We start from the raw sequence: 52,648 nt of genomic DNA, 5'->3' as shown, positions 1-52,648 counted from the left end.
TCGCCAGGCGTGGCGTCTGCCGCTACGGTTACTTCCCCCGCGCTGTCCACCGACACCTTCGCGTCGCTGCTCGTCCACGTGACCGTCGTCGCCGCTCCACCAACTGCATCTACCGTAGAAGTGAGCTGTTTGATTCCTCCCTGCAAGACGCTAGCGGTGCTCGGAGTGACGGTTACGCCGTTCACAGCCGGAGGCATAGCCGTAACGGTGATCGTCGCTGTCCCTTTTTTGCTGTTATTGAACGTCGAGGTCGCCGTAATCGTATAATCACCCGGGGTCGCACTAGCCGCAACGGTTACTTTACCCGTGATGTCCACCGACACCTTCGCGTCGCTGCTCGTCCACGTAACCGTCCTCGCCGCTCCTCCCACTGCATCTACAGTCGCTGTGAGCTGCTCGCTTCCTCCTTGCACCACGCTTGCGGTACTTGGGCTAACGGTCACGCTATTGATGGCCGGTGCTGCCGTGATGGTGATCGTCGCTGTCCCTTTTTTGCTGTTATTGAACGTCGAAGTCGCCGTAATCGTATAATCGCCCAGTGCGGCATCTGCCGCGACGGTGACTTTACCCGAGGTATTATTCACCGACACCTTATTAGTGACGTCACTGCTGCTCCAAGTGACCGTCGCCGCCGCTCCTCCCACCGCATCTACCGTTGCTGTGAGATTCTTGCTTCCTCCTTGCGCGACGCTTGCGGTAATCGGGCTGACGGTTACGCTATTAATGGCCGGCGTTGCCATGACGGTGACCGGAGCTGTTCCTTTTTTACTATTATCCACCGTCGATGTGGCCGTGATCGTATAAACGCCCGGCGCGGCATCTGCCGCAACGGTTACGTTACCCGTGCTGCTCACCGTCACCTTATTGGCGACGTCACTGCTGCTCCAAGTGACCGTCGTCGCTGATCCTCCTACCGCGTCTACCACGGCAGAGAACTGCCTACTTCCACCCTGTAAGATAGTAGCTTTAATCGGATTGACGAGCACGCTATTAACCGCAGGAAGTATGACGGTAATCGTCGCTGTTCCTATTTTGCTGTTATTTACCGTGGAGGTTGCCGTGATCGTATAATCACCAAGCGTGGCGTCTGCCGCTACGGTTACTTTTCCCGTGCTATCCACCGCCACCTTAGCGTCGCTGCTTGTCCACGTGACCGTCGTCGCCGCTCCTCCCACCGCATCTACCGCAGCTGTGAGATTCTTGCTTCCTCCTTGCGCGATGATTGCCGTGCCTGGAGTGACGGCTACGCTATTTACAGCCGGAGCCAGTAAGTTAGCCACCCGAAGTTGTTCTATTACACTGTTTTTCTCCTGCCACGCTACGAATAAACCATTGTTCAGTGCGGTTATCGCAGGAAAAAAAGCGGTTTTCGTATTATCCACGATAAAACCATTTAAGCCGTATTCGGCGCTCGTCCAAGCCGTTCCATTATACTTCTTCGCGCGAATTTTAAATAAGGGGATTGATCCCGCTCCTACCATTCCGGAATCTTCTGACCACACCGCATATAAATCATGATTAGCAGCTGTTAATTTCACATAATTAGCTCGGAATGCGGTACTCACGTTGATGCCATACTTCCCACCACCGTCAACACTTGACCAAACGTTACCGTCATATTTCTTTACCCGAATTTGGTCGTCCGTCGTCGAATCGACCGGTTCATGCCAAGCTACGTACAAGACGCCGTCAACCGTGGCTAACGTCGGGTAGTACGCATTTTTCCCAGTTGATATATTTAACCCAGTCGGGCCGCCGCCATCGATCGTCGTCCAGCTCGTTCCGTCGTACTTTTTCGCCCTGAGCTGATTAATAACTCCGTACTGTTCCGACCATACCGCGATTAATTCATTTCCCAATACGGCCAAAGCAGGAAAAGCCGCGGCTTTGGCTGGATCTATATTTAATCCATTCGTACCTCCGTCGACGCTTGTCCACTCCGTGCCGTTATACCTCTTCACGTAAATTTTACCCAGTTCTGACCACGACGCATACAGAGCATTATTGTATTCAACCAAAGTAGGAAAGTTAGCGCCCTTTGTCGCATCCACGTTAATTCCGGTCGTGCTTTCTCCTTCGGCGCTTGTCCAGCTTGTTCCATTATATTTCTTGACCCGAATTTGACCGTAGGATGATGTAACTTCTTCGACCCATGCAAGATATAAAGAACCGTTAAATACGGCCAGAGTCGGTCTCATTCCCTCTTTGGCCGGGTTCATGTTTAATCCGTTCGGGCCGTTGCCGTCGACGCTCGTCCAGCCCGTGCCGTTATATTTCTTGACTCTGATTTGATTGAAGTATGTGATGCCAGGAACGACTTTTTCTTGCCAGGCGACATAAACTTCGCCGTTCCATACGGCCATGGCAGGGTATTCCGCCCGATTGGCTGCATTCACGTTAAGGCCGTTAGCCCCGCCGCCGTCGATCATCGACCAGCCAGTCGCTGCGGAAGCTGTGCCACTGTTGAAAAGAAGCGGTAACAAAAGTATAACGGCGAGTAATAAATGTACCGTTTTGCGTAATCTATCGTTGGTCTTACTCCTTCTCATTGCCGGAATCAATCTGCATCTTCCTTCCAAATTATCGTTCTATCACATATCCCTCATTTTCTACCTCAGCATATCTGACAGCACCTTAAAGAAACCTTAAAAACCGACAATTTTTCCCATGAAAAAACAGGCCCCATCTTAAAAGATGAGAACCTGTTCGGTAAATTGGTATCACGCAGTTAAACCGACGAAGCAGGGATGCAAATGGTGACTTTCGTACAACGCCCTAGCTCACTATCCAGTTCCAGCGAAATGCCATATTCGTATTTCAACCGCTTATTAATATTCCGTAAACCGACTCCCTGCGACTCGTCCGCATCGGGCCTTTCTAGCAGCGTCTTCAATCGTTCAGGCGCGATTCCTACGCCGTCATCGGCTACGACAAATCGCCACTTCCCATCCGACTCTTCCGCCGTCAATGTCACCGTGCCTCCTTCAATGCGATCGCCGATACCGTGACGAATAGCATTTTCGACCAGCGGCTGCATCAAAAGCGGCGGCATGCGCAAACCATAGGCAGCCTCTGCGATATCGAATTCGAAGCGAATACGATCTTTGAATCGAGCCCGCTCAATCTCGACATACGTTCGAATCAGACTGAATTCTTCTGCAAACCCGATGCGTTCCTCCGCATTGCTAAACCGAAAGCTTCCTCGCAAATAATCGGCTAGATCGGCGATCATCTTTCTCGCTCGTTCCACATCCTTATAACTTGATGCCACAATACTGTTCAGAACGTTATATAAGAAATGAGGCTTAATCTGCGATTGCAAAAAAGCCACTTCCATGTGGATCGCTCGGCCGAGCGATTCCTTCATCGCGAGCAAGCTGCCGATTCTTGCTTTAAGCTCCTCCACATCGAACGGTTTTGACAAGTAATCGTTAGCCCCCGCTTGAAGTGCTGCAACCTTATCCTGTGGTTGAATCGCCGCCGTCACCATCAGGACGGGCAGCTCTAGCAACGAGTATCGTTTGCGAATCTCTTGGCACACTTCATACCCTGACATGCCTGGCATCATCAAATCCTGAATGACAAGATCGATCCTGCCCGTTTGATCGAGTTGCTCCAGCGCCTCATACCCGTTCTTGACTGCGATCACGCGATAGTCGAGGGCTTGGAGCGCGTCCAATAAGACTTTTAAGTTAACAAACTGATCATCAACGATCAGAACCGTATGCTTGCCTCTCGAATTCGTAACATAAGGCGTAGCAAAGGAATATTCGATTTCTTTGGGGACGACCATGGGAGTTGAATAGGACGATGTTGCTTCTCTTCGCTGTTCGGAGATTGGAAGCGTAAATGTAAAAGTCGAGCCGACTCCAGGCGTAGAAGTAACAGAAAGCGTCCCTCCTTGCAGTTCGACAAGTTGTTTTGCAATCGGAAGCCCTAATCCGAAGCCACGCTGCTGTGATCCCTCAAGTGATTTGAACGGCTCAAAAATCAATGGAATATCCTGGGCCTCAATGCCTCTTCCTGTATCGTGCACCGCAATTTCGAGCCTGCCTCCATGCTCTCTGCCCGTAATGACAATCCTTCCATTCTCCGTATGCTTAATTGCATTGTCCAGCAAATTTCCGATAACCTGACTCAGGCGAATTTCATCGGCCAAAGCGGAAGGCAACTGCGCAGGCACATGGTTCACCAGTTGAATATGGTTTTCCGTGCACAAATAGGAATAGAAGCGCACTTGCACCTCTGCGACCGAACGAACATCGATTGGAGCAGGAACGATTCTCAGTTCACCTAGTTTCAGCTTGGATAAGTCTAAAATATCGTAAACGAGCTGCGAAAGCTTCCTCGTAATATCAGTTATCAATTGCAGCTTTTCCCGTTGTTCCGCAGTTGGTGGATGTGTGGTATCGTCCAACATGGACCGAGAAATATTCATCACTCCGTGAAGCGGTGTCTTGAATTCATGCGAAGTTCGGGCCAGAAAATCGTCCTTCAACTTGTCCGCTTGCATTAATTGCCCTGACAATTCTTCGATTTTATGGAAAGCGTTCGAGAACCGGAGCGACATCAGCAAAGCTAGCATCAATAGAACTAGAAAAGGTTCCACCGGCGCAAGTGAATAGATGGGCACGCCGAAGTACACGTTCATATTCTGGTTCAGCACCAGCACATTAAGAGCCATGGCTGCCACGGCCAAATACCCGCTGCCAGCTACCTTGTGCAAGGCCGTATATACGAATACATACGTTGCGTACAACAAAGAGAAAGTCACGTAAAATGACGTGAATTGACGAACTGGCCCTGTTGTAAGCTCGGTAGCGAAGCCGACATGCAACACCGCAAGTATCCCCCCCACAGCCAGCCCGCCTCGAGTGAGCCATTTATAACAGTAAGGCTGGAAAGCCGTGTATACGTAAAGGAAAAATCCAACACCTACGCCAACTGTCAATACCATCTGAATTCGGAAATACAACCAGAACGGAATCGAACCGACCGCAACAAATAATACTCTCTCACCGCTGACGCTTGTAAATGCAGCAATGCATACGCATACGATGCCAAGCACCACAAGTGATAAATCGTCCCTACGTTGGGAAAATAAACCGATAAAATATAATCCCATGATCAAGAAGGCGGTTAGCGCGATCCAATCATGAGCTGTCGCACGATCACGAATCCCGGCGATTTGCTCGGCCTTGCCCAGTAGTAGAGATTCGCCGATCCCACTGCTTACATGGAATTCATAGTTAGCTACCTGAACCAGAATGTCATTCCAGCCCGGCTGCAACGTGAAGTAGCTGACATACGGTTTATTAAGCGCTTTGTATTGCTGCTTCTCGGCCGGATTCCCGCTTGTTCCAACGATTTGGCCATTGACGATGAGCCGATTCGAAATCAGGATAGCCGCAGTTTTCAAACCATACACCGCGCCGGCGTCGCCGATCCGAATCTGTAATCGATAAGTCGCCATGCCAAGCGTATCCATCTTTTTGGACCATGATCCAGGAACCTGAATCATCTCAGGTGTTAATCCCCCTGTAGTGGCAGAAGATGGAGAAGGCTGACTGGTGAATAGTTGATCTGGATAAAGCTCCCACTGCCCATCCAGCCGAACGACTCCTTCCTCCTCAAACTTCCAAGCGGATAAGTCCATCGCCCCTTTTACCGCTACAGGCATTGGATTTTTATGAGTAGAGAAGTAAGCCAACAACACCCCATAGGTTGCAATCAACAGAGACAAAGTAATAAGCGCTGCCGCAACTTTTTTTCTCATCGAGCTTGCTCCATCATGTCTTTCGTTTGTTGGAATAGCCGTAATGTCTCTTCCTCCAGCTCAGCTCCCAATTGAAAGCGCACCGCTTGCTCCAAATGCAAGCATATCCGATATGCCTCATTTCGATTGCCCATCTTCAGATGCAGCTTGATCAACTCACGTCCGTCGTTCTCGGAGTCAGGGGCAAGTGACAATAGCTTTTCCATGCTGTCCACCGCAAGCGTACGATTACCTTTACTTTGAAAATGCCCGTACCATTTACGTAGTACACGAACATACGTGGCTTTGATCTCCAACTGTCTGGCGGTAGCCCAGCTGAAATCGCAAGCTTCCATATATTCACCTGTGTACATCTGGTTCATTTTGTCATATGACCTTTCATCCATCTCCGCTTCGGCCCACGTGTTGCTCAGTAACTGCTCAAATTCGGTTACATCGACCGTGCTCCCATCCAAAACAGCGACGAATCCTTGATCCGCTTTGCGTATATGGATTGGAATCTGTTGTTCCCCCAAGCTTCTTCTTAAATAGGACAGGCATGTATATAAATACGTTTTCGCCTTGTTCAAATCGTACCCCGGCCATAACGCCTCAATAATCGAAGCCGTATTCACAGACTTTCCTGCATAATGGATCAGAAACGCGCAAAGCTCCTTTTCCTTCTTCGTTTTCCATGTTAGCACCTTGTTCTCGTCACTCGGCAACCCAATATGGAAGCCTCCTAGGCAGTTGACGGTCGGGGCGATGCTTACGCTTTGGTGCGCCTGAATGACGGACTCGGATAAGGATTGTTTAATACGCACAACCGTATTCTGCAATCTATCTATCGTAAAAGGCTTCAACAAATAGTCCATCGATTGAATTTCAAACGCTTCGACCGCATATTCCGCATAGGCCGTTGTGAAAACGATCGGCATGCGAGGGAACATGCTTCTGATTTTTCTAGCAGCCTCCGTGCCCTTCATTCCCGGCATCTGAATATCCAGAAACACTGCATCCACAGTAGAGTTAGCTAACGCTTCAATCGCTTGAATCGGATTCAAATACCTTCCTACTATGTTGATATTCCCTATTTGTCCAAGCAAAATTTCCAACAAATCCAGCGCATCTTCTTCGTCATCAATGAGCATTACACGAATCATCGACCTTGGTCTCCTTACTTATTGCAAGCATTTCTTTATAAGAAATTTCGACAAAAAGTGAGGTGAATCCTTTATTTTCTGCTCCTATAACTACACGTTGGATTCGTGAAAAAGAGCTGAATCTGCTCGAAGCTCCGACTGTAAAAGAAAAAGCAGCCATCACAGAGGAATCTCTGCGATAACTGCTTTCTCAGTTCGAGGACTACGTAGCTAAGCGAGACACTCATGAGATTTCAAGAAGTTCATCGTTATTTTCATGTTTTATCTGTTTATACTTTCAGTTTTGCTGCTATTTGTCTTTTCGATACTTTTAGGTAAGAGCATAATTATTAGGATCGCACTTACAAAATCAAGCGCAGCTACAACAATAAAATTAATCGGTAGATGATACATAGCTGTTAAAGTAATTGTAACGATACATACGAATATTCTACCGATGACCGTCGATTTAGCAAATTGTATATTATTTTCCAAACCTGAACGAACGTAATAGAAACCAATACATAAAAGGAGCATACCAAAGAATTGAAGCCATACTGTTGCATCATCATTAAACTGTAACATTGGTTGCACTAACTTGGGTGTAAAAAGAAGGGACCCCCCTAGAATAGTAATGTAGATTCCATAATAAAACATTAACTTTGAGACCATATACATTAAGATCGCCTCCTAACATTTTTTATAAGTGCGCTAGTCAATACTCAATCCATAGCGAATACGTTGATGATAACAGTCTTTTATTCAGTATTATGAATACGAATAAACGGAGTCAAATAAGTAACCGTTTTTACAATCAATATCTATATCATGCAATATGCTAGCCTTCTGAATGGAATTATATATCTTTTGTACCTCGCCTTTGCCTAAAGCAACTTGCTCGTATTTGTTTATAGTGCTTACCAACTACTTCGTATAAATAACCTCAGATGTAACTTTCACCTTTAAATCCGCCCTAGCACTAGAGCATAAGATTCTCCTTATTTGGATGAATAGTTAAATTGTACCATGCGTTCAATGGTTTATGGAGAATAATGTATTATTTTGTGGGTCTTTATTCATGGAAATACGAAGAAAAAAAAGCCTCCATTTGCCTGAAATTCACTTCTTTGAACTATGCGAATAATCCAATTAACATCAACATCCAAAACAAAGAACCAATTACTATTAACACCCATTGTCTTTTTGTAATTTATCTCTAACTTCTTGATCTAGTTGAACCTGTTTCCAATATAAATTTAATGAATATCGAGCATAAACAAGTGGACGGCTCCCTCCGCTCACGCTCCAGTCCGCGCGGGCGAACCCTCGAGGGGTTCAACTCCCTACTCACCCATACAAGCACAAGAAAAAAGCACCCTCAAAGGGTGCTTTTTCTGTACTAGTATGGAGGTGAGGGGAGTCGAACCCCTGTCCGAAAATATTGCCACACAGGCATCTACGGGTGTAGTCACAGTTTTGATGTCACCCGAGCATCGCCCCGTAACCGGCTATGCGTTGGGTCAGCCTGATTGTCTTCCTACGTCTGACCCCAGGCGGAGACCAAACGTCGTATCCCACTATAGTTGAGCCCCTATCCCAGTCACATGGGCGATGCTGAGTAGAAGCACGCTAACAGGTTATTAAGCTGCTAAAGCGTAGTTGTTTTGTGTTTTGCCATTTAATAGGCTTTAGCGTTTTATAGTGGACGCGGCCCCACTACCCGCAACCCGCGCTCAAACTATCCCCGTCGAATCCAAGAACACCCCCGGATTGCCTTCGTAACCGTCAGAGACGGTGAAGGTTAAAAGGACAAGCTGTAGAGCCAAGTTACACTTGAAATCTCTTCGTTACAATTACTAGTATACCATAAGATGACGAAATATGAACACTAGGTTCATGGAAGACAAGGTGTTACCTTCCAATACACCCAATCTATCTGGCAATCTTCTGCTTCTCACGCAATGCGCGTTGAATATCGCGTTGTGCATCTTTCTTGGCAGCAGACTCACGCTTGTCGTATTGTTTCTTCCCTTTACCAATGCCAATAAGAAGCTTCGCGTAGCCATTTCGGATATACACCTTCAGTGGAACGACGGTATAGCCTTCTTGCTTAGCCTGGCCTAGTATCTTGGCAATTTGCACTTTCTTCAACAACAGCTTCCGCGTCCGTGTAGGATCTTCCGGATTGCTGCGATTACCTTGTTCGAAAGGGCTAATATGCATATTGTGTACAAAAGCTTCGCCATTCCGAATTGTCGAAAAGCTGTCGCCAATGTTGGCTTTACCTGCCCGTAAGGATTTGATCTCCGTGCCGGTCAGGACAAGACCGCATTCATACGTATCTTCAATGAAATAATCGTGTGAAGCCTTTTTATTCTGAGCGAGTAGTTTGCCATCAGCCTTTTTAGTTGCCACGTGAGATCCTCCTCCCGCACGCTAAAATGCAGGTAAATCTTGCTACAATGTGCAACCTATTGTAGCAAGATCAAGCCCGAAAAGCAAGAAGCGGCGACTATCTCCGCCGCTTCTTGCTACCATCGCCGTCGTCGCTCCGGCGACGACCACCCTTGGCGAGCGCGTTCACGCCGCTTGCCCAATCCATGCCGCTGCGCTCCGCAGCAGCGCCACCGCCACCGCCCGCTTGGGCTTCGCCCCCAAGCGATACCCCGCGCTTGCCTTCGCCGCTGTGGCCAACACCACTGTCAGTCCGCCCTGCGCCGACTGACTGCAACCGTTGGCGCAAGCTACCGCCTTCGCCAATCTTACCGCCTTTTTCGCGCTTATCGCTCCAAGGCTTACTAACACCCTTGCCGCGGCGCGTTTTCCCTTGGCCTTCTCCCACGCCAATGCCAGCAATATGCTCTGCTTTGCCATCTCCACTTCCAGCAAAGCCCTCAGCTCTTCCTTGACCTTGTCCCTGACCTTCGCCTTGCCCTTGACCATTTCCTTGCCACTGGCCTTGACCTTGGCCGCCCTTACCTCTAGATCTTCTACGACCTTTTCCTGTTCCGACCGTGCCTTCTGTACCACCAGCGCCTTCGGCAGTCCCGCGAGCAGCCATTTCAATCCGTCGAGCAGCACCATTATCGGCACGCCCACGCTTCTTCCCTTGACCTGTCCCTGACGAGTCTCCGCGTTTCCCTGGATTTCCGGTTGTTTGGTTCCCAGAAGCATCACCTTGATTCGCAGTTCCGCCTTGCCCAACCACAGGTTGAGCCTTCGCAAAACCACCTTTACCTTTGTACCCGCCTTTGCCCTTTTCAGGTCTCCCGTTCGTTCCGCCTTTACCTTTATCGGATCTGCCGTTATCCGACTTACCACGGAAACCTTTAAATCCGCCTGCGCCTTTGAACTTGCCTCCACCACCGCCGCCGCGGTTAAATGCACCCTCTTTGCGAGGCTTCATATCCAACAATTCAAAATCAATCGTATGATCTTCCATACTCACCCGTGCAACTCGCACCTTAATGCTGTCGCCAAGCCGATAAATTTTGGATGTGCGTTCACCAATCAATGCGTGCTGTTTCTCGTGATGATTGTAATAATCATCGGTCAAATCGCTCAAGCGAATTAAACCTTCAACTGTGTTATCCAATTCAATGAACATACCGAAGCCCGTTACGCTCGAGATAATGCCCTCGAATTCTTCGCCGACTTTATCCAGCATGTACTGTGCTTTCTTCAGGGCTTCTGTATCACGTTCTGCATCAACAGCAACGCGTTCACGCTCGGAGGACTGCTGGGCAATATCGTTCATACGCGAAGCTAAATAATCATGTCGTATATCTGGAAGAGTTCCACCGTTCTCCAACACTTCACGAATAACACGATGGATAACCAAATCCGGATAACGACGAATCGGTGATGTAAAATGGGAATAGAACTCCGCCGCTAAGCCAAAATGCCCCAAGCTCTGCGCATCATACTTCGCCTGCTTCATCGAGCGCAGCATCACTTTACTAATCACGGTCTCTTCCGGTGATCCCTTAATATCTTCTAACAATGCCTGCAAGGAACGAGCATGAATTGCTCCCCCCTTACCGCCACGCATCGCATAGCCGAAGGTCGTCACGAACTCCATGAAGTTCATCAATTTCTCGGAATCCGGATCCTCATGCACCCGATACAAGAACGGCACTTTCAACCATGAGAAATGCTCAGCAACCGTCTCATTCGCGGCTAGCATGAACTCCTCGATCATCATTTCAGCGACAGAGCGCTCTCTTTTGACAATATCAGTCGGCTTACCATCAGCATCTACGAGGATCTTAGACTCTTCAAAGTCGAAGTCAATCGCACCGCGCTTCATCCGTCTGGAACGCAATCTAGCTGCTAATTCTTCCATTCGTTTGAAGTCTTCCATTAAATACGCATATTTCTCCACGATTTCTGGCTCTGCCTCACCTGTCAGCAGCTTGCGTACATTCGTATAGGTCATTCGTTCTTTTGTTTTGATTACACTGGTAAAAATCTCATGATTAACGACCTTCAAATCGGCGTCAAATTCCATTTCACACGACATGGTCAACCGGTCTACTTGCGGGTTCAACGAACAAATCCCGTTCGATAAGCGGTGCGGCAGCATCGGAATTACACGATCGGTCAAATACACGGAACATCCGCGATTGTAGGCCTCAATATCAAGGGCGGTACCTTCCCGTACATAATAACTCACATCCGCAATATGCACGCCTAAGCGAAGATTCCCATTTTCCAAAAGCTCCACATTCACAGCATCATCCAAATCCTTGGCATCTTCACCGTCAATGGTTACAATCGTTTTCGCACGAAGGTCACGACGACCCTGCCCGATGATTTCTTCTTCTGTAATCGAATCTGGTGCCGCTTCTGCTTCCGCCAGAACTTCTGGTTGGAACGCCTCCGGCAATTGATGTTTGCGTATGATCGCCAAAATATCGACACCTGGATCATCCTTATGACCCAGAATCTCAATCACTTCACCTTCAGCCGCGGAACGGCCTTCTGGATAGTTCACAATTTTCACGACGACCTTTTGTCCAGAAACAGCTCCCATAAAAGCATGCTGCGGGATGAAAATATCTCTTGTCACTCGTTTATCATCTGCAATGACGAAAGCATACGTATCTTGACTTTGGAAAACACCAACAATCTGCGAGTTCGCCCGCGTAATTACACGTACGACTTCGCCTTCTAAACGGCCGCCGCCTTGGCTGCGCGATGTGACTTTCACAAATACGATATCACCGTTCATCGCGGTATTCAGGTCGTGCGCATTAATGTATACGTCCGGGTGCTCACGGTCCTCAGGAATTAAGAAAGCAAAACCCTTAGCATGGGCTTGCAGCTTGCCTCGTACCAAATTCATCCGTTCAGGAACACCATAACGATCATTCGGGCTCCGGACAATATGACCGCTTTCTTCTAATTGATTAAGCATTTTTATAAAATCTTTAAACTCATTCGCGCTGCCAATTCCGAAATGCTTCTCAAGCTCTTTATAGGACATAGGCTTATAAGCCTCTTCTTGCATCAAACTTACGATTTCATTCTCTTTTATCATGTATTCTCTTCACCTTCTTGTTGTTGTTGAGCCAAGCTCTTCGATCGCCGTACCCGTTTCCCTCACTCCATAGTATGCCACTTCCAGGGAAAGGATAAACTCTGTTCATATCCATCTTTCAGCCTTGCTCACGCACTCGAATCGGCGTTTTGGTATATGCACATGACTCCTCTTCCTTTATGGAGATTAGTTTCTCCAGCACATGCCCATACCAATCCGTCTATCCGATATTCGCGCTTAAAATGAAAAAACAGCAGGAGTATAGTTCTCCTGCTGTTATCGTTTTATGTGTGTTAGCTTTTCACTACGTATGCTACGACAATAGAAAGAATAAAGAATGCAGCAGCAAGACCCATTGTTGCACGGGACAAAAATAGTTCCAAACCACGAGCTTTTTGTTTACCAAATAAGTGCTCTGCGCCACCGGAAATGGCACCGGACAAGCCTGCGCTTTTCCCTTTTTGTAAAAGGACAATCGCGATTAATCCAACCGAAGCTATGATTAACAAAATTTTCATAAAGATTAACATATTAGCACCCCAATTGCCGATTCTTTGCCTTATACAACTAGCATAAGTATTTTAACATAGTTCGTCCAGGAACACAACAAATGCTCGATGTCATGCGAGGAACCATTTGTGATTTACTTAGCCCTTCATATCTTTCATCATAGATAGGCATAATACCCTTAAAATAACAAATCTCTTTTGTCGATAAGGAGAAAATTCTATTGAGTCACAACTCTTATTGGTATATAGGATTGAGCCTGATCAGTTTAACCCTGCTAGCTTACATATGCTACAGAAAAAATACGATCCGAAGCTTTTTGCATTTTCTGATCATGGTGCAAATCGCTTACATCATTGAAACTGTCATTTATATTTATTTAGGTAGTTATCAGTATTACCCTAAAATAATCAAAAACTTCGCTTATTATGATAGCAATATTGGAGCGTTGACCTCCAATATGTTTGCTGTCCCCGCCGCAGCAACCTTCTTAACGACGTTTCAACTGGGCTGGTTTTGGAAAATCGTCTTTATCGGGCTCTTTGCGGGTGTGGAATGGCTGTTCGTCAAGCTGCATATCTATACGCTATACTGGTGGCGAATTGAGTATACCTCCCTTGGGCTTCCTATTTACTTTATAGTATCCAAACGGATCTATTCTGACCTATTACAACCCCTCAAAGGATGGCTTCACTCGCTATTACTTTTTATGTGTACCGCTCCATTCCTCGGAACCTTCCATATCATCCCGATTATGGTGTTCCAAAACCGATTCTATCATCCTGGCTGGTTTAACGACCCTGCTCACGATACAACCGCCTTTGCAGCCATTTATTATGTATTCGGAACCCTCATCGTCATCACATTGGTGAAGCTCCGATGGAAGCAAGGATGGATCAAGCTTTGTATGCTGACAGCATCTTTTTATATCCTAACGCTTGTCCTAATGAATAGTGAAATACTCGATATTCGCGTTTGGTGGGATCCCTATTATTATGTCTTGTTCCCTCTACTGATTTACGTCATCTCTAAGGCTATCAGTAAGCGTTTATCATTCGGTCCGTCGCAGGCAAGCAATAATACCTGATTAAACAAAACAGCGGCAGCCTAGGACTATGTTTCTCAGTCCCGGCTGCCGCCTATATTGCGTGCCGACTTAATCACGATAGGACATCGCGGTAGATCTAGTAGAACGCTGCGCTGCTTTTTTACGCCCGAGGAAGGCCTGCACCGCTTGCTTCGCACACCAAAGTGCGAACAACGTAAACCCGATCGCCCATACAATGGCGGGTATCCCCGTGTGGTTGGCCAAATTACTCGCATCACCAGCACTACGGTTTTGGAAGGCATACACGATCAGTGAACCCGGGCCGAACACCGACTCTTCCAAACATAAGAACGCCAGCAGCAGGTAGTAAAAATCGCGCAGCCATTTCGGCGCGAGCGCCAAAGCCAACACGGTTATCAGAATAAAACCGAGCAGAAACGAAACGCCGAAGCTGTTCCGTACAAACAGCACCAGTGACAACGCAGACAGCGCCGTCATTACCTGCAATCCCAGCTTCTGCTTGCCTCTAGCGTAAGCCGAGAACAAAAACCAAGCAAACAGCGAGGCGGTCATATATCCCGCCAGCGAGACTGGGATGACAGCCCATGACTTGGTCATGGACGAGTAGGTGACGCCGCTGTGGTCCCTGTACAGCTCGATGTACATGACCTTGCCGGACAACGCAAGTGTTGCAACTGCATGACCGAACTCATGTACCATCGTGTCCAGGTTTCGAAAAAATGAGGAAGGAATCCAGTGCGTGAGCACCGCGGAGCCTATTAGGAACAGGATCGTTTTTACCCAATTGCTCAAAAGCATAACCTCCATTGCATCAGACGACTTTACCCCCATTATACGCCAAAACGGGCAGGTGTAAGCCACCTGCCCGCCATATAATTACATACGGATCTAATTACTTGAAGTTTCTCAAGTTGTAGAATGCTTTTTTACCAGCGTATTGAGCTACAGTGAACAACTCGTCTTCGATACGAAGAAGTTGGTTGTATTTCGCTACACGGTCCGTACGGGACGGAGCACCTGTTTTGATTTGACCAGCGTTCGTAGCAACAGCAATGTCAGCGATTGTGCTGTCTTCGCTCTCACCGGAACGGTGGGAGATTACTGCTGTGTAACCAGCGCGTTTTGCCATTTCGATTGCATCGAAAGTTTCAGTAAGCGTACCGATTTGGTTAACTTTAACCAAGATGGAGTTACCGATGTTTTCTTCGATTCCGCGGGATAGACGCTCAGTGTTTGTAACGAACAGATCGTCACCAACGAGTTGAATTTTGTTACCCAATTTCTCAGTAAGCAATTTCCAACCTTCCCAATCGTCTTCGGAGCAACCATCTTCAACAGTGATGATTGGGTACTTATCAACCCATGCAGCCAAGAAGTCAACCCACTCAGCGGATGTGAAGGATTTGCCTTCGCCTTCAAGGTGATATTTACCATCTTTGAAGAACTCAGTGGAAGCAACGTCCATACCCAAGAATACGTCAACACCTGGTTTGTAACCAGCGTTTTCGATAGCTGTAAGGATTGTAGTGATCGCTTCTTCGTTGGATTTGAAGTTTGGAGCGAATCCGCCTTCGTCGCCAACTGCTGTGTTAAGGCCTTTTTCTTTCAATACGGATTTCAAGCTATGGAAAATCTCAGCGCCGATGCGAAGAGCTTCTTTGAAAGTTGGAGCGCCAACTGGCAGAACCATGAACTCTTGAACGTCAACGTTGTTGTCGGCATGTGCCCCACCGTTGATGATGTTCATCATTGGAACTGGAAGAGTTTTGGCGTTGAATCCACCAAGGTAAACGTACAATGGCACGTCCAAAGCGTCAGCAGCCGCGCGAGCAACAGCCATGGAAACAGCTAGAATTGCGTTAGCTCCCAATTTAGCTTTGTTAGGAGTACCATCAAGCTCGATCATTTTGTTGTCAATGCCAACTTGATCAAGAGCGTCTAGACCGATGATTTCAGGAGCGATGATTTCATTTACGTTCTCAACAGCTTTTAGAACGCCTTTACCCAGGTAACGACCTTTGTCACCATCACGAAGCTCAACAGCCTCGTATGCGCCTGTGGAAGCGCCTGAAGGGACGATAGCACGGCCGAAAGCGCCGGACTCTAGGTATACTTCTACTTCAACCGTTGGGTTACCGCGGGAATCCAATACTTCGCGTGCGTAAACATCAGAAATAATTGTCATTGTGATAAAACACTCCTTCAATAATATAAATTATTTTTTTAGAATTGTTACACCAGTCATTTCTTCTGGAAGTTTCACTTCTAAGAAGTCTAACATGGTTGGTGCAATATCTGCCAAAATTCCGCCATCTCTTAGTGTAACAGATTTGTCCGTCACAATAAAAGGCACAGGATTCGTTGTATGTGCTGTGTTGCGTGAGCCGTCTGCATTCGTAACGACATCGGCATTTCCGTGATCCGCTGTGATGCAGACTACGCCGCCTTTAGCTAGAATTGCTTCGACTACTTTACCAAGACAATCGTCTGTCGCTTCGATCGCTTTTACCGTTGGCTCAAGCAATCCAGAGTGACCGACCATGTCAGGGTTAGCAAAGTTCAAGATGATGACATCATGACGCTCCGCTTCTACTTCTTTAACCACTGCATCCGCTAATTCATAAGCGCTCATTTCCGGTTGCAAATCATACGTCGCAACTTTCGGTGAAGGAATCAACAAGCGAGTTTCGCCTGGTAGTTCAGCATCACGACCACCGCTGAAGAAGAAAGTTACGTGTGGATATTTCTCAGTTTCCGCTGCACGAAGCTGTTTCAGACCGTTCTGAGCCAGTACTTCGCCAAGCGTGTTATCGAGATTTTTCGGTTTGTACGCTACGAAACCGTCTACGGACTCGCTGAACAACGTCAGACAGACGTAGTAGAGGTTTTTAGCCACTTTAGGACCACGGTCAAAGCCACGGAAGTCTTCATTCGTGAAGACTTGTGAAAGCTGAATCGCGCGGTCTGGACGGAAGTTAAAGAAGATTACGGCATCGCCTGATTCTACAAGTCCTACTGGCTTACCATCGTTACCAACGATAACCGTTGGCATAACGAACTCGTCATAGACGGATTTCTCGTAGGATTCAACGATCGCTTTCATCGGATCCGTGTAGGTTGGGCCTTCGCCGTACACCATGGCGCGGTAGGATTTCTCCGTACGCTCCCAGCGTTTGTCGCGGTCCATTGCATAGTAGCGGCCTTGAACGGTCGCAATTTTGCCTACACCGACTTCTTTAATTTTGTTTAGAAGCTCTTCCATGTACCCCTTCGCCGAATCCGGAGCAACGTCGCGGCCGTCTAGGAAGGCGTGGATGTAAACTTCATGGAACTCTTCTTTTTTCGCTAAGTCTAGAAGAGCAAATAAATGCTGGATGTGACTGTGTACACCGCCGTCAGAAAGCAAACCGTACAGGTGAAGCTTCTTGCCGTTTTCTTTGGCATGACGAATTGCGCCTACAATCGTTTCATTGTCGTAAAATTCACCATCACGAATCGATTTCGAAATCCGCGTCAGATCCTGATAAACCACACGGCCTGCGCCGATGTTCAGGTGTCCTACTTCAGAATTCCCCATCTGGCCTTCTGGCAAACCTACAGCCTCACCGCAAGCAGTGAGGGTTGTATGAGGAAACGTAGACCAGTAACGGTCGTAGTTAGGCTTTTTGGCATGAGCAACCGCATTCCCCTGCTCTTCCGAGCGGAGTCCGAAGCCATCGAGAATGATGAGTGCTACCGGTTTCGGTCTGGACATGTTACTTCGCCCCCTGGACGAGTTGGATGTAGGAAGCGGACTCAAGGCTCGCTCCACCTACAAGTGCGCCGTCGATGTCAGGCTGTGCCATGTACTCAGCAATGTTGTTTGGCTTCACGCTGCCACCGTATTGGATACGAACAACATCTGCAACTGCTGCGCCATAAAGACCGCTAACCAATGTACGGATGTAACCGATCACGTCTTGTGCATCTTCAGCTGTGGAAGATTTACCTGTACCGATTGCCCAGATTGGCTCATAAGCAATAACGACTTGTGCTGCTTGCTCTGCACTTAGACCAGCAAAAGCTGCTTCTGTTTGTACTTTACAAACGTCTTTCGTTTGACCCACTTCACGCTCTTCCAACTTCTCACCTACGCAAAGAATTGGTTTCAAGCCGTGTTTGAAAGCCGCAACGACTTTCTTATTCACGATTTCGTCAGACTCAGCGAAGTAAGCTCTACGCTCGGAGTGACCGATGATGACATATTCAACGCCAAGATCTTTCAGCATCACACCGCTGATTTCACCTGTGAATGCGCCGTTATCTTCAAAGTGAAGGTTTTGTGCGCCAACGTGAACGTCCGTACCTTTTGTAGCTTCAACAAGAGCAGGAAGGTTTGTGAAAGGGGAGCAAATAACGCTCTCCACGCCTTCAACTGTGCTGCCTTTTACTTCGTTCACGAAGCTGATTGCTTCAGAAACGGTTTTGAACATTTTCCAGTTACCCGCAATAATCGGTGTTCTACTCATGAATTAGGGCTCCTTTTATGAAAAATAATTTCTTATTTGTCGTTAAGTGCTACTACGCCTGGCAATGCTTTACCTTCCATGAACTCCAAGGAAGCGCCGCCGCCTGTGGACATGTGGTTCATTTGCTCAGCCAAATGGAATTTCTCCGTTGCAGCAGCGGAATCGCCACCACCGATTACTGTGTAACCTTCAGTGTCTGCACACGCTTGTGCTACTGCACGTGTACCGTGGGAGAAAGGCTCGATTTCGAATACGCCCATCGGTCCGTTCCAAACAACTAGTTTGGACTTCGCGATAACGTCTGCATACATTTCACGTGTTTTCGGTCCGATGTCAATGCCTTCCCAATCAGCAGGGATGCTGTCGATGTCAACGATTTGCACGTTAGCATCTGCGCCGAATTTATCAGCAACAACGATATCCACCGGAAGCAAGAAGTTTACACCTTTTTCTTTTGCTTTTGCAATAAAGCTAAGCGCTAAATCAAGTTTCGAATTGTCCAGAAGTGATTTACCGATTTCATAGCCTTGTGCTTTCAAGAATGTATAGGAAAGACCGCCGCCAATCAAGACGTTGTCTGCAATGTTCAGAAGGTTCTCAATGACTGCAATTTTGTCTTTAACTTTGGATCCGCCAACGATAGCTGTGAAAGGACGCTCTGGGTTGTTCAGCGCTTTGCCTAGAACATCAAGCTCTTTCTCCATCAAAAGACCGGAAACAGCTGGGATGTAAGCTGCAATACCTGAAGTCGAAGCATGTGCACGGTGAGCAGCACCGAAAGCATCATTCACGAACAGGTCAGCTAGATCAGCGAAAGCTTTTGCAAGCTCTGGATCATTCTTCTCTTCACCTTCGTTGAAACGAACGTTTTCAAGCAAAAGAACGTCGCCATTTTCAAGCGCATCGACTTGTGCTTTCACGATTTCACCAACGGATTGATCCGCTTTGATCACGTTTTGACCCAGAAGCTCAGCCAATTTTGCTGCAACTGGTGTTAAACGAAGCTCTTCGACCACTTGTCCGTTTGGACGACCAAAATGCGCAGCAAGAATTACTTTAGCGCCTTGCTCAACTAAGAATTTAATCGTAGGAAGCGTTTCTCTGATACGTGTATCGTCAGTGATTTGTCCGTTTTCTACAGGCACGTTGAAATCAACGCGAACAAATACTCTTTTACCAGCTACTTCAACATCGCGAACACTTTTCTTATTCATCGTAAAAGCCTCCTAAAGGTTTTCGTCAGAAAACTGACTTCGTAAGCATAGCCCTGAGCGTGTATGGTTCTCTTCCGATTCTATCTTTTTTCTATGTGTAAATCGCACATAAAGAGGAGAATCGCTTCTCCCCTTCATGTGGTTTTCCAGTTGATGAATTATGAAATTACAGACCTTTTTTCGCGATGAAAGCTACCAAGTCAACAACGCGGTTGGAGTAACCCCACTCGTTATCGTACCAGGAAACAACTTTCAACATGTTGTCGCCAACTACCATAGTGGACAATGCATCGATTGTTGAGGAAGCTGGGTCACCATTGAAGTCGCTGGATACAAGTGCATCTTCTGTGTAGTTAAGAATGCCTTTAAGAGGGCCTTCGGAAGCTTGTTTCAAAGCTGCGTTTACTTCGTCAACTGTTACGTTAACTTTAAGCTCAACAACCAAATCAGTTACGGATACGTTAGGTGTAGGAACACGCATAGCCATACCGTTCAATTTGCCTTTAAGCTCAGGAAGAACTAGACCGATTGCTTTAGCTGCGCCAGTGCTGGAAGGAATGATGTTCTCAGCTGCTGCACGAGCACGACGAAGGTCTTTATGTGGAACGTCAAGTACGGATTGGTCATTTGTGTAAGAGTGAACAGTTGTCATCATACCTTTTACGATTCCGAAGCTATCGTTGATAACTTTCGCGAAAGGAGCTAGACAGTTTGTTGTACAAGAAGCGTTGGAGATGATTGTGTGTGCAGCTGGATCGTATTTGTCTTCGTTAACACCAAGTACGATTGTGATATCTTCGTCGGAAGCTGGAGCGGAAATGATAACTTTCTTAGCTCCACCTTTCAAGTGAAGTTCTGCTTTTTCTTTCGCTGTGAAAATACCAGTGGATTCAATTACGATTTCAGCGCCTACAGATGCCCATGGCAGATCCCCAGGGTTACGCTCAGCAAAAACTTTGATGGAACGACCGTTAACGATCAATTCGCCTTCGCCAGCTTCAACTGTAGCGTCTAGTTTACCGTGAGTAGTGTCATATTTAAGCAAGTGAGCCAATGTTTTAACGTCTGTCAAATCGTTAACTGCTACGATTTGTACATCTGGGTTGTTCAATGCTGCGCGGAATACGTTACGACCAATACGTCCGAAACCGTTAATACCTACTTTTGTTGTCATAGTCATTTCCTCCTAAGATTACATAAATATTATATTTCAAAACGCAGCCATGAATGGCATACGTTATGATGGCAACTTCAGCTATACATGCTTCATGATTTCTAAGGCAGCTGCTTCATCTGTTACAAGTACATCTTCTTGCCCATGTCTTAGTACAGAAGCGATCGCTTCCCCTTTGCTCTTCCCACCAGCAACACCAATCACAACTTCAACACGATGCAGATCTTCCAGTCGAAGTCCGACTGTCGGCATCTTATGAACCACATTTCCTTGGCGGTCAAAATAATAACCAAGCGCTTCAGCAAGTGCACCATCAGCTCTCAGACTGCTCGTAGTATCACTATCTACTTTACGTCTGCGTGCCATGACCATAGCATCTCCGATACCATGTACAACAATGCGACAACTGCGCACCGCGTTTACAACTTCCTGAATCTGTGGATCTTGAATCAGCGATTGATACGCTTCTTCCCCAAGATGATCCGGAACATGCAGCAACCTGTATTTCCCACCTGTTTTCTTGGCCATAATGGAAGCAATCGTGTTCGCTTGCATATCCACACTTTCACCAAGTCCTCCACGTGCAGGGACGAACCAACTACCTTTCATAGAAGACGAGATAGCTAGGTTATTAGCGATCTGAGCCATTGTCGACCCACCTGTTACCGCGATGATATCATCTTTGGCAACATATTTACGTAAGGCGGCAGCGCCAGCGCGTCCAAGCTCTTTCTTCGTAAATACGGAAGTGTCGGAATCCCCAGGTACGATAATCACATTGGAGATGCGAAAAGCTTTGGCAATGCTATCTTCCAGATCTGTTAAGCCAAACGCCATCTTAATGATCGGCTGCATGTCTTCCAGCAGCTGACGACCAGATTCGCTGATCTGCATACCACTTGCGTCCGATTCCAGAAGCCCTAGCTCCTTCAGGAAATCGACTTCACCGCGAAGTACGCGCTCCGTCATATCGAGTGAGGACGCTAACGTCCTTCGTCCGACAACACCGGAAACCAAGATGTGCTGCAGAATCGAGTAGCGTTTCTTCATGATGTCCATAAGATCAGGCATGAGCTGTTTTTGAATGTCTAGAATCTCTCTCATAGGACGACTTCCAACGCTCCCGATCCAATGTAGGACGTTTTTTGTCCCAGGTATACATTTTGTGTCCCACCCGGGTGAAAAAAAAGTTCCTTGCATAATTACGTATTTCATTTCTCGTTTACAGTTCTTATTATAACCATTTCCTTCGCAACATTCAACATTTGTTCAAACATTTTTCTCCAAATAGACCTGTAAGGGCTTACCATCTTGCTTTTTATGGAAAGCTGACTTATAATAACCCTTGCTTCACTTTTTCTAAACTATGCGCCCGTGGTCCAATGGATATGACGTAGGCCTCCGAAGCCTGAGATAAAGGTTCGATTCCTTTCGGGCGCGTCCAACAAATCAGCTACATGAGTTAAGGTTTAATCGCCAAATCAGCTCTGAAGCTGATTTTTTTTGTGTTTAGTTTGACCTTTCTTGACCTTCAGACGTTTTTTCGTTATCATACTTGTAGATACTGTAAATAGTATGTACCCAATAGTAGGTAACCCAACCCCAAGGAGGTCATTCTCATGAGTTTTATTCCTATGGTCGTCGAACAAGACGCGCGCGGTGAAAGAGGATATGACATCTACTCTCGCTTGCTGAAGGACCGCATTATATTCTTAGGCACGGGTGTCAACGATGTTGTGGCGAATTCCATCATTGCTCAGTTGCTCTTCTTGGCCGCACAAGATCCTGATAAAGATATCTCGCTTTACATTAACAGCCCCGGCGGCTCCATCACAGCTGGTATGGCGATCTTCGACACGATGCAGTTCATCAAACCAGACGTATCCACGATCTGTGTAGGCATGGCCGCTTCCATGGGTGCATTCTTGCTCACTGCCGGTGCCAAAGGCAAGCGTTATGCGCTTCCGAACAGCGAAGTCATGATTCACCAACCACTTGGCGGCGCAGAAGGTCAAGCCTCTGATATCGAAATTCGCGCTAAGCGTATTTTGAAAATGAGAGATAACCTGAACACGATCCTAGCAGAGCGCACGGGACAAACGTTCGAGCGTATTGAGAAGGATACGGACCGTGATAACTTCATGAGTGCTAAAGAAGCAGCCGAATACGGACTCATCGATAAAGTCATCGAGCGCGTCTAATTCATAAATAAAAAACCAGCCAGATCTTCATTCGCTCATTTGAGCTAACGAAGACTGGCTGGTTTTTTTATTGGATTTATTTCAAATCTTCCAATGGGTAAAAGATCAAATCAATTGGGAACGCTGAGCCCGCTGGAGGCGTAAACTCGATATCTAACGCATCTTCCGTGCCCGTGGTACGTGCCAGCACTTCCAAGCCATCAAATGCCGTAATGACACCGGAATACGGAACAGGAATGATTTCACCGTTGATTTTAAACGGTCCCTTGAACACGCCGCCTCTTGCCATGATCATGACAGCCATTTTGCGCGGCTTATCGGCATGGATTTTATAGACGACGCCGTAATTACCACCATTCTCTACGACTTGCTTACGCATTACGTCGTAGCCTTTGACGAATGGATCCGTCTTATTATCTCCGATCGTTAATCTGGAGGCTTTCGTAAAGCTCGTAGCATCAATTTTCCATTCAATCTCGGAAACGGGGAAAGTACCGCGAACATGACCATTAAAGGCGAGTAGAGGCAACTCCTTCACGATCGTTGGTGTCAGCATCTTTTCCGTTGCGATAAAGGACATTTGAAGTTCGCCATCCGTTTCGACATCATAGAACAAATTTACACCTTGACCTGGATAGAAATCTGGTAATTTGGCGTATACATAGCTTGCTTTAGGCGGAACCGTCATTGTATCCGTGTAAACGTTGTTTAGAAGGAAATCAACCGAAGCTTCGCTGCCGATCAAATTCGCATAAACAGAAGGGTAGACTTCGCCTTTATTTGTCGTTTTGATTGTAATCGGCTTATCCGTGTTGTTTGTTGCAAAGATGGCAAACGTCATCTTCTGTTGCGTGCCATTGATATGATCTGCGTATAAGCGCGCTTTACCATTAATATTGTCTTGATACAAAATACCGCTTGACGTAAATTCTTCTGGACTGTCGCTAACAAGCAGCGTACGTCCTTGTACTTCTTTCACGTCTTTCGGAAGCAGCGGTAACTCGTTAAAATGTGACCAGATCGTTGTCCAGTTCGTTTTAATAAAACCACCAACCGGCTTCATATAAATCGGGTACTCGACTTCTGACAAATACGGTTCATTTACAACAGTCACAAAGCTTTTGAATAATTTACTCACATGCCCATGACCATCCTTAACCGTTAAGGTTACTGGATATTGGCCAGCTTTGAAGAACGCCTCTTGTTTACCTGTCCAATCGAAAGATACGATACCCTCTGCATCTGGATCATAACTCAAATCCAAATACTTAACAGGCTCACCAAGCCTGTAGGTAGGCTTCGCAGTGGCGAACTTGGCAACTGGACGAGAATTACTATCTTGATCGATGTAGATGCCCTCAGGCGCCTTAAAATGTACTATCTCTACACGTCTTAGCTCACTATTGTAGGTATACTTTGCACCCATGTAATCAGCCAACCACGTCAGCTTCACAAGCAACTTGCCATTCACGATAGCTGCTACGGATTTAAAGGGTACATCCACCCCATTCGTTGTCACCGTCTTATGATCGGGATCAAGCACGATGTTGTAACCTGGAGGTGCCATTTGAATCGTACGGGATAAATCATTCCACTCTACTTGAAACCCTAATGTATCACCCAAGAATTTGGCTGGAACGAAGGTGCTTCCATCAATGATGGTAGAAGGGGATTCTAGATGAATCTGCTCTTGATTCACGAAAGCTTCTGCTTTGTCGATATAAAGTAAAATAAAGGACGAACTTGTTGATACCGCATGCGCGGCTGGTGCAGTAATCGTACTAACTAGAAATACGAGTACAGCCAGTAGGGCAATCATTTCTTTCTTTACTACATTCATTTCACTTCGGCTCCTTCTTCAAACTTGGGATAGGGGCGCTATTTGGAAATACAAATAGCCTTATCCATCACGACCACGTTTATTAGACGTAGCCAAATGAAAAAGGTTGCCCTATGCCACTATTTGTTAACAATTTTGACACTTTTAGAAAGTTTGCGTTTTACTTCTACAATGCAAAAAAGCCCCCTCGAAAGGTAGGCTTTTAAAGGATTATTGGTTTTCCAACTCTTCCTTACTGACTAATGTGACTAAAGCGTTTACAGCCTGCTCTGCATCCGAACCTTCTGCACTTATGAAGACTTCGGTCCCTGTGCTGATCGCAAGACTCATAATTCCCATGATGCTCTTCGCATTCACTTTCTTCTCATCTTTCTCAACAAAGATCTCCGATGAAAACTTATTCGCCTCTTGAACAAACAATGCCGCAGGTCTGGCATGAAGTCCTGTTCTCAACTTCACAACGACTGGACGTCTGGACATGGAACTAATTCCCCCTAGTGTGGAGCTTATATGGATTACTATTAATAACAGCGTTTACCTTATGTTTTAATATTATAGCATTTTTCCTTCAAGTACACTAGAAAAAATGCGAAAAACTTATACAAGCGTTGTACAGCCCGGACTTTCCTACGAATTTCGGTGTTTTTCGGCTAATTCGTCTATTTTCCGCAGGCGATGATTCACACCTGACTTGCTAACACTGCCCGAAAGCATGTCGCCAACTTCCTTCAAATTCAAGTCAGGATGCGCAAGTCTAATCTCCGCAACCTCTCTTAACTTCTCAGGCAAGCTATCTAGACCGATCTCCCGCTGCAACAATCGAATATTTTCGATTTGTCTGACGGCTGCCCCGATCGTTTTGTTCAAGTTCGCCGTTTCACAGTTCACGATGCGATTAACGGAATTCCTCATATCCTTCATAATCCGGACATCCTCGAAGCGCAGCAGCGCCTGATGGGCCCCAATGATATTGAGAAACTCGATAATTTTCTCGCCTTCCTTGATGTACAGCACGAACCCTTTCTTACGTTCAATGAATCGGGCGTTTAAGTCAAACTTATTCGCAAGCTGTGTTAAAGCTTTGCAGTGCTCTTCATAAATCGAAGCAATTTCCAAATGATAGGAAGATCCCTCCGGGTTATTGACAGAACCACCAGCCATGAAGGCTCCTCGAAGATAAGCACGCTTGCAGCAATTGCCGCGAATAATGTCCTTGTTAATCCCCGTCGTAAAAATGAAACCCTCCGAGACGATCTTCAAATCACTGAGAAGTTCCTGTACTTGGCCAGGCACCCTAACAATGTACACATTATTCTTCTTTAGACGCATCTTCTTACGCACGAGCAACTCCGTGTGTGTATTATACGTCTTCTTGATCAGCGAGTAAATTCGCCGTGCAATCGCAGCGTTCTCCGTGGATACATCCAACACGACACGCTGGCTTGTTAACTGAACAGCGCCATTCATACGAATGAGCGCGGACAGCTCCGCTTTTTCACAGCATGACTCCGAATCATTAATTAATGTTAATTCTTTTTTGGTTGTTGCCGCAAAGGACAAGGGACTCACTTCTTCCTTAACAGCCAGCTTTCGACGAGCTGATAGATATGGTCACTCAATTTCTCTGCATCATGACGAAGATAAGTACGGAATAACACAAGTCGATCTGCAATGACCCGATATCCTCTTTTCGTCACTTCATCCAAATCTAAATGAACCGCTTTTGAACCTTTTTCCGCATACTTGGCTTGCACTTGCGGTGGAATTTCACCATTATTCACGATCACATAATCAAACAAATGCTGACCTAAGTGATCATAAATCGCATCCAGATGATCACTCACAGAATAATCATCGGTTTCGCCTGGCTGTGTCATGACATTACAAATGAACAATTTCACAGCGTTCGATGCCACGATCTCCTTAGCAATCCCTGGAACAAGCAAATTCGGCAGCAAACTTGTATATAAACTGCCAGGACCGCACAAGATGGCATCCGCTTCGCGTATCGCTTGAACGGCTTCTGTAAGTGGGGTTACCCCTGCCGGTTCAATAAATACTCTCTTGATCCGTCCATCGGCCTTCGGAATTTTGGACTCCCCAACAACTAAAGTTCCGTCCTCCATAATGGCTTTCAACACAATGGCTTGATTCGAAGCCGGGAGAACTCTCCCGCGAACAGCAAATACGCGATTCATTTCTTGCACGGCAGTAACAAAATCACCTGTAATATCTGTCAATGCCGCTAGTATTAGATTTCCCAGACTATGTCCGGCTAAACCTGTACCATTCTGAAATCGATACTGAAGCATCAATGACAACAACGGCTCAACGTCAGCTAACGATGTTAACACATTTCGAATATCCCCCGGAGGCGGCATCTGCAATTCACTTCGCAAGATACCGGAGCTGCCTCCATCGTCTGCAACGGTCACGATAGCTGTGATATCAACCGGCTTTTCTTTCAACCCTCTCAGCATAACAGAGAGCCCTGTTCCACCGCCAATAACGACTATTCTGGGCTTACGTTGTAATTGACCAAGCTCCATACTTCTTTCACCCTCTTAATGAGAAAACCCCTATCGAAGCCTCACATAGCCGTCTATACACGGTCCCGCTCGGAATCCCGATGACTTAGACGCACAGTCTCAGTCTCACTGTTCCCCATAACTTTACCTAGATATTCTGTAATTGCAACCGATCTATGTTTACCTCCTGTACAACCAATACCAACAACAACTTGGCTCTTGCCTTCCTTCTTATACTGAGGCATTAAGAAGTTCAGCATATCGAGCAGCTTTGTCAGAAATTCTTGCGTCTCTGACCACTTCATCACATAGTCATAAACATCTGGGTCCTGACCCGTCTGCGGACGCAGCTGCTCCACATAGTGAGGATTTGGCAAGAAGCGCACATCAAAGATTAGATCAGCGTCAATAGGGACACCATACTTAAACCCGAAAGAGATTACATTTATAGATATGCGATTAGCTTCTAGATTGGTGAACCGGGAAATGATTCTTTCTTTCAACTGCACCGGTTTCAGGCTGCTAGTATCAATCACCTGCGTCGCCAGACCCTTGAGCTCTTCAAGCAACTTACGCTCAAGACCTATTCCCTCAAGCGGCGCTCCGTCTGGTGCCAATGGATGGCGGCGACGGCTCTCTTTGTAACGCTGAACGAGCGTCCCATCCGTTGCGTCTAGGAATAAAATTTCATAGCTAAGGGTGTAATTTTCTTGGATATATCGTAAGGACTCTTGGAGCGCAGTGAAAAATTCACGTCCGCGCAAATCAATAACCAAGGCGACTTTGCCGATTTTACCCATCGATTGCACGATCAATTCAGCAAACTTCGGAATCAAGACGGGAGGTAAGTTATCAACGCAGAAGAATCCAAGATCCTCCATGCTTTGAACAGCTATTGTCTTGCCTGCACCCGACATCCCTGTAATAATGACCAGTTTCGCTAAAGGGTGGTTTTCTTCCATGCTTGACACCTTCCTTTGGTGTGCTTTCGCAGATCAGCTTTTGTTATCTACATCTGCGAACCGGTCTTGCCTACTATCGTAAATTCAATCCTGCAGCTCCAACAACACCAGCATCATTACCAAGTGTAGCAGCAACAATCTCAACACCTTCAGCTGCAGCTTCTGGTGTAAACTTGATGAACGTTTCACGAATTGGTTGGAATAGAATTTCTCCTGCCTTCGAAACACCACCGCCAATAATAAAGCGCTTAGGATTAATGACAACAGCTAGAGCCGCCATCGAACGTCCGATATAATAAGCCGCGCGATTTACGATGCGCAAAGCTACTTCATCTCCGCTTTTTGCATCATCAAACACATGCTTAGCTTCAATTTTCTCATGAAGAGCTAGTGATGTACGCTCACCGCGTTCTACCGCTTCCTTCGCCATGCGAACAATACCTGTTGCGGAAGAAACAGTTTCAAGACATCCCATTTGACCACAGCCGCACTGAATTGCTTCAATGTCAGGCACGATGGACATATGTCCAAGTTCCCCAGCCATACCGGCAGAACCTTGATAAATTTTACTGTTAATAATGATACCGCCACCAACACCTGTTCCAAGTGTATAGCACACGACGTTAGGGATACCCGCTCCAGCTCCAGACCAAGCTTCGCCAAGCGCAGCTACGTTCGCATCGTTATCAATTTTAACTTGTTTACCCAGAAGCGCTTCAAGCGTCTTCTTCGCAGGTACGTTATGCCATTGCAGGTTTGGTGAGAATTTCACGAAGCCTTCTGGAATATCCATAAATCCAGCCAACCCCGCGCCAATTCCAGCAACTTGCTCCCACGAATAGTCGGATTCTGCGACTACTTGACGTACATATTGCGCAATACGCTCAAGGACCGACTCTGCACCTAGTTCAGGTGAAGTAGGGCCTTCTAACGTTTTAAGAAGCTTACCTTGCTCATCACAAATACCCACTTTAATATTCGTGCCGCCTAGATCTACACCGATATAAATTTGATTGGACATTACAAGGTCACCTCATGAATAATCATAAAATTTTCGGGCATTTGCTCCTGTTCCCACTATAAGACAACACTGCCGGGAGGTCAAGATTCATCCACACCCTGTGTAAATGAGAAAACGTGGAAAGCGTAGCCCTCCACGTTAACTGAATTGCCATAATAATGACTTACAAGGAAATACTCCAGTCGTGTACGCTGTTGCCTTCAAGGAACTTCTCAGCTTCCAACGCTGCAGCACATCCGCTTCCAGCAGCTGTAATAGCTTGACGATACTTCGTATCTTGCACGTCACCACAAGCGAATACGCCTGGGATGTTCGTTTCTGTTGTTCCTGGCTTCACGACGATGTAGCCATGCTCATCTGTGTCGATTTGTCCACCGAGGAACTTCGTATTCGGCGTATGACCGATCGCTACGAAGATACCGTCAGTTTCAAGGATTTCATCTTCACCTGTTTGGTTGTTTTTCACTTTAAGGCCAGTAACACCTTTATCGCCCGCTACAACTTCTAACGGCGTGTTATTCAGTGACCACTTCACCTTCTCGTTTCCACGAGCGCGGTCTTGCATAATTTTGGATGCACGAAGCTCATCGCGGCGATGAACCAAACGCACTTCTGAAGCGAAACGAGTCAAGAAGTTTGCTTCTTCCATAGCAGAGTCACCGCCACCAACGACGATAATCTTTTTGCCACGGAAGAAGAAGCCATCACACGTTGCACATGTACTTACGCCGCGCCCGATGTTTTCTTTCTCGTTCGTGATGCCAAGCAATCTTGCAGACGCACCTGTTGAGATAATCAGTGTTTCTGTTTCGATCTCGCCAAGTCCTTCTACTTGAAGCTTAAATGGACGGTTCGTCAATTCAACGGAATTAACCCAACCTGTTTTGAATTCAGCGCCAAAGCGTTCTGCCTGCTTGCGCATGTTTTCCATTAATTCTGGTCCCATAATCCCTTCAGGAAATCCTGGGAAGTTCTCTACTTCGGTAGTTGTGGTCAACTGTCCACCTGGTTCTGGTCCTTCAATGACAAGTGGGCTTAGGTTCGCACGAGCCAGGTAAATGGCTGCTGTCAGACCGGATGGTCCTGTTCCTACTACGACTGATTTATACATATGATTTCCCTCCTAGGTGCTTTCCTAAGGAAAGCTCTCTTTAATTAGCGTGATTGATCAGCGATTGCTCAACGCTGTTTAGGGCAAGAACAATCAGTTTATCTATATGTATGAAAGCCGAGGCTTTCATGATGCATCATTCTCGGCTATCAAAGACTCGTAAACTTATTGAAAATCGCATCCATTTTTTCACGCAAGCCACAGGTATCGTCGATATGCTTCACATGCCGACTGACCGTGGAAACCGTGACGCCATAGCGTGTAGCTACTTCCTGATAGGAAATCGTACGGCGATGCATTTTGGCAATCAAATATTCTAACGCCGCTGCCCAGCCTGCAGATTTGTGAATCTTCGGCACGTTCGGGTACACCTTCGTTAGAAACTCAACCCACAGAATTTCTAAGTCATACTGTTGAACCATATCGTAACGCTTGTGCATATGCGATAGCGCTGTTTCCATCACTCGCTGCCATGTTGCATCCCATACGGGAAGATGAGGCGAGTACGGAGAAGCCTCTACCATAATGTCCTTATTTTCGAGATAAGCTGGAAGGGACTCGCGGATACCCATACTTCGCAGAACGAATATGGCAACCTTCTTCAAATAGTCATCCTCTTTATGATCCAGAATGAAATCCTGAAGCGCGTCTCTCACTTCGTTGTCCGCAATCAAGCCAAAGGCTTGAATAACTTGAAGCTTCGTTTCTACGTCGCCATGTCGCAAAGCCCAGAAGAAGGATGACCGCACAAGAGGATCTTTCTTCAATTGATCAGGGATTCCTTGCGTCGACTTCTCAAGCGCACGGAACTGCTCCTCGAAAGGCAGATGATAGTGGTAGCTCCAAGTAAGCGGAAGCGCCGACTTCTCTCTGACCCGCAATTGTTCTAAGTAGAACTTCGAAATTTCAGCACCAGGATCTAGCTTCTGAACCTGCTTCCACAAGCGGTACGCTTCTGCGAAACGACCGATATGGCAGGCAGCAACAGCCGCATAATGGTACAAACAAGGATCTGTTCCCCCGTCCCCCGCCTTCAATAGACGTTTAAACAGATGGTAGGCTTTCTCATGCTGAGCAAGAATACCCATCGTCGTAGCCAACTTGAACACATGTTCTTGTTGGAATGGAAACGTCTTGCCTAGCAGTGTAGTCAACTCAGCCAGTTCCTTCTTATTGCCAAAATGCTGATGGAAAATCGCCATATTGCAAAGTGCATGCAGATTACCAGGATCAATAACCAGCACTTCACGTATTGTTTCCATCGCCTTCTCGAATTGACCCATATAATAATAAGCCAATGCCAGATTATTGCGAGCGGCTGTGAAATCAGGCTGATTCTTCACTAATTTCTCCAACTGCTTTACTGCCTCGCCGAACTTACCTTCCTCGAGCAACGCACGGGCTTTATCATGCTCGAACAGCCCTTCTCGACTCTTGATGCTAGTGAGAGGGGCGGGACGATCAAGCTCGTAGCTCAGCATTTCCATCATTTCTTCGGATTCGTCCATGAATTGCCCTGTCGGGTCATTCTCCAAATACCGAACCAACGCTTGTTCTGCCTGCTCGAAGTTTTCCATGTTGGCATAGTTGTTCGCCATATAAAAGTGACATTCTGTCATCTCGGGATCAATGGTTTCAAGGATATGCTGCAAAATTTGGTTCGACTCGTCATAATTGCCAACTTCGGAGAGAACTCCTGCGAGATTGCAGTGATTCACAGGGTTATCCTGTTCATACTCTGCAGCCCGCCGGAAATATTTCAATGCCTTATCATAATGAAACCGATCCAAAGATTGAACCGCTCTCTCGAAAAAGAATGCGGCATCCATGTTTATTGAGATAACTTTTGGTTTTGGCGCTTCGGATTTGCGCTTTTTCTTTTCCATAGCAAGACACCTCCGGCAATTTGATTACCATCAAATTATACCATAGATCTCCTAGAAGCCAAAAACATTATCCGAAGGTAAGATATGGGCCTATAAAACGGTCTTCGATCCTGTTCCAATATAGACTTAAAAAGTCGCCTTTCAAAACCGAGAAGGTTGGACGATAATCCGAGGAACGAGGAACAGAGCGTAGGTGAGCCTACGTGAGTACCGCAGTTCCCGGATTTCGTTCAAGATTCGACGCCGAATATGCTCCTCTGAATATCCGCGTTTTCAAAGGTGATTTTTAAAGTTTCCTTATTATACGCCGCCGTATTTGAATAGGGACGATAGGGATCCACCATCTGTAATAATACGAACCGCATCGGACAGTAAAGGCGCTACAGAAAGCACATTAAACTTATCAGAGTGCCCCTCTGGAATCGCGATGGAATCCGTAATAATAACTTCTTTAATGCTTGGGTGATCGAGACGTTGCAGCGCTGGGCCAGAGAACACAGGATGTGTTGCACAGATGTAGACATCAAGCGCACCGCGTTCTTTCAAGCTTTCCACAACATTAACGATAGTTGTTCCTGTATCAATAAGATCCTCGATAATGATCGGAGTGCGTCCAGCAACATCCCCAATGACGTGTGTAATTACAGATTCATTGTGCTCTGGGCGCTTCTTAATCATCATAGCGAAAGGCGCATCGAGAATGTTAGCCATTTTCTCAGCTGTTGTCGCACGACCCGCATCTGGAGAAACGATAATGGGGTTCGGTAAATTTTTTCTTTTAATGCAATCACTAATTAGATCAAGTGCTGTCAGGTGATCCACAGGAATATTGAAGAAACCTTGGATCGCTGGCGCATGGAGATCAATCGTAACAACACGAGTTGCGCCTGCTGAAGCAAACAAGTCCGCGACTAATTTAGCTGAAATCGGTTCACGCGGAGCTGCTTTACGTTCTTGACGAGAGTAACCATAGTAAGGGATGACAAGGTTGATCGTTTTTGCAGATGCTCTTTTCGCCGCATCCATCATGACCAAAAGCTCCATCATATGCTCATTAATCGGATGGGAGAAGGTTTGTACCAGAAACACGTCGCAGTTACGAATCGTTTCTTCGTAAAGGCAATAAATTTCTCCGCTTTTGAAACGTGATAATTTAATTTGTCCTAGCGGCTGGCCGAGCTCTTTACAAATACTTTCCGCAAGCTTCGGATTCGAAGATCCGGAAAAAATTTTAACATTGTCGCTATGCATGGTTAATGGTTACCTCCGAAGGTTCATTAAATAGATTATATAGTCCTATTCATTATACATGATACGTGTCGAATTTAAAAAGTCACAAGATGTCGTTTTCGAGCAGAAAATGTGGCTATTTCGTTAAATCCAATCGCTTTTAATGACTCTCTAGCCTCATCCAAATACTGAGACAACCGTTCCGGCTGATGCGCATCCGATCCAAGCGTCACTGGAATTCCCACCTTATGGCAATATTCCAACATGCGGCGGCTTGGAAACATCTCTTTACATGGATGACGCAGGCCTGATGCATTCAACTCAATCGCAAGTCCATACTCTTTAACGGTATCTAATGCTGCTTTCTCCAATTCCCACGTATCGCGATCTGGCACGTAACCAAATCGTTTGATCATATCGATGTGACCGATATAGTCATACAGTCCGGTTCGAACTGCTTTCTTCACTGCCTCGTAGTATTGGGTATAAACTGCAAAAATATCCTTACCTTCCCAACCTGCCAGCTGTCTAAAATCAGAAATATCCCAGTCGCCTAGAAAATGAACCGAACCGATCACATAATCCCATGGGTATGCGTTAATGATGGCAGCAATTTCACTTTCAAAGCCTTCTACATAATCGCCTTCTAAGCCCACGCGAATATCGATCTGATCCTTGTACTTCTCCTTGAGATGAAGGCATTCTTCCACATAACGTGGAAGCTCCTCCATCGGCATCGCCATTTCTGGCCAATATGTTTGCGGGTCGACATGCAAAAGCGGCATATGATCAGAAAGCCCCAATTGGGTAAGCCCGATCTCGATGCCGCGTTTGACGTATTCCTCCAGTTCCCCAGAGGCGTGACCGCAGCGCACATGATGTGTATGATAATCAATCAACATCGTGAATTCACTCCAGGTCGTTTACTTTATTTTTTGACGTGACGATTAGCCAGCTCTTTCATAATATCATCCAATGGCAATTTATTATTACGCAAAAGAACCATTAAATGAAAAATAAGATCGCTCGCTTCATAACGAAGCTCTTCATTGTCTTTATTTTTAGCTGCAATAATGACTTCTGCTGTTTCTTCGCCCACTTTTTTGAGGATCTTGTCGACACCTTTTTCAAAAAGGTATGTCGTATACGCACCCTCAGGACGCTCCGCGTCACGGGAAGCAATAACAGCTTCAAGTTCAGCCAAAATAGCGAAACGATCACCGCCAGTAGTAGTAGCAGCCTCCTCAACAGAACCTTCCACTGCGATGTTCGAAGTGAAGCAAGTGTACGAACCATTGTGACAAGCAGGTCCTACTTGCTCAACAAGTACAAGCAGCGTATCCGCATCACAGTCGTAGCGAAGCGCTTTTACCTTTTGCGTATGACCGGAAGTTGCCCCTTTATTCCAAAGCTCATTACGTGAACGGCTCCAGAACCAAGTGTCCCCCGTTTGAATCGTGCGCTGCAAGGACTCACTGTTCATGTAAGCCAGCATCAGCACTTCTTTACTTACCGCATCTTGCACGATGGCAGGGACAAGTCCTTGCGCGTCGTATTTAATTTGATCCACTGAAAATGTCATCGAATTTCAACCCCTTTACCTTTCAGGTCATCTTTGACCCCGTCTATCGTTAATTCTTTGTAATGAAAAATCGTTGCCGCCAGCCCTGCATCGGCCTTGCCTTCGGTAAACACATCGTAGAAGTGTTCCGCTTTTCCCGCTCCGCCAGAAGCAATCACAGGAATCGTTAGCAGCTCGGATACAGCACGTGTCAGTTTCAAATCAAAGCCATCCTTCGTTCCGTCCGCATCCATGCTCGTCAGCAAGATTTCACCTGCACCTAACTCCTCTACGCGCTTCGCCCACTCCAGCGTCTTAATGCCTGTCGGTTTGCGTCCACCATGCGTGTACACTTCCCACTCGCCCCACTCGGGATTGAACTTCGCGTCAATGGCTACCACAATACACTGGGAACCGAACTTCCGTGCACCATCCGAAACAAGCTGAGGATTAAGCACCGCTGCCGTGTTGATTCCGATTTTGTCCGCGCCTGCACGAAGGAGACGTTTCATATCATCGACACTTGAAATCCCGCCGCCTACAGTAAACGGAATTGTAATCTCGCCTGCTGTTTGACGAACGACCTCAACCATCGTTGCCCGCCCTTCGACCGAAGCCGAAATATCGAGAAACACCAGCTCATCCGCGCCTTCTTTATCATAAATTGCCGCAAGCTCAACCGGATCACCAGCATCACGTAAATTCACGAAATTTACGCCTTTCACCACTCGGCCATCCTTGACGTCAAGACAAGGGATAATTCTTTTGGCTAACATGCTCAGCACCTCCTTGAGACTATTTCCGCGTTATTTACACAGAGTTAAAAAATTACCCAATAGCTGCATACCGATATCGCCGCTTTTCTCTGGGTGGAACTGCATGCCGTAGACGTTGTCACGACCAACAATTGCTGTTACAGGTTGATAATAGTCAGTCACAGCCAACAAATCGCTTTCCCGCTCCGGCTTTGCATGGTAGGAGTGTACGAAATACACATGCCCTTCTTCAATCCCTTTGAAAATAGGACTCTCACTCTGCTTATAGCTCAGACGATTCCAGCCCATATGCGGCACTTTGTAGTCTCCGCGGAAACGTACAACCGTACCTGGCAGAAGCCCTAGCCCCTCATGCTGTCCATGCTCTTCACTGCTGGAGAACAATAGCTGCATCCCTAAACAAATGCCGATCGTAGGCTTTCCAGACGCCGCATACTGCTTAACGACCTCATCCAGTCCAGATTCACGTAGATGCTCCATCGCATCACCGAATGCGCCGACACCGGGAAGGATCGCGCCTTCTGCTGCTAGAATTTGTTCCGGATCTCCCGTCACAACCGCTTCATAGCCGAGCCGTTCAACCGCTTTGCTCACACTATGTAAATTACCCATTCCATAATCAATAATGGCGATCATGCCTACAGCACTCCCTTCGTCGAAGGAACCCCCTGCACACGAGGATCAATCGATGTTGCTTCATCCAGCGCACGTCCCAACGCTTTAAACACACCTTCAATCATGTGATGCGTGTTTTCACCGTAATGCACAATAACATGCAAAGTAATACGAGCTTCTAGCGCAAATTTCCAAAGGAACTCTTTTACCAGCTGTGTTTCAAAGCTGCCAACATTCGCTGTAGGGTATTCAGCACGGTACTCAAAATGCGGACGGTTGCTGATATCAATCACAACTTGAGCCAATGCTTCGTCCATCGGAACGAATACGCTCGCGTAGCGTTTGATGCCTCTCTTGTCGCCGAGCGCTTCACGTAGTGTTTGACCTAGACAAATCCCGATGTCTTCCACGGTGTGATGATCATCGATTTCGATATCGCCTTTGGCATCCACTTTCAAATTGAAATGACCATGCTTGGTGAATAAATCTAGCATATGGTTTAGGAAGGGAACGTCCGTTTGGAGTTCCGAAACTCCTGTACCATCCACTTCAAAGGAGAGCTTGATGTCCGTTTCATTCGTCCTACGGGCTACACTCGCTGAGCGAGTTCTTACTTGATCCTGTTCCGCCATCTAGGTCAACTTCCCCTCTTTTTTAAGTCTGATCTCTACGGCACGCGCATGACCTTCCAGCCCTTCATTCCGAGCCAAAGTCATAATCATGTCTCCGTTTGCTAGTAAGGCTTCCTTGCTATAGTGAATGACGCTTGATTTTTTGAGGAAATCGTCCACATTCAGTGGCGATGAGAATCGTGCTGTGCCATTCGTCGGCAGCACATGGTTCGGACCGGCGAAATAATCGCCAACAGGCTCTGTGCTGTAGGCGCCTAGGAAAATAGCACCTGCATTTTCAATGCGCGGCAGCCACGTGAAAGGATCCTGCACAAGCAGCTCACAGTGCTCCGGCGCCAAGCGATTGATGACGTCCACGCCTTCGTCGAGTGAGTCGACAAGCAGGATCGCACCTTTCGTCGCTGTTGAGACAGCGGCAATGGCTTTCTTCGGCAGCACATCCAGCTGCCGCCATAGCTCTAGCCGAACCTCTTCGGCTAGCTCGCGGGAAGGTGTCACCAGAATCGACGGTGACATCTCATCATGCTCGGCCTGCGCCAGCAAATCGGCCGCCACGTACTCAGGATCGGCGTGCTCGTCAGCGAGCACGACAATGTCGGTTGGTCCGGCGATCATATCGATATCGACGACGCCGAACACGAAGCGCTTCGCCAGCGCGACGTAGATGTTGCCGGGGCCGACGATTTTATCGACCGGCGCGATCGATTCTGTCCCGTAGGCCAGCGCGGCAATCGCCTGCGCCCCGCCTACGCGGTAGATCTCTTTCACACCCGCTTCGGCTGCTGCCACGAGAATATGCGGGTTGATGCCTTCTTCGCCCGCGGTGGACGGTGGCGTCACCATCGCGATCTCCGGCACCCCTGCGACGATCGCAGGGATGGCGTTCATGAGCACGGAAGACGGGTACGCCGCCTTCCCGCCGGGCACGTACAATCCGACCCGCTTCAGCGGTCGGATGATTTGGCCCAGCAGACTGCCGTCTGGCTGCAGGTCCATCCACGAATTGCGTTTCTGCTTCTCATGAAACGCACGAATGTTAGCGGCGGCTTGACGCAGCGCCGCCAGGAATGCGGCGTCGACTTGCGCGTACGCCGCTTGGATCTCTTCGTCGCTGACGCGAAGCTCAGCGACGTTGACGCCGTCGAACTGCTGCGCTAGGCGGCGCAGCGCGGTATCTCCGTCCTGCCGCACCTCATCGATGATGCGGCGGACGGACTCATTTTGCTCGGGTGAGCCGTATTCGACCTCGCGGTTTAATTGAAATTCGGAGGCGGGCATAATCCGCATCTTCATCTTCCTCTCATCTTTACTACAAGCTATAATTTCACTATTGGCAGTACGTCCTGCAGCATATCACACAACCGTTGGATGGAGTCATTCTTCATCCGATAACTCACACGATTCGCAATTAAGCGGCTCGTGATCTGAAAGATTTCCTCTTGCTCGACAAGACCGTTTTCCTTCAAAGTTTGGCCGGTCTCCACCATATCTACAATGCGGTCAGCTAGTCCGATTAAAGGCGCCAGCTCGATCGACCCATTCAACTTAATGACTTCTACTTGCTGTCCCTTTTCCCGGAAATACTGAGAAGCTACATTCGGATACTTAGTCGCAACGCGTGGGTTAATTACTTGTTTCCAATCCGGCAATCCAATCACCGACATGCGGCATCTTGCGATCCCTAGATCAAGCAATTCGTAAACATTCCGATTTTCTTCCATCAGAACATCCTTGCCCACAACCCCGATATCGGCAACGCCGTACTCCACATAAGTAGGAACATCGACCGGTTTGGCTAAAATAAATTCCATCTTCGCCCCTGGCACAGGGATAATCAAACGGCGGCCTTCTTCCAGATCCTCTGGAATAGGCAATCCTGCTTTCGTAAACAGCTTCGCTGCTTGTTTATAGATACGGCCTTTCGGCATCGCTACTTTAAGAATATCATCCACCGTTCCAACCTCCTCCAAACTTCCCTCATCTATGCTGAGAGGTTATTCCGCAATCAGCTTCATTACGTGGTATCCCACTCTGTCTAGGTCATTGCTTTGTTCTTTCGTGACAAGCTGTGTGATAACGATACTCACTTTAATGTTTTCATCGCTTCGCATATCCTTCGCCAGCTGCAAAGCCTTCTCACGATGCTCCGCATCGTAGGCGATAAGCACACGAACTGGTTGTTCCACTTGCTCTTTACCAGTTACTTCAAGGATGCGATTCGTTTTCAATGCAAACCCTGTCGCTGGAGCTGGACGTCCAAACTGACTCAATAAATTGTCGTAACGGCCTCCGCTGCAGACAGGGAAACCTAGTTCAGCAGCGTAGCCTTCAAACGTCATACCTGTATAGTAGGAGAAATCCCCAATCATCGTTAAATCAATGACCACGTGCTCGCTAACACCGTAAGCTTTCAGCACATCCCACACTTCGCATAGATGTCGGATCGCGTCCTGTGCGATTGGATGCTGGGAAACCATACGAGCTTGCTCGCAGATTTCATCACCGCCACGAAGCCTTAGCACGCCGTTCAGCTCACGCTCAACATCAGGCGCCAGAGAAAGCGACTTAATTGCTTCCCGGTATCCGACGTAATCACGGCCGAGTAAATGCTCTTTCAAGGAAAGCTGCGCATCGGTGCGTCCGTCCAATGTTTCTTGGAATAACCCGTTCAGAAAACCAACATGGCCAAGTGCAATCTTAAATTTCTCAACGCCAGCAGCTTGCAAAGAAGCAATCGCTAGCGCCACAACTTCGGCATCCGCTTCCGATGTAGCATCACCGATCAACTCAACGCCAGTTTGATAGAACTCTGAATCTCTGCCCGCTTCTTCTTCAATGGAACGAAAAACATTCGAATGATAAGAAAGACGGAGTGGAAACTCTTGTTCCTTTAAAAGCGAGGAAGCTACACGAGCGATTGGAGCTGTTAACTCCGAACGCAGCACGAGCGTTTTTCCTTTGCGGTCAAGCAGCTTGAACAGCTTCTTATCCTCTGTCGAGCTTGCTACACCAACTGTATCGTAATATTCAAGTGTAGGTGTAATAATCTGGTTGTAACCCCAGCGTTCCATACAGGCCAATACACGGAATTCTATATTTCTGAGTTTAGCAACCGCATCAGGCAAATAATCTTTCGCGCCTAACGGTTTTTCAAATACTTTTGGCTTCGACACCGTCTCACCTCTATAAGTAGGAGTATAATCAGTTGTTCTCAATTTATTGTTTATCAATTACTTCAGTACGTTAACGTGCTACCATACTACCAAAATAAAGAATGTACGGCTATTTTAACACGTATCTTTAGGACCGTCAATTGTCTACGCCTTGTTCAGCGCTTTAAGAATGGCATATAAACCCATACGTCGTCAACTGTATATGGAGAAGCCTATATTCACGGCTTTATGCTATATCATTTTGGATCTTCCCGCTTTTCATCCACTTATATTGTGTAGTAGCAGTCCCATTACCTCCACCACCTATCTAACTGGAAAACCTCCAGTTAATTTGAGGGAAATCCACTCTTTTCAACCATTAGATGGATTTTCTACATTTATTTTCGCCGAAAGTAGCTCGTCGAGCTCAAATGACTGAAATTAACAGCAGAAAATCCATCTATTTGCTTTAGCCGCCGAAATCCTGTCCATATAGATGCATAAAATCCAGTTATTTGCCTCGCCCCGTAGGAGTCTTCACCAAACGCATACGGATTCTTGAGGCGCATTGTGACGCTGACGCATACCGGCGATCAGCATACTTTCTGACAAAAGGAAAAGGCATGCTGCCGCGGCAGCATGCCCTCTTCTAGATAAATCTAGATTAGTCTTCCTCTACAGGTCCATTCGGGGTTTTACCGCCACCATTAGGTGCCTGTGGTTGACCACCATTTGGAGCTTTATTCCCATTTATACCATTACCATTAGGCGACTGTACTTGTCCATTACCGTTACCGTTACCGTTGCCATTCGGCGCTTGTCCATTTTGCCCGTTGCCGTTACCGTTGCCATTTCCATTGCCATATGGTGCTGGTGTTGCTCCACCGTTCGGTGCTGGCGTTTGACCTCCATTTGGTACTGGCTTCGGTCCACCGTTAGGTCCCGGTGCTTGTGTCGCACTTGGACCTTGACCTTTGCCTCCTCCATTACCGCCACCTTCGAACTTTCCACCGCCTTTACCACCTTCCTGACCTTGGCCTCCGGCACCGCCTTTACCGCCTTCCTGACCTTGGTCTCCGGCACCGCCTTTACCGCCTTCCTGACCTTGGCCTCCGGCACCGTCTTTACCGCCTTCCTGGCCTTGGCCTTCGCCGGCGCCTCCACCGCCGCCTTGCCATTTACCTTTGCCTTTACCGCCGCCTTGACTCTGGCCAACACCCTTAAGCTTCATATAGCCATAGGTGATCGACTCGAGCGTACGGCTATCTACAGCGCCTGTTACCGGCAGCCCATGCTTTTTCTGAAAGTACTTTACACCCTGAACCGTTGCATTATCGTAGTAACCATTAATATCACCAGAATAGCTGCCTAGTGATTTCAGCATCCCTTGGATCACATACACATCGGGTCCCTGCGCCTCTTTACCGACAGCCAAACTTATTGTCGGCAAGGATAAAAGCAGCATAAGAGCTAGTACTACAACTCCCACTCGCTTTCCGAGAGACCTTCCAAAGTTACCTTTTTTCACATCTGCGATTTTACTACGATTCCATTGCTGCACTTAAGCGACACCTTCCCTTTTCCTATGATTTCACTGCGTCTATACTATTCCCAAAATGCCATTTTTAATAGTCGTTTTCCACAGATTCTGTTTCCTTTACATAACAAAAAAGGACCCAACATCACAATGACGTTGAGCCCATCTTTCTTTCCTCTTACTTTGTACTGCCCGACCGAATAACCTGCATCGGATTACCTGCCACGAAGCTATTAGGGGCTACATCCTTATGGACGACAGAACCCGCACCAATAATCGCATAATCACCAATCGTCACACCTGGCAGAATTGTCGTATTAGCCCCAACCATCACATGAGATCCAATACGTACATCACCTAACCGGTATTCCTTTGTCAAATACTCATGCGCCAAGATCGTCGTGTTATAACCAATGATTGTATTACTCCCAATGTAGATCCGCTCGGGGAAAAACACATCCACCATCACCATCAAGGCAAATGCCGAGTGCTCACCAACTGTCATTCCTAGAACACGACGATAGATCCAGTTCTTCAACCGCAAGGATGGCGAATAACGGGTGATTTGAATCCAAACGAAATTCCGCATAGCCTTCCACTTACTGACCGTTTGATAAATTTGCCACAGCGCATTTGGGCCATCTACAGGATACTTCTCTGTCTGCCTCAATCAACCTTCACTTCCGACGATATCCCAACTAGCGGCAACAGGTCAAACATATCATCGACAATATGGTCTGGGTTGTACTGTTCTAAATAAGAGCGCCCCTTCCAGGACCAGGATACACCAACAGAAGTAACTCCTGCATTTTGAGCAGCCTCAATATCATAATGACTATCGCCTACCATCATGGCTTCTTCAGCCGAGCTGCCTAGCTCTTTCAGCGCTGCAAAGATACCCTCGGGGCTCGGTTTTGGTTCTTTTACATCATCCACTGTTACAATAGCGCTGACGTAAGAGTCTAATCCACAAAGTTTCAGTCCCATCAATGTGGTAAGTCTGATTTTACTTGTCACGATTCCGATTTTGATACCTTTTTCGTGAAGCTTAGCCATTACCGTACGTACGTTCGGGAATTCCTGCACAAGCTCATCATGTTTAGAAAGGTTAAACGTACGATATTTAGTAATCAGCGCCTCAACTTCTTTTTTGCCTGTGAAAAACTCCATTTGCTCCACTAGCGGGCGACCCATATTGGGAATAATAAGCTCCCGACTAATAGGTTCAGGTGTTTCGCCTTCCAAGCTATGCAAGAACGATTGTACAATTAACTCATTCGTGTCTACAATCGTGCCATCCAAATCAAATAGTACGGTTTGAATCATAGTTTACTCCTTTATCTGTCTCTTCATCATTGACTACTTTGTTTTTATCAAGCGCTAGCGTAGATACAATTGGATCCGAGTAACGTTCATTGGAATAGCCCTTTTTCCTTCTAATAATGATCATGATCACGGCCGCAATGACAATTAGCAATGCAAGGAGTTGGGAGAAACGAATATTCCCTCCATATGTCAGTACGCCTGGTTCAAACACAATTTTCATAGGTGACCATAACGCATTCATTAATGAAGCTAACCAACCTGGCCCCGTGATGTCTAAGCTGTCAGTACGAATCCCTTCAATAAAGAAACGACCGATCGAATACCAGATGAAATAACTTAGAAATAGCTCTCCCGCTCGTAAAAAGGGCCTGCGACGAAGCCAGAACAAGACCAGCAGACCTACAAAGCTCCATATCGATTCATACAAAAACGCAGGGTGGTAGAATGTCCCCTCGATGTTCATTTGATTCACAATAAAATTCGGTAAATGCAGGCTATCTCTCAAAAACGATTCTTCTACCGGACCACCGTGAGCTTCCTGATTCATGAAATTGCCCCAACGACCGATTGCTTGTCCAACAATTAGACCCGGCGCAAGGATATCAGCAATTCGAAAGAAGTTGTATCCTTTGGCCCGAATATAGAATGAAGTACCGATAATAGCCCCGATCAGAGCGCCATAAATTGCAATCCCGCCGTGCCATATCATGAATACTTCCCATAAATTATCCTTATAATCAGCCCATTGGAAAGCTACATAATAAATTCTAGCCCCAATAATGGCAGAAGGAACCCCAATTAACAATAAATCCATGAAGAAGTCAGGTACGATTTTAAATCGCTTCCCTTCCCTGATTGCCAACATTAAACCGATTAATGCGGCTGTTCCCAAAATAATGCCATACCACCTTACATGAATCGGCCCTAAGGAGAACGCAATACTTTCTAACATAGTTCCACTCCTTTATTTGGTGAGCTTACGCCCTCTTTCAATCAAAATCCTCAAAATCTTCATTCAACGATTCTGTCAGCTTATTCGTAAACTGCAGCGCCGCGTTATAACCCATACGCTTTAAGCGATAATTCATCGCAGCAACCTCAACAATGACGGCTAAGTTTCGGCCTGGTCTTACAGGTATCGTAACTAGCGGCAGATCCGTATCGATAATCCGCGTTAGCTCCTCATCTAAGCCCAAACGATCATATTGCTTCTCTTGCTGCCAATTCTCCAATTTCACAACAACCGAAATCTTCTTTACATTACGAATCGCACCTGCACCGAATAGTGTCATGACGTTAATGATACCTACGCCGCGGATCTCAAGTAAGTGACGAATCAACTCTGGGGCATTACCCGTTAATACTTTATCGCCATTTTGCCTAATTTCAACCGCATCATCCGCAATCAGTCGATGCCCTCGTTTTACAAGCTCAAGCGCAGTTTCACTCTTTCCGATCCCACTGCTACCGGTAATCAGCATACCTACCCCATAGACATCAACAAGTACACCATGGATTGTCGTGCTGGGCGCAAGCTTATTTTCAAGAAAACCAGTTAATCTGCTTGCAAAAATCGTCGTTGACAGCTGCGTTCTTAGCACCGGAAGATCACGCTTAGTTGCCTCCTCGAGCAATTCAACGGGAACATCCAGTCCTCGTGTTACAATAATACACGGCGTTTCCTCAGGAGCGCAAAGCTGTTCCACTCGGTTTCTACGAACACCCGTCGTCAACATCTCTATAAACGTAATCTCTGTTTTTCCAAGCATCTGAATTCGCTCTTTGGGATGGTAATTGAAATATCCCGCCATTTCTAGACCAGGGCGATACAAGTCACCAGTAGTAATCGGTCGCTTCAGCCCACCCTCACCTGCTAACACTTCCATATGTAGCTGTTCCATCATTTCGGAAACCTTTACCTTTTTGGCCATTGTCCTAACTCCTCCGAATTTGCTTATGTACCATTTGCTTTCCCTTGTTGCACGCAGGCTTCCAATAGTTTCATCGTAATGGAATACCTAATTGAAATCAACTACTGTGTTCATGAACCTCGAAATATGAGAAAACTTCTATCGAAGCCATTCAAAGATGAGCGACCGCGTTTATATGTAAGTTTTATCGCCAATAGGAAAGTATATGTTTTCTGAGGCCGAAAACTTATACTTTCCTATGTGGAACAAAAAAACCAGCCGATAACGGCTGGCCTTTCAGTACATTCCTATAGGTTTGGGTTAACCAAGATGGAAAGTGTTGATTCTTTATCGAAGAAATGAACTTTGTTCATGTCTAATGCCAATTTAACGTTAGTACCTTCTTTGATTCCGGAACGACCGTCAACACGAGCAATTACTGTGTTAGCGCCGATACCATTCAAGTACAAGTACATTTCGTGTCCCAAGTTCTCAGTCAATTCAACGTTTACGTTGAATACTGTGTTCGGGGAAGCTTCCAAGAATACTGGCTCTTCGTGAATATCTTCTGGACGAACTCCCAGAATCACTTCTTTGCCAACGAATCCTTTGTCTTTAAGAACTTGTGCTTTACCAGCTGGAACTTCAACGTTAACAGTACCTGCTTTGAAGAATACACCGCCGCCTTCAGATGCCAATGTTCCGGACATGAAGTTCATGGATGGGGATCCGATGAAACCAGCAACGAACATGTTCACTGGGAAGTTGTAGATTTCTTCTGGTGTAGCAGCTTGTTGAATAATACCTTTATCCATAACAACGATACGATCGCCCATTGTCATTGCTTCGATTTGGTCATGCGTTACGTAGATCGTTGTAACACCAAGACGTTTTGTAAGTTTTGTGATTTCCGCACGCATTTGTACACGAAGTTTCGCATCCAAGTTGGAAAGCGGCTCATCCATTAAGAATACTTGTGGCTCACGAACAATCGCACGACCCAAGGCAACACGTTGACGTTGACCACCGGAAAGCGCTTTTGGCTTACGATCAAGCAAGTGAACGATATCTAGAATTTTCGCTGCTTCGCGAACGCGAGCATCGATATCAGCTTTTTTGAATTTACGAAGTTTCAATCCGAATGCCATGTTTTGATAAACAGTCATATGCGGATAAAGAGCGTAGGATTGGAATACCATCGCGATATCACGATCTTTTGGAGCTACGTCATTTACAAGGCGGTCTCCGATGTAAAGTTCACCTTCAGTGATTTCCTCTAAGCCTGCGATCATACGAAGAGTTGTGGATTTTCCGCAACCGGATGCACCAACAAGAACTACGAACTCTTTGTCAGCAACTTCAAGATGGAAATCTTTAACTGTTGATTCTTCTGCACCAGAATATCTTTTAACGATATGATTTAAACGTACGCCTGCCATGATTTCATTCCCCCTACAATTTATCGTTCAAATGCTTTATTTATCAACATTTCTATATACACATCTTACCCTACAAGTGGCGGACTGACTATGCACAATCCCTACAAAAAAATCACTTTCTTTTCGTTACTTTGTACAATAGCAAGGCCAGACGTACCAAAACCGCATGATTAAACGTTCTAACATCCAGTCCCGTTTCGTTCTTGAACTTGTCCAACCGATAAAGCAGGGTATTGCGATGAATATAAAGCTTCTTCGCGGTTTCACTAACGTTACAGTCTAGTGTAAAGAAATGCTCCAGCGTCGTTACCGTCTCGCTATCCAGCACATGATCTGTGCCGCGAAGCACCTGCTCAAGGAAATCTGTTTTCTCCTCTTCCTCTATAAGGTGCAACAGCTTCTCAAGACGAAGCTCCCAACGCAGATGAATAAAGCTGCCTACGTGGAACGATCGGCCCAGCATAATGGTTTCACGCAGCTTAAGCACGGTAGCAAACAAAGACTTCGCCGGTTTCACAGGGAAATCAATGGCAAGATGGCATTCACCTACCCATTCATTCGCCAACATCTCATATAAACCTGAGCCAAGTGCATCAAGGGTTTGCTCAACACTTTCTTCCTCGTCCCCATCGCGTTCTTCGCTGCCGCTTGTAATAAGAACCTCTGGTGCTAGGATTAACCACTCTTTTTCCAGTAAAGGAATCAGAATAATCTCCGCTTCAAAAAAAGACTCCAACAGCTTCTTAAGCTCCGTATACGATACACGCTGGTTCTGAGGATAGTCCCCATACAACAAGAGAGGGATTTTGGTTGAATACAACGATGACTGTGAAGCAAGCGCATCTGGAAGCTCTGCATGGCCTGTACCGCGTTCCATTTGCTGCAGCAGCCAGTCTCTTAATTGATTCGACTTCCTTTCATCTTCTGACAGATAGGAGCCGAATTGCTTCTTCTCTACAGTTTGCTTAGATTCAATCGTAAGCTCGACGAGTTTGCGTTCTGAAATAGACAACTTACTCCCATTTATCTTTAGGACACGAACTTCTTTATGATCCTGTGAAATGAAGAAAAGGACTTCCTCTCCCCGGATCACACTACGACTCAATCCTTCTTGGCGCTCTCCCTGATCCTCCACAAGCTGGTGCCATTCGGAATCCGGTATCAGGCTTATCTGTATTGGCGATTGTAAAACCGCTTCCAATCGCTCCTTGACATGCTCCCAAATCATCTGCCTTCACTCCTTATTGCCAATAGCATCTTCTATATTTATCTCTCTATTGTACCATATGTCTGCCTATTCCTGTGAATCGAAAGGAACCCTCCTGCCACAATTGGCAAGAAGGTCCATATGAAAGAGGTACTATTTGATTACGCGGCGAGCCGTTACGTAGTGATCTGCCCACCATTCTTTATTCATCGAGGTGAATTTGACACCACCTTCACCGTACGTATGAATCATCATGCCGTTACCAACATAAATACCGACATGTCCAATGTTTTTACCGGAATCAGGCGTTGTAAAGAAGACCAAGTCTCCGGTTTTTAAATTACTTTTACTAACGAAAGTGCCTTCCTTCGCTTGGTCGCGAGAAACACGTGGTAGCGTAATCCCATAAGCAGCAAACACCGTTTTTGTAAAAGAAGAACAATCCATTGTTTTGGTTTGACCATATTTCGCACCAAATACATATGGAGTTCCAAGATATTTCTGAGCGGTAAGGATCAACTCGGCTTTCAAACGATCCTTAGCTGAAAGAATACTTCTTCCACCAATAAAGCTGCCCTTAAGCTCACTTACATTGCGAGTGACGACTTCGTCTTTGCTCTGGGATGCCATGACCATTTTACCTTGGCCTACATAGATCCCAGCAAACGTTGGTTTTGAACCACTACCAAAGAACAAGACGTCACCTGGCTCAGCTTTATCTATTTTCGTGATTTTCGTGGATTTCATGTTGAATTGATCCGCTAAAGTTCTAGGTACTGTGTAATTTAACGTTTCATAGACATAATAGATCAGTCCTGATGAATCAAACCCTGCAGAAGGTGTTTCATCACTTTTGGAGTAATCTATGCCAACCATTTTTTTGGCTAAAGAAACGGCATCCATATCATCATTTGCGGCATAAGCGGAAACAGCAGTTGTTGCTGATAATGCGATCGTAATCGCAGCAGTTATTCCTAGCGTGCGGTGTGCAAGACTCTTTAACATTGTATTTCCTCCTGTACGTGCTCTCTTGGGTGAGTTGGGTAAAATGGAAAACATCTCAGTTACTAGTACAAGATTACCATGGTAATGAAAAGACTTTCATTCCTAAAATATTTCCTAACCACCATGACATTGGCAATGGTGCCAATTGTTTCATTTTATTAAAAACACAACTTCATAGGTGGCATCCTCATATTCTTCATGGATTTGGAAATAATTGTAGTAGCACTTTTTGGTTTTTATTCTCGTTAGCTATGGAGGTGACAAGCATGAAAGATCATAATCATTATCCAACCTTTGATGTCATGGAAGAAAGCAGGGAATGGGATGTACACACGAGATCCATTGTGAAAGCTCGACTTATTCGTGAAAATGCATACGGATATGTAACGGTCATTGAGGCCGAAACGCTTCGTGCTTGGTGTTCACTGCTTATGGACGATCATCGCGGAGAAATCATTCAATACGTCATTAACCATATCGATCAGGTACTATCTGAAAATAAAGGTGAGGGACATCGGAAAGTGAGCACACCTCCGGTTCGACTACTTTTACGTCAAGGACTCAAAGCGATTGATGAAACAGGATGGATTGCGAATAGTCAGCCTTTCTTTCAATTAGATGAGACGAACCAACGGAGCATTATGCTTCAGATCAGCAACGATAACTATCCACCTACGAAAAATTGGGAAGGCATTCCTCAAAAAATTTTATTCCAAAAGCTTCTTCAACTCTGTGTAGAAGCCTACTATGCTCATCCTTTAGTTTGGTCGGAAATTGGGTTTGGAGGACCTGCTTATCCTCGCGGATATACCCTTCATAGTCCTGACCAACTAGAGTCCTGGGAGGCTGCAAAACGATCATGAAATGGAGATATGAAGATGAAACCGTAGACATTGTCATCGTAGGGGCAGGTGCTGCTGGAGGCGTTCTAGCCAAAGAACTCAGCGAAGCCGGACTCGGTGTGGTTGTGATTGATGCGGGGCCTTGGCGTGATCCTGGGAAGGATTTCGCAAGTGATGAACTGAGTATGAAGCGCCTCGCTTGGGAGGATACGCGTCTTGTTGATGCAACCGAGACATTCGTTACTGGAAAGCATCATTCGGGAAAAGGGGTTGGCGGCGGCACCCAGAACTTTACGGGGGTTTTTCTGCGATTTCATGAATCTGATTTCAAAACGAAGGCCATTGATGGTGTTGGGGAAGATTGGCCCATTCATTACAAAGATTTGGAACCCTATTACTCGCGTATTGAAAAAGAAATCTCCGTTTCCGGCCCTAAGCATTTCCCTTGGGGAAATTTTCAGGGGCCATATCCCTTTCCAGAACTAGATTCGCTTAGCCCTAATGCTGTCTTATTTCACAAAGGCTGCAAATCTCTTGGTATTCAATCCGCACCTACACCCTTAGCCATTCTCTCTAACCCGTTAGATGGCCGCTCTGCTTGTACCAATCGTGGGTTCTGCCTACAAGGTTGTATGCCTAATGCCAAATTTAGCACGTTGATCGTGCACATTCCCAAAGCAGTTCAAGCAGGCGCCGAAATTCTCGCAGATTGCAGAGTCACTCAGATCGAAGTTAATGACTATGGCCATGCTTGTGGGGTTCTGTTCGTCCACGAAGGCATAACCTATCGGCAACGTGCCAAAACTGTTATCCTCTGCGCGCACGTTGTGGAAACACCTCGTTTGCTACTCCACTCCGCCACACCTCAGTTCCCTGATGGATTAGCCAATTCCAGCGGATGGGTAGGCAAGGCGATTATGACGCATAGCAGCAACGATGTTTATGCCAAGTTTGAAGAGGAAGTCCGATTGTACAAAGGAACACCCGTGCTGGCATCTACCCAAGATTTCTATGAGACAGATCCACGTAGAGGCTTTGTCCGCGGGTATACCATACATGCTCACGGCTCTCGGCCTATAGAGATGGCAGAAGGCATTCGCAAGGCCACTGAGGCGCCTTTGTGGGGCTCGTCATTCAGAAAAGCTATGCAGGATTACAACTTCTATGGTCGTCTCAAAATGGTAGGAGAAGTCCTTCCCAATTGGAACAATCATGTTGCGTTAGCTGATGAAAAAGATGAATATGGCATACCTATGGCTTCCTTAGCCTTCAATTACTGCGATAACGATCTCAAGCTGCTGGATCATGCTGTTGAAAATATGAAGTTGATCCTCCGTGCAGCTGGTGGAGAGATCTCCTATGTCGTTCCAGATACACAACATCTGATGGGTGGTTGCCGGATGGGCAATGACGCCGCTACATCCGTGGTGAACTCGTACGGTCAAAGTCATGACATACCGAACCTATTCATTTGCGATGCTAGCCTATTCGTCACCTCTAGTGGAGGCAATCCTACGCTTACCGTAATGGCCTTAGCAGCAAGAACTGCTGATTACATCATTGACCTTGCCAGCTCCTGATTGTTATCCTTAACAACAAGTAAACTAAAGGAAGGAGCTTCTGATCTCTATGGCTATTGCTGAATTCACCATCATCCCCATCGGAACGGCCACAACCAGCCTGAGCGGCTACGTCGCTGACCTCCATAAAGAATTAGAGCGACATGAAGATATCCGCTTTCAAATGACACCCATGGGTACCATCCTGGAGGGCCCTTTAAACCGTTTATTCGAGGTCATCCGTGCCGTCCACGAGGTTCCCTTCTTGCATGGTGCTGCTCGTGTCTCCACGTCCATCAAAATCGATGATCGCCGCGACAAGCACGCCTCCATGGAACAAAAAATGCAGTCCGTCACTGACAAGCTCTAACAGCAAAAAAGCATCCTGCTATAGGATGCTTTTTCTATATATAATGGAAACAAAAAAAGACCCTACGGTCTTGTACGTTTACTTATAAAAGTGAGTCATGTAGGATTCGAACCTACGACACCCTGATTAAAAGTCAGGTGCTCTACCAACTGAGCTAATGACTCGTAGGTGAAAGGAAAATGGAGGCTGATGGATTCGAACCACCGAACTCGAAGAGAGCAGATTTACAGTCTGCCGTGTTTAGCCACTTCACTAAGCCTCCAGATACGAGATACCCGTACTGCCAAAGCAATACAACCATCTCAATGGCTTTGGACGGAATCGAACCGCCGACACGAGGATTTTCAGTCCTCTGCTCTACCGACTGAGCTACAAAGCCAAATGATTATTTATAGCATGTCCTACATTAATTGTAAAAGAAATGGCGGAGCTGACGGGATTCGAACCCGCGGTCTCCTGCGTGACAGGCAGGCATGTTAGGCCACTACACCACAGCTCCATGCTACAAAGGTCTTACCATAAAAATGGTGCCGTCGAGAGGACTTGAACCCCCAACCTACTGATTACAAGTCAGTTGCTCTACCAGTTGAGCTACAACGGCATAAAGATGATGGTGGAGGCTGACGGGATCGAACCGCCGACCCTCTGCTTGTAAGGCAGATGCTCTCCCAGCTGAGCTAAGCCTCCATCTGGTGTTTGGTTTTATGGTAGCGGCAGAGGGGCTCGAACCCCCGACCTTACGGGTATGAACCGTACGCTCTAGCCAGCTGAGCTACGCCGCCACATAAAAGTGTATATATATTTGGAACTGGCGGAGAGAGAGGGATTCGAACCCTCGCACCACTTACGCAGTCTAACCCCTTAGCAGAGGGTCCCCTTATAGCCACTTGGGTATCTCTCCAAGATATATATACGATTCAGGAATAGTATTCCCTGAAAACTAGATACGAAACTTCAACGTAAAGTTCTTACTTAGGAATTTTGGTTAAGCCCTCGACCGATTAGTATTCGTCAGCTGCATACGTTG

Annotated in this window: 44 protein-coding genes, 9 tRNA genes and 1 other RNA gene; 6 read left to right on the top strand and 48 right to left on the bottom strand. The window is 46.5% G+C overall.

The annotated features are described in order from the left end of the window. From ACSQ8O_RS36585 to secG, 8 genes are all read right to left on the bottom strand, one after another. The coding region (locus ACSQ8O_RS36585) for an Ig-like domain-containing protein (protein WP_436245735.1) at positions 1-2,549 on the bottom strand (2,549 nt) is incomplete at its 3' end. 179 nt (positions 2,550-2,728) lie between these two features. Beyond that, entirely contained in the window at positions 2,729-5,776 is a 3,048-nt protein-coding gene (locus ACSQ8O_RS36580) for an ATP-binding protein (RefSeq protein WP_436245734.1), read from the bottom strand. Then, entirely contained in the window at positions 5,773-6,918 is a 1,146-nt protein-coding gene (locus ACSQ8O_RS36575; protein ID WP_436245733.1) for a response regulator, read from the bottom strand. Before ACSQ8O_RS36575 ends, ACSQ8O_RS36580 begins: the two co-directional genes overlap by 4 nt. A 261-nt stretch (positions 6,919-7,179) precedes the next feature. Next, positions 7,180-7,575 (bottom strand): hypothetical protein, encoded by a 396-nt coding sequence (locus ACSQ8O_RS36570; protein WP_436245732.1) that lies wholly within the window; start codon positions 7,573-7,575, stop codon positions 7,180-7,182. A 724-nt stretch (positions 7,576-8,299) separates the two neighbouring features. Next, positions 8,300-8,664: a transfer-messenger RNA gene (ssrA, locus tag ACSQ8O_RS36565) on the bottom strand. A gap of 165 nt (positions 8,665-8,829) precedes the next feature. Next, the gene (gene smpB / locus ACSQ8O_RS36560; protein ID WP_028555549.1) at positions 8,830-9,312 is read right to left on the bottom strand and encodes an SsrA-binding protein SmpB; all 483 of its coding nucleotides are present in this window, start codon (positions 9,310-9,312) and stop codon (positions 8,830-8,832) included. Positions 9,313-9,409: 97 nt separating this feature from the next. Beyond that, entirely contained in the window at positions 9,410-12,439 is a 3,030-nt protein-coding gene (gene rnr, locus ACSQ8O_RS36555; RefSeq protein WP_436245731.1) for a ribonuclease R, read from the bottom strand. 293 nt (positions 12,440-12,732) lie between these two features. Beyond that, positions 12,733-12,969, bottom strand: coding sequence for a preprotein translocase subunit SecG (secG, locus tag ACSQ8O_RS36550; RefSeq protein WP_056611230.1), 237 nt, complete (start codon positions 12,967-12,969; stop codon positions 12,733-12,735). A gap of 200 nt (positions 12,970-13,169) precedes the next feature. Between secG and ACSQ8O_RS36545 the strand changes: the two genes are divergently transcribed. Further along, positions 13,170-14,033, top strand: coding sequence for a hypothetical protein (locus ACSQ8O_RS36545; protein WP_436245730.1), 864 nt, complete (start codon positions 13,170-13,172; stop codon positions 14,031-14,033). A 69-nt stretch (positions 14,034-14,102) separates the two neighbouring features. On the opposite strand, the gene ACSQ8O_RS36540 is transcribed toward ACSQ8O_RS36545, so the two are convergent. The 7 genes from ACSQ8O_RS36540 to ACSQ8O_RS36510 all read right to left on the bottom strand — a co-directional run bounded on the left by ACSQ8O_RS36540 (position 14,103) and on the right by ACSQ8O_RS36510 (position 22,015). Further along, a complete protein-coding gene (locus ACSQ8O_RS36540) occupies positions 14,103-14,807 on the bottom strand; it encodes a M50 family metallopeptidase (RefSeq protein WP_436245729.1) in 705 nt (234 codons plus the stop codon). A 100-nt stretch (positions 14,808-14,907) separates the two neighbouring features. Next, positions 14,908-16,200, bottom strand: coding sequence for a phosphopyruvate hydratase (eno, locus tag ACSQ8O_RS36535; protein ID WP_056611239.1), 1,293 nt, complete (start codon positions 16,198-16,200; stop codon positions 14,908-14,910). Between the two features lie 30 nt (positions 16,201-16,230). After that, positions 16,231-17,769, bottom strand: coding sequence for a 2,3-bisphosphoglycerate-independent phosphoglycerate mutase (gpmI, locus tag ACSQ8O_RS36530; protein WP_436245728.1), 1,539 nt, complete (start codon positions 17,767-17,769; stop codon positions 16,231-16,233). 1 nt (position 17,770) lies between these two features. Beyond that, entirely contained in the window at positions 17,771-18,523 is a 753-nt protein-coding gene (gene tpiA, locus ACSQ8O_RS36525; RefSeq protein ID WP_436245727.1) for a triose-phosphate isomerase, read from the bottom strand. Between the two features lie 32 nt (positions 18,524-18,555). Further along, positions 18,556-19,737, bottom strand: a complete 1,182-nt coding sequence (locus tag ACSQ8O_RS36520; protein WP_436245726.1) for a phosphoglycerate kinase — start codon at positions 19,735-19,737, stop codon at positions 18,556-18,558. 166 nt (positions 19,738-19,903) lie between these two features. After that, positions 19,904-20,911: a type I glyceraldehyde-3-phosphate dehydrogenase gene (gap, locus tag ACSQ8O_RS36515; RefSeq protein ID WP_056611251.1), complete on the bottom strand. Its 1,008-nt coding sequence runs from the start codon at positions 20,909-20,911 to the stop codon at positions 19,904-19,906. An 81-nt stretch (positions 20,912-20,992) separates the two neighbouring features. Beyond that, entirely contained in the window at positions 20,993-22,015 is a 1,023-nt protein-coding gene (locus ACSQ8O_RS36510) for a sugar-binding transcriptional regulator (protein WP_436245725.1), read from the bottom strand. Between the two features lie 264 nt (positions 22,016-22,279). Between ACSQ8O_RS36510 and ACSQ8O_RS36505 the strand changes: the two genes are divergently transcribed. Together ACSQ8O_RS36505 and clpP are read left to right on the top strand one after the other, a co-directional pair. Beyond that, positions 22,280-22,351 (top strand) — tRNA-Arg (locus tag ACSQ8O_RS36505). Positions 22,352-22,530: 179 nt separating this feature from the next. Further along, entirely contained in the window at positions 22,531-23,112 is a 582-nt protein-coding gene (clpP, locus tag ACSQ8O_RS36500) for an ATP-dependent Clp endopeptidase proteolytic subunit ClpP (RefSeq protein ID WP_028555559.1), read from the top strand. A 76-nt stretch (positions 23,113-23,188) separates the two neighbouring features. Here the strand turns inward: clpP and ACSQ8O_RS36495 are convergent, their stop codons facing one another. The 25 genes from ACSQ8O_RS36495 to ACSQ8O_RS36375 all read right to left on the bottom strand — a co-directional run bounded on the left by ACSQ8O_RS36495 (position 23,189) and on the right by ACSQ8O_RS36375 (position 48,850). Further along, a complete protein-coding gene (locus ACSQ8O_RS36495; protein WP_436245724.1) occupies positions 23,189-24,952 on the bottom strand; it encodes a stalk domain-containing protein in 1,764 nt (587 codons plus the stop codon). Between the two features lie 210 nt (positions 24,953-25,162). Further along, positions 25,163-25,432 carry an HPr family phosphocarrier protein gene (locus ACSQ8O_RS36490; protein WP_028555561.1) on the bottom strand — a complete coding sequence of 90 codons (270 nt, stop codon included), beginning with the start codon at positions 25,430-25,432 and terminating at the stop codon, positions 25,163-25,165. Between the two features lie 147 nt (positions 25,433-25,579). Next, positions 25,580-26,512, bottom strand: a complete 933-nt coding sequence (gene whiA / locus ACSQ8O_RS36485; protein ID WP_056611259.1) for a DNA-binding protein WhiA — start codon at positions 26,510-26,512, stop codon at positions 25,580-25,582. 5 nt (positions 26,513-26,517) lie between these two features. Beyond that, positions 26,518-27,501: a gluconeogenesis factor YvcK family protein gene (locus tag ACSQ8O_RS36480; protein WP_056611262.1), complete on the bottom strand. Its 984-nt coding sequence runs from the start codon at positions 27,499-27,501 to the stop codon at positions 26,518-26,520. Between the two features lie 53 nt (positions 27,502-27,554). Further along, entirely contained in the window at positions 27,555-28,442 is an 888-nt protein-coding gene (gene rapZ / locus ACSQ8O_RS36475; RefSeq protein WP_056611265.1) for an RNase adapter RapZ, read from the bottom strand. A gap of 73 nt (positions 28,443-28,515) precedes the next feature. Then, a complete protein-coding gene (locus tag ACSQ8O_RS36470; RefSeq protein ID WP_236292866.1) occupies positions 28,516-29,463 on the bottom strand; it encodes an ROK family glucokinase in 948 nt (315 codons plus the stop codon). A 163-nt stretch (positions 29,464-29,626) separates the two neighbouring features. Beyond that, positions 29,627-30,574: a thioredoxin-disulfide reductase gene (trxB, locus tag ACSQ8O_RS36465; protein WP_056611271.1), complete on the bottom strand. Its 948-nt coding sequence runs from the start codon at positions 30,572-30,574 to the stop codon at positions 29,627-29,629. Between the two features lie 149 nt (positions 30,575-30,723). Continuing rightward, on the bottom strand, positions 30,724-32,460 hold the full coding sequence (locus ACSQ8O_RS36460) for a tetratricopeptide repeat protein (RefSeq protein WP_436245723.1): 1,737 nt from the start codon (positions 32,458-32,460) through the stop codon (positions 30,724-30,726). A 300-nt stretch (positions 32,461-32,760) separates the two neighbouring features. Beyond that, entirely contained in the window at positions 32,761-33,711 is a 951-nt protein-coding gene (locus ACSQ8O_RS36455; protein WP_056611278.1) for a ribose-phosphate diphosphokinase, read from the bottom strand. A gap of 74 nt (positions 33,712-33,785) precedes the next feature. Further along, complete coding sequence (gene hisJ, locus ACSQ8O_RS36450; RefSeq protein ID WP_436245722.1) at positions 33,786-34,592, bottom strand: histidinol-phosphatase HisJ; 807 nt, start codon at positions 34,590-34,592, stop codon at positions 33,786-33,788. 26 nt (positions 34,593-34,618) lie between these two features. Continuing rightward, the gene (gene hisIE / locus ACSQ8O_RS36445; RefSeq protein ID WP_436245721.1) at positions 34,619-35,272 is read right to left on the bottom strand and encodes a bifunctional phosphoribosyl-AMP cyclohydrolase/phosphoribosyl-ATP diphosphatase HisIE; all 654 of its coding nucleotides are present in this window, start codon (positions 35,270-35,272) and stop codon (positions 34,619-34,621) included. Beyond that, complete coding sequence (hisF, locus tag ACSQ8O_RS36440) at positions 35,269-36,027, bottom strand: imidazole glycerol phosphate synthase subunit HisF (RefSeq protein WP_436245720.1); 759 nt, start codon at positions 36,025-36,027, stop codon at positions 35,269-35,271. Before hisF ends, hisIE begins: the two co-directional genes overlap by 4 nt. A 30-nt stretch (positions 36,028-36,057) precedes the next feature. Continuing rightward, the gene (gene hisH, locus ACSQ8O_RS36435; protein ID WP_436245719.1) at positions 36,058-36,663 is read right to left on the bottom strand and encodes an imidazole glycerol phosphate synthase subunit HisH; all 606 of its coding nucleotides are present in this window, start codon (positions 36,661-36,663) and stop codon (positions 36,058-36,060) included. A gap of 2 nt (positions 36,664-36,665) precedes the next feature. Further along, complete coding sequence (gene hisB / locus ACSQ8O_RS36430) at positions 36,666-37,274, bottom strand: imidazoleglycerol-phosphate dehydratase HisB (protein WP_236292860.1); 609 nt, start codon at positions 37,272-37,274, stop codon at positions 36,666-36,668. Next, positions 37,275-38,561 (bottom strand): histidinol dehydrogenase, encoded by a 1,287-nt coding sequence (gene hisD, locus ACSQ8O_RS36425; protein ID WP_056611297.1) that lies wholly within the window; start codon positions 38,559-38,561, stop codon positions 37,275-37,277. Between the two features lie 29 nt (positions 38,562-38,590). Further along, the gene (gene hisG / locus ACSQ8O_RS36420; protein ID WP_056611299.1) at positions 38,591-39,226 is read right to left on the bottom strand and encodes an ATP phosphoribosyltransferase; all 636 of its coding nucleotides are present in this window, start codon (positions 39,224-39,226) and stop codon (positions 38,591-38,593) included. A 42-nt stretch (positions 39,227-39,268) separates the two neighbouring features. Continuing rightward, positions 39,269-40,447 (bottom strand): ATP phosphoribosyltransferase regulatory subunit, encoded by a 1,179-nt coding sequence (locus tag ACSQ8O_RS36415; RefSeq protein WP_056611302.1) that lies wholly within the window; start codon positions 40,445-40,447, stop codon positions 39,269-39,271. 643 nt (positions 40,448-41,090) lie between these two features. After that, on the bottom strand, positions 41,091-41,987 hold the full coding sequence (locus tag ACSQ8O_RS36410; RefSeq protein WP_436245718.1) for a peptidoglycan-binding domain-containing protein: 897 nt from the start codon (positions 41,985-41,987) through the stop codon (positions 41,091-41,093). A gap of 154 nt (positions 41,988-42,141) precedes the next feature. Continuing rightward, complete coding sequence (locus tag ACSQ8O_RS36405) at positions 42,142-42,633, bottom strand: acyltransferase (RefSeq protein WP_436245717.1); 492 nt, start codon at positions 42,631-42,633, stop codon at positions 42,142-42,144. Next, a complete protein-coding gene (ppaX, locus tag ACSQ8O_RS36400) occupies positions 42,630-43,289 on the bottom strand; it encodes a pyrophosphatase PpaX (RefSeq protein ID WP_436245716.1) in 660 nt (219 codons plus the stop codon). Before ppaX ends, ACSQ8O_RS36405 begins: the two co-directional genes overlap by 4 nt. Beyond that, positions 43,267-44,241, bottom strand: coding sequence for a prolipoprotein diacylglyceryl transferase (gene lgt / locus ACSQ8O_RS36395; RefSeq protein ID WP_436245715.1), 975 nt, complete (start codon positions 44,239-44,241; stop codon positions 43,267-43,269). Before lgt ends, ppaX begins: the two co-directional genes overlap by 23 nt. 37 nt (positions 44,242-44,278) lie before the next feature. Then, positions 44,279-45,220, bottom strand: coding sequence for an HPr(Ser) kinase/phosphatase (gene hprK, locus ACSQ8O_RS36390; RefSeq protein WP_436233550.1), 942 nt, complete (start codon positions 45,218-45,220; stop codon positions 44,279-44,281). 287 nt (positions 45,221-45,507) lie between these two features. Further along, positions 45,508-46,638: an ABC transporter ATP-binding protein gene (locus ACSQ8O_RS36385; protein ID WP_173120442.1), complete on the bottom strand. Its 1,131-nt coding sequence runs from the start codon at positions 46,636-46,638 to the stop codon at positions 45,508-45,510. A 112-nt stretch (positions 46,639-46,750) separates the two neighbouring features. Next, positions 46,751-47,866 carry a PucR family transcriptional regulator gene (locus ACSQ8O_RS36380; protein WP_436245714.1) on the bottom strand — a complete coding sequence of 372 codons (1,116 nt, stop codon included), beginning with the start codon at positions 47,864-47,866 and terminating at the stop codon, positions 46,751-46,753. 132 nt (positions 47,867-47,998) lie between these two features. After that, positions 47,999-48,850, bottom strand: coding sequence for an NlpC/P60 family protein (locus tag ACSQ8O_RS36375; RefSeq protein WP_436245713.1), 852 nt, complete (start codon positions 48,848-48,850; stop codon positions 47,999-48,001). A 266-nt stretch (positions 48,851-49,116) separates the two neighbouring features. On the opposite strand from ACSQ8O_RS36375, the gene ACSQ8O_RS36370 reads away from it, so the two are divergent. The 3 genes from ACSQ8O_RS36370 to ACSQ8O_RS36360 are packed head-to-tail and all read left to right on the top strand — an operon-like array spanning position 49,117 to position 51,621. Beyond that, complete coding sequence (locus ACSQ8O_RS36370; protein ID WP_436245712.1) at positions 49,117-49,713, top strand: gluconate 2-dehydrogenase subunit 3 family protein; 597 nt, start codon at positions 49,117-49,119, stop codon at positions 49,711-49,713. Then, a complete protein-coding gene (locus tag ACSQ8O_RS36365) occupies positions 49,710-51,272 on the top strand; it encodes a GMC family oxidoreductase (RefSeq protein ID WP_436245711.1) in 1,563 nt (520 codons plus the stop codon). The genes ACSQ8O_RS36370 and ACSQ8O_RS36365 overlap by 4 nt, the downstream gene beginning before the upstream one ends. 49 nt (positions 51,273-51,321) lie before the next feature. Then, entirely contained in the window at positions 51,322-51,621 is a 300-nt protein-coding gene (locus ACSQ8O_RS36360) for an MTH1187 family thiamine-binding protein (RefSeq protein WP_436245710.1), read from the top strand. 91 nt (positions 51,622-51,712) lie between these two features. On the opposite strand, the gene ACSQ8O_RS36355 is transcribed toward ACSQ8O_RS36360, so the two are convergent. From ACSQ8O_RS36355 to ACSQ8O_RS36320, 8 genes are all read right to left on the bottom strand, one after another. Further along, positions 51,713-51,785: transfer RNA gene (locus ACSQ8O_RS36355), tRNA-Lys, on the bottom strand. A gap of 16 nt (positions 51,786-51,801) precedes the next feature. After that, positions 51,802-51,883: transfer RNA gene (locus ACSQ8O_RS36350), tRNA-Tyr, on the bottom strand. Between the two features lie 44 nt (positions 51,884-51,927). Beyond that, positions 51,928-52,000 (bottom strand) — tRNA-Phe (locus tag ACSQ8O_RS36345). Positions 52,001-52,043: 43 nt separating this feature from the next. Beyond that, a tRNA-Asp gene (locus ACSQ8O_RS36340) sits at positions 52,044-52,120 on the bottom strand. Between the two features lie 26 nt (positions 52,121-52,146). Continuing rightward, positions 52,147-52,222 (bottom strand) — tRNA-Thr (locus tag ACSQ8O_RS36335). Between the two features lie 10 nt (positions 52,223-52,232). Then, a tRNA-Val gene (locus tag ACSQ8O_RS36330) sits at positions 52,233-52,308 on the bottom strand. Positions 52,309-52,326: 18 nt separating this feature from the next. After that, a tRNA-Met gene (locus tag ACSQ8O_RS36325) sits at positions 52,327-52,403 on the bottom strand. Positions 52,404-52,430: 27 nt separating this feature from the next. Then, positions 52,431-52,522 (bottom strand) — tRNA-Ser (locus tag ACSQ8O_RS36320). Between the last annotated feature and the right edge of the window lie 126 nt (positions 52,523-52,648).

This window comes from Paenibacillus sp. LjRoot56 (assembly GCF_964253335.1).
In the GTDB taxonomy this organism is placed as follows: Bacteria; Bacillota; Bacilli; order Paenibacillales; family NBRC-103111; genus Paenibacillus_E; species Paenibacillus_E allorhizoplanae.
Note: the sequence above shows the minus strand (reverse complement) of the source record. Positions and strands in the feature narration are given on the sequence as shown.

Bases quoted from the DNA above. Each gene is read 5' to 3' on its own strand.
- ppaX (WP_436245716.1), bottom strand. From the start codon at position 43,289: ATGATTCAAACCGTACTATTTGATTTGGATGGCACGATTGTAGACACG.
- ACSQ8O_RS36385 (WP_173120442.1), bottom strand. From the start codon at position 46,638: ATGGCAGGCGTACGTTTAAATCATATCGTTAAAAGATATTCTGGTGCA.
- ACSQ8O_RS36575 (WP_436245733.1), bottom strand. From the start codon at position 6,918: ATGATTCGTGTAATGCTCATTGATGACGAAGAAGATGCGCTGGATTTG.
- ACSQ8O_RS36510 (WP_436245725.1), bottom strand. From the start codon at position 22,015: ATGAGAGAGATTCTAGACATTCAAAAACAGCTCATGCCTGATCTTATG.
- hisD (WP_056611297.1), bottom strand. From the start codon at position 38,561: ATGCGGATTATGCCCGCCTCCGAATTTCAATTAAACCGCGAGGTCGAA.
- ACSQ8O_RS36480 (WP_056611262.1), bottom strand. From the start codon at position 27,501: ATGGAGCTTGGTCAATTACAACGTAAGCCCAGAATAGTCGTTATTGGC.
- hisB (WP_236292860.1), bottom strand. From the start codon at position 37,274: ATGGCGGAACAGGATCAAGTAAGAACTCGCTCAGCGAGTGTAGCCCGT.
- ACSQ8O_RS36375 (WP_436245713.1), bottom strand. From the start codon at position 48,850: ATGTTAAAGAGTCTTGCACACCGCACGCTAGGAATAACTGCTGCGATT.
- ACSQ8O_RS36495 (WP_436245724.1), bottom strand. From the start codon at position 24,952: ATGAATGTAGTAAAGAAAGAAATGATTGCCCTACTGGCTGTACTCGTA.
- ACSQ8O_RS36580 (WP_436245734.1), bottom strand. From the start codon at position 5,776: ATGAGAAAAAAAGTTGCGGCAGCGCTTATTACTTTGTCTCTGTTGATT.
- ACSQ8O_RS36520 (WP_436245726.1), bottom strand. From the start codon at position 19,737: ATGAATAAGAAAAGTGTTCGCGATGTTGAAGTAGCTGGTAAAAGAGTA.
- ACSQ8O_RS36470 (WP_236292866.1), bottom strand. From the start codon at position 29,463: ATGTCCAATCAAATTTATATCGGTGTAGATCTAGGCGGCACGAATATT.
- gpmI (WP_436245728.1), bottom strand. From the start codon at position 17,769: ATGTCCAGACCGAAACCGGTAGCACTCATCATTCTCGATGGCTTCGGA.
- hisF (WP_436245720.1), bottom strand. From the start codon at position 36,027: ATGTTAGCCAAAAGAATTATCCCTTGTCTTGACGTCAAGGATGGCCGA.
- ACSQ8O_RS36380 (WP_436245714.1), bottom strand. From the start codon at position 47,866: ATGATTTGGGAGCATGTCAAGGAGCGATTGGAAGCGGTTTTACAATCG.
- lgt (WP_436245715.1), bottom strand. From the start codon at position 44,241: ATGTTAGAAAGTATTGCGTTCTCCTTAGGGCCGATTCATGTAAGGTGG.
- ACSQ8O_RS36365 (WP_436245711.1), top strand. From the start codon at position 49,710: ATGAAATGGAGATATGAAGATGAAACCGTAGACATTGTCATCGTAGGG.
- clpP (WP_028555559.1), top strand. From the start codon at position 22,531: ATGAGTTTTATTCCTATGGTCGTCGAACAAGACGCGCGCGGTGAAAGA.
- ACSQ8O_RS36370 (WP_436245712.1), top strand. From the start codon at position 49,117: ATGAAAGATCATAATCATTATCCAACCTTTGATGTCATGGAAGAAAGC.
- tpiA (WP_436245727.1), bottom strand. From the start codon at position 18,523: ATGAGTAGAACACCGATTATTGCGGGTAACTGGAAAATGTTCAAAACC.
- ACSQ8O_RS36455 (WP_056611278.1), bottom strand. From the start codon at position 33,711: ATGCATAGCGACAATGTTAAAATTTTTTCCGGATCTTCGAATCCGAAG.
- hisH (WP_436245719.1), bottom strand. From the start codon at position 36,663: ATGATCGCCATTATTGATTATGGAATGGGTAATTTACATAGTGTGAGC.
- trxB (WP_056611271.1), bottom strand. From the start codon at position 30,574: ATGTATAAATCAGTCGTAGTAGGAACAGGACCATCCGGTCTGACAGCA.
- gap (WP_056611251.1), bottom strand. From the start codon at position 20,911: ATGACAACAAAAGTAGGTATTAACGGTTTCGGACGTATTGGTCGTAAC.
- hprK (WP_436233550.1), bottom strand. From the start codon at position 45,220: ATGGCCAAAAAGGTAAAGGTTTCCGAAATGATGGAACAGCTACATATG.
- hisIE (WP_436245721.1), bottom strand. From the start codon at position 35,272: ATGACATTTTCAGTGGATCAAATTAAATACGACGCGCAAGGACTTGTC.
- rnr (WP_436245731.1), bottom strand. From the start codon at position 12,439: ATGATAAAAGAGAATGAAATCGTAAGTTTGATGCAAGAAGAGGCTTAT.
- ACSQ8O_RS36570 (WP_436245732.1), bottom strand. From the start codon at position 7,575: ATGTATATGGTCTCAAAGTTAATGTTTTATTATGGAATCTACATTACT.
- eno (WP_056611239.1), bottom strand. From the start codon at position 16,200: ATGACAATTATTTCTGATGTTTACGCACGCGAAGTATTGGATTCCCGC.
- hisJ (WP_436245722.1), bottom strand. From the start codon at position 34,592: ATGTTGATTGATTATCATACACATCATGTGCGCTGCGGTCACGCCTCT.
- ACSQ8O_RS36460 (WP_436245723.1), bottom strand. From the start codon at position 32,460: ATGGAAAAGAAAAAGCGCAAATCCGAAGCGCCAAAACCAAAAGTTATC.
- ACSQ8O_RS36360 (WP_436245710.1), top strand. From the start codon at position 51,322: ATGGCTATTGCTGAATTCACCATCATCCCCATCGGAACGGCCACAACC.
- secG (WP_056611230.1), bottom strand. From the start codon at position 12,969: ATGTTAATCTTTATGAAAATTTTGTTAATCATAGCTTCGGTTGGATTA.
- ACSQ8O_RS36490 (WP_028555561.1), bottom strand. From the start codon at position 25,432: ATGTCCAGACGTCCAGTCGTTGTGAAGTTGAGAACAGGACTTCATGCC.
- rapZ (WP_056611265.1), bottom strand. From the start codon at position 28,442: ATGGAAGAAAACCACCCTTTAGCGAAACTGGTCATTATTACAGGGATG.